The 52345-nt window shown below is 63.0% G+C and carries 55 protein-coding genes and 1 tRNA gene; 36 read left to right on the top strand and 20 right to left on the bottom strand.

All coding sequences use genetic code 11. The features are described from left to right. Positions 1–762: LysR family transcriptional regulator (locus ASG25_RS21950; RefSeq protein WP_062479577.1), on the bottom strand; the 762-nt coding region annotated here is incomplete at its 3' end. Positions 763–881: 119 nt separating this feature from the next. On the opposite strand from ASG25_RS21950, the gene ASG25_RS21945 reads away from it, so the two are divergent. After that, entirely contained in the window at positions 882–2498 is a 1617-nt protein-coding gene (locus ASG25_RS21945; protein WP_062479574.1) for a proton-conducting transporter membrane subunit, read from the top strand. Positions 2499–2545: 47 nt separating this feature from the next. Next, positions 2546–5014 carry a DUF2309 domain-containing protein gene (locus tag ASG25_RS21940; protein ID WP_062479596.1) on the top strand — a complete coding sequence of 823 codons (2469 nt, stop codon included), beginning with the start codon at positions 2546–2548 and terminating at the stop codon, positions 5012–5014. Between the two features lie 168 nt (positions 5015–5182). Here ASG25_RS21940 and ASG25_RS21935 read toward each other — a convergent pair whose 3' ends face one another. Both ASG25_RS21935 and ASG25_RS21930 read right to left on the bottom strand, forming a co-directional pair. Then, positions 5183–6301: a metallophosphoesterase gene (locus tag ASG25_RS21935; protein ID WP_062479571.1), complete on the bottom strand. Its 1119-nt coding sequence runs from the start codon at positions 6299–6301 to the stop codon at positions 5183–5185. 248 nt (positions 6302–6549) lie between these two features. Further along, positions 6550–7764 (bottom strand): carboxymuconolactone decarboxylase family protein, encoded by a 1215-nt coding sequence (locus ASG25_RS21930; RefSeq protein WP_062479568.1) that lies wholly within the window; start codon positions 7762–7764, stop codon positions 6550–6552. Positions 7765–8142: 378 nt separating this feature from the next. On the opposite strand from ASG25_RS21930, the gene ASG25_RS21925 reads away from it, so the two are divergent. Together ASG25_RS21925 and ASG25_RS21920 are read left to right on the top strand one after the other, a co-directional pair. Then, a complete protein-coding gene (locus tag ASG25_RS21925; protein WP_062695190.1) occupies positions 8143–8508 on the top strand; it encodes a response regulator in 366 nt (121 codons plus the stop codon). A gap of 36 nt (positions 8509–8544) precedes the next feature. Next, on the top strand, positions 8545–9924 hold the full coding sequence (locus tag ASG25_RS21920; RefSeq protein WP_062479566.1) for a PAS domain S-box protein: 1380 nt from the start codon (positions 8545–8547) through the stop codon (positions 9922–9924). Positions 9925–10027: 103 nt separating this feature from the next. Here ASG25_RS21920 and ASG25_RS21915 read toward each other — a convergent pair whose 3' ends face one another. Continuing rightward, positions 10028–10852 carry a manganese catalase family protein gene (locus ASG25_RS21915; protein WP_062479564.1) on the bottom strand — a complete coding sequence of 275 codons (825 nt, stop codon included), beginning with the start codon at positions 10850–10852 and terminating at the stop codon, positions 10028–10030. Between the two features lie 273 nt (positions 10853–11125). Here ASG25_RS21915 and ASG25_RS21910 point away from each other — a divergent pair, with 273 nt between their 5' ends. Both ASG25_RS21910 and ASG25_RS21905 read left to right on the top strand, forming a co-directional pair. Continuing rightward, entirely contained in the window at positions 11126–12301 is a 1176-nt protein-coding gene (locus ASG25_RS21910) for a zinc-dependent alcohol dehydrogenase (protein ID WP_062479563.1), read from the top strand. 12 nt (positions 12302–12313) lie between these two features. After that, complete coding sequence (locus ASG25_RS21905; RefSeq protein WP_062479562.1) at positions 12314–12865, top strand: hypothetical protein; 552 nt, start codon at positions 12314–12316, stop codon at positions 12863–12865. Positions 12866–12963: 98 nt separating this feature from the next. On the opposite strand, the gene ASG25_RS21900 is transcribed toward ASG25_RS21905, so the two are convergent. Continuing rightward, positions 12964–14760 carry a calcium-binding protein gene (locus ASG25_RS21900; protein ID WP_062479561.1) on the bottom strand — a complete coding sequence of 599 codons (1797 nt, stop codon included), beginning with the start codon at positions 14758–14760 and terminating at the stop codon, positions 12964–12966. A 567-nt stretch (positions 14761–15327) separates the two neighbouring features. Between ASG25_RS21900 and ASG25_RS21895 the strand changes: the two genes are divergently transcribed. The 5 genes from ASG25_RS21895 to ugpC all read left to right on the top strand — a co-directional run bounded on the left by ASG25_RS21895 (position 15328) and on the right by ugpC (position 20804). Beyond that, positions 15328–16518: a Gfo/Idh/MocA family oxidoreductase gene (locus ASG25_RS21895; RefSeq protein ID WP_062479560.1), complete on the top strand. Its 1191-nt coding sequence runs from the start codon at positions 15328–15330 to the stop codon at positions 16516–16518. Between the two features lie 11 nt (positions 16519–16529). Next, positions 16530–17414 carry a sugar ABC transporter permease gene (locus ASG25_RS21890; protein ID WP_062479559.1) on the top strand — a complete coding sequence of 295 codons (885 nt, stop codon included), beginning with the start codon at positions 16530–16532 and terminating at the stop codon, positions 17412–17414. Then, positions 17411–18271, top strand: coding sequence for a carbohydrate ABC transporter permease (locus tag ASG25_RS21885; RefSeq protein WP_062479558.1), 861 nt, complete (start codon positions 17411–17413; stop codon positions 18269–18271). The genes ASG25_RS21890 and ASG25_RS21885 overlap by 4 nt, the downstream gene beginning before the upstream one ends. Positions 18272–18305: 34 nt before the next feature. Then, positions 18306–19544, top strand: a complete 1239-nt coding sequence (locus ASG25_RS21880) for an extracellular solute-binding protein (protein WP_062479556.1) — start codon at positions 18306–18308, stop codon at positions 19542–19544. Between the two features lie 132 nt (positions 19545–19676). Further along, on the top strand, positions 19677–20804 hold the full coding sequence (ugpC, locus tag ASG25_RS21875; protein WP_062479553.1) for a sn-glycerol-3-phosphate ABC transporter ATP-binding protein UgpC: 1128 nt from the start codon (positions 19677–19679) through the stop codon (positions 20802–20804). A 69-nt stretch (positions 20805–20873) separates the two neighbouring features. On the opposite strand, the gene ASG25_RS21870 is transcribed toward ugpC, so the two are convergent. The 3 genes from ASG25_RS21870 to ASG25_RS21860 form a co-directional block, all read right to left on the bottom strand. Then, a complete protein-coding gene (locus ASG25_RS21870; RefSeq protein ID WP_062479550.1) occupies positions 20874–21965 on the bottom strand; it encodes an alanine racemase in 1092 nt (363 codons plus the stop codon). Between the two features lie 131 nt (positions 21966–22096). Further along, the gene (locus tag ASG25_RS21865) at positions 22097–23611 is read right to left on the bottom strand and encodes a M81 family metallopeptidase (protein ID WP_062479547.1); all 1515 of its coding nucleotides are present in this window, start codon (positions 23609–23611) and stop codon (positions 22097–22099) included. 66 nt (positions 23612–23677) lie between these two features. Then, positions 23678–24163 (bottom strand): hypothetical protein, encoded by a 486-nt coding sequence (locus ASG25_RS21860; protein WP_062479544.1) that lies wholly within the window; start codon positions 24161–24163, stop codon positions 23678–23680. 113 nt (positions 24164–24276) lie between these two features. On the opposite strand from ASG25_RS21860, the gene ASG25_RS21855 reads away from it, so the two are divergent. From ASG25_RS21855 to ASG25_RS21830, 6 genes are all read left to right on the top strand, one after another. Beyond that, a complete protein-coding gene (locus tag ASG25_RS21855; protein WP_062479542.1) occupies positions 24277–24663 on the top strand; it encodes a RidA family protein in 387 nt (128 codons plus the stop codon). A 44-nt stretch (positions 24664–24707) separates the two neighbouring features. Then, positions 24708–25571: a MurR/RpiR family transcriptional regulator gene (locus tag ASG25_RS21850; RefSeq protein WP_062479539.1), complete on the top strand. Its 864-nt coding sequence runs from the start codon at positions 24708–24710 to the stop codon at positions 25569–25571. Positions 25572–25611: 40 nt separating this feature from the next. Beyond that, complete coding sequence (locus ASG25_RS21845; RefSeq protein ID WP_062479591.1) at positions 25612–26388, top strand: SDR family oxidoreductase; 777 nt, start codon at positions 25612–25614, stop codon at positions 26386–26388. 30 nt (positions 26389–26418) lie between these two features. Continuing rightward, the gene (locus tag ASG25_RS21840) at positions 26419–28341 is read left to right on the top strand and encodes a family 20 glycosylhydrolase (protein WP_062479536.1); all 1923 of its coding nucleotides are present in this window, start codon (positions 26419–26421) and stop codon (positions 28339–28341) included. A 75-nt stretch (positions 28342–28416) separates the two neighbouring features. After that, complete coding sequence (locus ASG25_RS21835) at positions 28417–29850, top strand: M81 family metallopeptidase (RefSeq protein WP_062479534.1); 1434 nt, start codon at positions 28417–28419, stop codon at positions 29848–29850. A gap of 147 nt (positions 29851–29997) precedes the next feature. Next, positions 29998–31221 (top strand): MFS transporter, encoded by a 1224-nt coding sequence (locus ASG25_RS21830; protein WP_062479531.1) that lies wholly within the window; start codon positions 29998–30000, stop codon positions 31219–31221. Between the two features lie 70 nt (positions 31222–31291). On the opposite strand, the gene ASG25_RS21825 is transcribed toward ASG25_RS21830, so the two are convergent. Continuing rightward, positions 31292–31705, bottom strand: coding sequence for a hypothetical protein (locus ASG25_RS21825; RefSeq protein WP_062479528.1), 414 nt, complete (start codon positions 31703–31705; stop codon positions 31292–31294). Between the two features lie 289 nt (positions 31706–31994). Here ASG25_RS21825 and ASG25_RS21820 point away from each other — a divergent pair. Continuing rightward, positions 31995–32071, top strand: a tRNA-Pro gene (locus ASG25_RS21820). A 68-nt stretch (positions 32072–32139) separates the two neighbouring features. On the opposite strand, the gene ASG25_RS21815 is transcribed toward ASG25_RS21820, so the two are convergent. Further along, entirely contained in the window at positions 32140–33195 is a 1056-nt protein-coding gene (locus ASG25_RS21815; protein ID WP_062479526.1) for a site-specific integrase, read from the bottom strand. On the opposite strand from ASG25_RS21815, the gene ASG25_RS22955 reads away from it, so the two are divergent. Together ASG25_RS22955 and ASG25_RS21810 are read left to right on the top strand one after the other, a co-directional pair. Further along, on the top strand, positions 33171–33539 hold the full coding sequence (locus ASG25_RS22955) for a hypothetical protein (RefSeq protein ID WP_156466923.1): 369 nt from the start codon (positions 33171–33173) through the stop codon (positions 33537–33539). The two genes, ASG25_RS21815 and ASG25_RS22955, sit on opposite strands and share 25 nt — an antisense overlap. 217 nt (positions 33540–33756) lie before the next feature. After that, positions 33757–34329 (top strand): hypothetical protein, encoded by a 573-nt coding sequence (locus ASG25_RS21810; RefSeq protein WP_062479523.1) that lies wholly within the window; start codon positions 33757–33759, stop codon positions 34327–34329. A 269-nt stretch (positions 34330–34598) separates the two neighbouring features. Here ASG25_RS21810 and ASG25_RS21805 read toward each other — a convergent pair whose 3' ends face one another. The 10 genes from ASG25_RS21805 to ASG25_RS21755 form a co-directional block, all read right to left on the bottom strand. Then, positions 34599–34814 carry a hypothetical protein gene (locus ASG25_RS21805; RefSeq protein WP_062479520.1) on the bottom strand — a complete coding sequence of 72 codons (216 nt, stop codon included), beginning with the start codon at positions 34812–34814 and terminating at the stop codon, positions 34599–34601. Next, positions 34811–35665 carry a hypothetical protein gene (locus ASG25_RS23185; protein WP_062479516.1) on the bottom strand — a complete coding sequence of 285 codons (855 nt, stop codon included), beginning with the start codon at positions 35663–35665 and terminating at the stop codon, positions 34811–34813. The genes ASG25_RS21805 and ASG25_RS23185 overlap by 4 nt, the downstream gene beginning before the upstream one ends. Continuing rightward, complete coding sequence (locus tag ASG25_RS21795) at positions 35662–36471, bottom strand: DUF6551 family protein (RefSeq protein ID WP_062479513.1); 810 nt, start codon at positions 36469–36471, stop codon at positions 35662–35664. Before ASG25_RS21795 ends, ASG25_RS23185 begins: the two co-directional genes overlap by 4 nt. After that, a complete protein-coding gene (locus ASG25_RS23575; RefSeq protein ID WP_280136454.1) occupies positions 36468–36707 on the bottom strand; it encodes a winged helix-turn-helix domain-containing protein in 240 nt (79 codons plus the stop codon). Before ASG25_RS23575 ends, ASG25_RS21795 begins: the two co-directional genes overlap by 4 nt. Positions 36708–36805: 98 nt before the next feature. Continuing rightward, positions 36806–37153 (bottom strand): HNH endonuclease signature motif containing protein, encoded by a 348-nt coding sequence (locus ASG25_RS21785; RefSeq protein ID WP_062479588.1) that lies wholly within the window; start codon positions 37151–37153, stop codon positions 36806–36808. Further along, positions 37153–37662 carry a hypothetical protein gene (locus tag ASG25_RS21780; protein ID WP_062479507.1) on the bottom strand — a complete coding sequence of 170 codons (510 nt, stop codon included), beginning with the start codon at positions 37660–37662 and terminating at the stop codon, positions 37153–37155. The genes ASG25_RS21785 and ASG25_RS21780 overlap by 1 nt, the downstream gene beginning before the upstream one ends. 2 nt (positions 37663–37664) lie before the next feature. Continuing rightward, complete coding sequence (locus tag ASG25_RS23180) at positions 37665–37838, bottom strand: hypothetical protein (protein ID WP_200942870.1); 174 nt, start codon at positions 37836–37838, stop codon at positions 37665–37667. Between the two features lie 380 nt (positions 37839–38218). Further along, complete coding sequence (locus ASG25_RS21765; protein WP_062479497.1) at positions 38219–38398, bottom strand: hypothetical protein; 180 nt, start codon at positions 38396–38398, stop codon at positions 38219–38221. Between the two features lie 72 nt (positions 38399–38470). Continuing rightward, positions 38471–38659, bottom strand: coding sequence for a hypothetical protein (locus tag ASG25_RS21760; protein WP_156466922.1), 189 nt, complete (start codon positions 38657–38659; stop codon positions 38471–38473). Between the two features lie 481 nt (positions 38660–39140). Continuing rightward, positions 39141–39833 carry a helix-turn-helix domain-containing protein gene (locus ASG25_RS21755; RefSeq protein WP_082480518.1) on the bottom strand — a complete coding sequence of 231 codons (693 nt, stop codon included), beginning with the start codon at positions 39831–39833 and terminating at the stop codon, positions 39141–39143. 82 nt (positions 39834–39915) lie between these two features. On the opposite strand from ASG25_RS21755, the gene ASG25_RS22445 reads away from it, so the two are divergent. The 16 genes from ASG25_RS22445 to ASG25_RS21685 form a co-directional block, all read left to right on the top strand. Beyond that, positions 39916–40131 carry a YdaS family helix-turn-helix protein gene (locus ASG25_RS22445; protein ID WP_082480508.1) on the top strand — a complete coding sequence of 72 codons (216 nt, stop codon included), beginning with the start codon at positions 39916–39918 and terminating at the stop codon, positions 40129–40131. A 223-nt stretch (positions 40132–40354) separates the two neighbouring features. Beyond that, positions 40355–40807, top strand: coding sequence for a phage regulatory CII family protein (locus tag ASG25_RS21750; RefSeq protein ID WP_062479491.1), 453 nt, complete (start codon positions 40355–40357; stop codon positions 40805–40807). Between the two features lie 208 nt (positions 40808–41015). Then, the gene (locus ASG25_RS21745; protein WP_156466921.1) at positions 41016–41240 is read left to right on the top strand and encodes a hypothetical protein; all 225 of its coding nucleotides are present in this window, start codon (positions 41016–41018) and stop codon (positions 41238–41240) included. 56 nt (positions 41241–41296) lie between these two features. Further along, the gene (locus tag ASG25_RS21740) at positions 41297–41593 is read left to right on the top strand and encodes a DUF2312 domain-containing protein (RefSeq protein ID WP_062479583.1); all 297 of its coding nucleotides are present in this window, start codon (positions 41297–41299) and stop codon (positions 41591–41593) included. Then, entirely contained in the window at positions 41586–43706 is a 2121-nt protein-coding gene (locus ASG25_RS22440) for an MT-A70 family methyltransferase (protein ID WP_244479489.1), read from the top strand. Before ASG25_RS21740 ends, ASG25_RS22440 begins: the two co-directional genes overlap by 8 nt. Further along, the gene (locus tag ASG25_RS21730) at positions 43703–44008 is read left to right on the top strand and encodes a hypothetical protein (RefSeq protein WP_062479485.1); all 306 of its coding nucleotides are present in this window, start codon (positions 43703–43705) and stop codon (positions 44006–44008) included. The genes ASG25_RS22440 and ASG25_RS21730 overlap by 4 nt, the downstream gene beginning before the upstream one ends. Continuing rightward, a complete protein-coding gene (locus tag ASG25_RS21725) occupies positions 44005–45228 on the top strand; it encodes a helix-turn-helix domain-containing protein (RefSeq protein WP_062479482.1) in 1224 nt (407 codons plus the stop codon). The genes ASG25_RS21730 and ASG25_RS21725 overlap by 4 nt, the downstream gene beginning before the upstream one ends. Continuing rightward, the gene (locus ASG25_RS21720) at positions 45212–45907 is read left to right on the top strand and encodes a transcription termination/antitermination NusG family protein (RefSeq protein ID WP_062479479.1); all 696 of its coding nucleotides are present in this window, start codon (positions 45212–45214) and stop codon (positions 45905–45907) included. Before ASG25_RS21725 ends, ASG25_RS21720 begins: the two co-directional genes overlap by 17 nt. A gap of 221 nt (positions 45908–46128) precedes the next feature. Then, the gene (locus ASG25_RS21715; protein ID WP_062479472.1) at positions 46129–46446 is read left to right on the top strand and encodes an HNH endonuclease signature motif containing protein; all 318 of its coding nucleotides are present in this window, start codon (positions 46129–46131) and stop codon (positions 46444–46446) included. Further along, complete coding sequence (locus ASG25_RS21710; protein ID WP_062479469.1) at positions 46446–46757, top strand: hypothetical protein; 312 nt, start codon at positions 46446–46448, stop codon at positions 46755–46757. Before ASG25_RS21715 ends, ASG25_RS21710 begins: the two co-directional genes overlap by 1 nt. Positions 46758–46841: 84 nt before the next feature. Next, complete coding sequence (locus tag ASG25_RS21705; RefSeq protein WP_244479488.1) at positions 46842–47357, top strand: hypothetical protein; 516 nt, start codon at positions 46842–46844, stop codon at positions 47355–47357. A 1-nt stretch (position 47358) separates the two neighbouring features. Continuing rightward, on the top strand, positions 47359–48183 hold the full coding sequence (locus ASG25_RS23570; protein ID WP_244479487.1) for a terminase large subunit: 825 nt from the start codon (positions 47359–47361) through the stop codon (positions 48181–48183). Between the two features lie 53 nt (positions 48184–48236). Continuing rightward, positions 48237–49175 (top strand): terminase TerL endonuclease subunit, encoded by a 939-nt coding sequence (locus ASG25_RS23565; RefSeq protein ID WP_244479486.1) that lies wholly within the window; start codon positions 48237–48239, stop codon positions 49173–49175. 191 nt (positions 49176–49366) lie between these two features. Next, on the top strand, positions 49367–50788 hold a 1422-nt coding region (locus ASG25_RS21695), incomplete at its 5' end, for a phage portal protein (RefSeq protein ID WP_210168470.1). Beyond that, complete coding sequence (locus ASG25_RS21690; RefSeq protein WP_244479485.1) at positions 50775–51908, top strand: S49 family peptidase; 1134 nt, start codon at positions 50775–50777, stop codon at positions 51906–51908. The genes ASG25_RS21695 and ASG25_RS21690, both read left to right, overlap by 14 nt. A 128-nt stretch (positions 51909–52036) precedes the next feature. Further along, the coding region (locus ASG25_RS21685; protein ID WP_200942864.1) for a hypothetical protein at positions 52037–52345 on the top strand (309 nt) is incomplete at its 3' end.

The following is a 52345-nucleotide window of genomic DNA, read 5'->3' as shown; positions in this document are numbered from 1 at the left end:
TCCCATCTCCAGCTCGCCCTTCACCACGATCGGCGGCAAAACCGCCAGCCCAACCCCCTCCCGCGCCAGAAGACGCATCATCGCCATGTCGTCAACCTCTGCTGCAATCTGGGGCCGCACGCCGAGCCGGTCGACCAGCGCCTCGAACTGCGAACGGACGCTGCTTTCCGCCGTCGGCAGGATCACCGGATGCCGCCCGAGCAGCTCGACCAGCGAGGCGGTCTTCGTTCCGAAGGCGGGCCTTCCCACGAGGCTGACGCGCTGCTGATAGACATGCTGCGCCACGAAGGGCGTGATCGCATCGGCCATCGGGGCCTGGTTGAGAAGCACGATATCGAGATTGAGGGCCTCGAGCGCGCCGAGAAGCGCGCTGGTGCTGCCCGAGCGCAGGATCATGTCGACATCCGTGCGTCCGAGAATCGGACGAAGGAATTCGAGCTGGAAGTTGCGCGACAGCGTCGCCAGGGCACCGATGCGGATTGCGCGGCGCGCCGTGCCGGCATCCTTGAGCGCTTCCAGCAGTTCCTCGCCGGTCGCAAAGATCGTATCGGCATGGTCGAGCGCGATGCGCCCCGCCTCCGTGAGAAACAGTTGTCGGCCTCGACGCTCGAAGAGGACATGGCCGATGCGGTGTTCCAGCTGCTTGATCTGCACCGACAGCGCGGATTGGGACAGGTTGAGCCCTTCTGCCGCGCGCGTCAGGTTGCCGGCATGCGCGACCGCACGAAAATAGAGCAGGTGGTGATAGTTGAGATCCGCCATCGTTCCATTTTATCGAACGTATTTCCATAAACAATGAATTTTATTTCCGCTTCTGCGCCTGCTACCCCGGGCCGCAGCCCGCGCGCCTTCTTGCCGCGGATCGTTTCGGAGACATTCCCGTGATCCATGACTTGCCGCTTCTCGCGCCGCTTCTTCTTGCCGGAGCGTCGCTGTTTGCCTTCCTGTCACCCGGCGTCCGGCCCCGTCGTTCGGTCCTCGTCGCGGAACTCTGCGCCCTCGGCGCGATTGTCGTCGTTGTGCTCTGTGGGGTCCTGCTTGTTCTCCACGGCCCGGGAACGAGCCCCGCATTCGGTTTCGGACCCTTTGCTCTTGGTTCGCGTCTCGACATGGTCAGCCTTGTCATGCTGTTGGTGGTCGCGTTCATCGGCTGGATCGTCCTGCGCTATGCCGGCACCTTTCTCGACGGGGAAGCCCGGCAAGGGGTCTTTATCGGCTGGATGACGGCGACGCTGGCAGCGGTTCTCCTGTTCGTGCAGTCCGCCACGCTCCTGCAACTGACCGCCGGCTGGATCGCGACGAGCCTGCTGCTGCACCAGCTTCTCCTGTTCTACCCCGATCGTCCGGCGGCCCGTCGCGCGGCCCGCAAGGCCTTTCTTGTCGCCCGGTTGAGCGACATCATGCTCATCGGTGCCATGATCCTCCTTGCGGTCTCATCGGGCACCGGCGACATCGCGACGATCCTGGAACAGGCGCGGGCCGGGCATGCGGGTGGCGAGCCCGTGGCGTGGACGGTGGCCGCCGCAGGGCTTCTGGCGGCTGCGGCCCTTCTCAAGTCGGCCCAGTTTCCGACGCATGGCTGGCTGACCGAGGTCATGGAAACCCCCACGCCGGTTTCCGCCCTGCTGCATGCCGGCGTCGTCAACGCCGGCGGCTTCCTGCTCATCCGCTTCGCCGATGTTATGGTGCAGGCCCCGATGGTGCTCGCCGGGCTGGTGATGGTCGGCGGCTTCACCGCGCTGTTCGGAAGCCTGGTGATGCTCACCCAGTCGGCGGTCAAGACGTCCCTTGCCTGGTCGACGGTCGCGCAGATGGGGTTCATGATCCTGCAATGCGGCCTTGCCCTGTTTCCGATCGCTCTGCTGCACATCGTTGCGCACTCGCTCTACAAGGCCCATGCCTTCCTCGCCTCGGGGTCGACCGTCGAGACGGTCGCGACGATCCGTCGTCCCGGGCCCATCGCCATTCCCGACAGCAAGGCTGTCGGTCGCGCCTTCCTTCTGGCGCTGGCGATCTATGCGGCGATCGGGGCGCTGTTCGGTCTGGCCGACAAGCCGCCGCAAACCCTCGCGCTCGGCGCCATCCTGATTTTCGGCGTCGCCTATCTCATCGCCCAGGGGCTGGCGGATGCGGCCCCGTTCGCACTGACCTGGCGAACGTCGCTCTCGGCCATCGCGGCGGCGACAGCCTATTTCGCGCTGCAGCGGCTTGCGGACACGCTGATGCAGGGCGCGCTTCCGCCGCCGCTGCCACCCGGTCCGTTGGAATGGACGCTGATGGTGCTCGGAGTTGTCACCTTCGGCGTGGCGGCGGTCGCCCAGTCGCTGTTCCCGCTCTGGGCGTATCATCCGGCGGCTGCCGGCCTGCGGGTCCACCTTGCAAACGGGCTCTACGTCAATGCGTTGCTCGACCGATATCTGGGAAGCTGGACCGTGTCCCGCGTTCCCGCCGCGGCAAAGCCCGCCTTCGTTTCCTCCCGCATCGAGGCATCATCATGAACGAGATCACATCCCTTGGCAGGCGGCAGGATCGTCTGTCGGACAGCATGGGCGCATCGGTGCTCGCGGCAGCGGAAGCCGCCGTCCAGGCGATCCCCCCGGCCTGGCCCCTGGCCGCGACGGTTGCGGTCAACCCGTTTCTCGGGCAGGCCACGCAGACGATGGACCAGACGGCCGCCCGGCTTGGCAGGATCGCCGGCCTTCGCCTTGCCCTGCCGCGCCGGCACGTCGCCGACAAGATCGCCGAGGGCGTCGTCGTCGACGCGGACCTGATCGCGGCCCTGCGGACAAGCCCGCTTCTCGGCCGCATGAGCCTTTCCGACGTGAAAGCGGCGATCGCCGTGGAGCCGCAGGCGGTTGCCGCCCTGCCGACCGTGGCGGATCTTGCCGCCCGCGCGACGGGGCAGGACTGGCCCGGGCTGATTGCGGACCGGATCGGCGCTTTCGCCGCCGGCTACTTCGACGAGGGGCAGGCGCTCTGGGCGGCGTCCCGGCGCAACGGTCTCTATGCCGCCTGGCGCGCCTTCGCCACCCATGACCTGACCCCGGACATTCTCGGTCTGAACGGATTCGGCAGCCATGTCGCGGATACGCCGGAGACGGCGCAGGCGGCAATCGAGCGGGCCGCCGCCACCCTGCGCCTGCAGGGAGAGCATGGCACCTATTTCCACCAGCTCCTGCTGACCCTTGGCGGCTGGGCCCAGTGCGCGCGCCATCTCCAGTTCAAGGCGGACCTCGAGGGCGACACGGAGACGACGGCGCTGGAATTCCTGGCGATCCGGCTCGTGTTCGAAGAGGTGCTCTATCTGCGCACCGCATCGGCCATCGACGGCGACTGGCAGGCCGTCCGCACCGCCCATGCCGCGCCCGTTTCCGTCGATCGCGATCATCTGATCGACGATCTGCTGCTGACGGCGACCGAGCGCGCGGCCCAGCGCAGGCTCGCGGGCCTGCTCGCCACGCCGCGGCCGGCCGAGGCTGCAGGCGAGCGGCCGCGCCTTCAGGCCGCCTTCTGCATCGACGTGCGGTCGGAGGTGTTCCGGCGATCGCTGGAAAGCGTCGATCCCGGGATCCGCACGCTCGGCTTTGCCGGCTTCTTCGGCCTCGGCGTCAGCCACCGGGGATTTGCCTCCGACGTGCCGGAGCTGCGCCTGCCGGTCCTCCTCAAGCCTTCCGCCTTCAGCTGCACCGAGGCAGGAGACACGGCCGATGCGGACAGGAATGCCCGGTTCACGGCGCGTGCCGTCCGGGCATGGGGTCGGTTCAAGCTGGCGGCAGTGTCCTCGTTCGCGTTCGTCGAGGCCATGGGGCCGATCTATGCGGCAAAGCTGCTGCGCGACAGCCTCGGCTTTATCGGCGGGGGCCGTCCGCACAGGGTCACGCCGGACAGGGTCACGCCGGACAAGGTCACGCTGGAGAAGGCCAAGCTGGACATGGCCAAGCTGGTTGGGGCCAAGCTGGGTGGGGCCAAGCCCTGCTTCAGCCCGAGCCTCGACCTCGACAGGCGGGCCGTGATCGCGGAGACGGTGCTGAGGGCGATGTCGCTAACCGAGGGGTTTGCGCGTCACGTGCTGATCGCCGGCCATGGGGCGAATGTGGTCAACAATCCCTTTGCCAGCAGCCTGCAGTGCGGAGCCTGCGGTGGCCATGCGGGCGACGTCAACGCGCGTCTGCTGGCCGATCTCATGAACGACGATGCCGTGCGCGACAGGCTGGCGGCGAGCGGCATCCACATTCCCGACGACACGGTCTTTCTGGCAGGTCTGCACGACACCACCACGGACCGGGTCACCGTGTTTGCCGACGATCCCGTGCGGCAGGTAAGGCCGGCGGATCTGGCGGTCCTCGCCGAGTGGCTCCGGCAGGCCGGGCAGAGAACGCGCACCGAGCGCGCCGCGCGGCTGCCGTCCGGCGCGAGCGGGGGTGTGCTGCGCCGCAGCCGCGACTGGGCGGAGGTCCGCCCCGAGCTGGGACTGGCCGGATGCAACGCCTTCATCGCCGCACCGCGCGCGCGCACGGCCGGACTTTCGCTGGACGGCAAGGCCTTTCTCCACGATTACCGCTGGGAGCAGGATGACGGCTTCAGGATCCTCGAGCTCATCCTCACGGCGCCGGTCGTGGTCGCAAGCTGGATCAGCCTGCAATATTTCGGGTCCGTGGTGGCGCCTTCGCACTTCGGGTCCGGAAACAAGCTTCTGCACAATGTCGTCGGTGGCATGGGCGTCGTCGAAGGCAATGGGGGAAACCTGCGCGCGGGCCTGCCCTGGCAGTCGGTTCACGATGGCGCGACCTATGTCCACGAGCCTCTGCGCCTCACCGTCCTTATCGAAGCGCCGCGGCAGGCGGTCGGCGATATCCTGCAGCGCCATCCCGAGGTGCAGGCGCTGTTCGACAATGGCTGGCTGCATCTCCTGTTGCTCGACGAACACGGACACGTCGCATGGCGCTACGCGCGAAACCTCACCTGGACCGAGGAGAGCCTGGCGGCCGAGACTGTCGCGCCCGGGGCACGCTGACGAGCGGAAGCTCTTCTGGGACGAGAACAGACAGGCAGCGCGGCGGCTGTCGTCGCCGGGCTGCTTGGACTTGCGATCGGTGCGCTTGGTGGGCTTGTTCCGGCATTTGCGGCCACCCGGCTGCCGCTGACGGCGGCGCTTGGCGCGCGGGGGTGAGGCGTCGTTGCGTCAGGTCTTTCGGCGGAGGGTGATCACGGTCAGTTCCGAGGGGCGGCCGAGGCGGAGCGCGAAGCCGGGCCAGAGGCCTGTGCCGTTGTTGACGTAGAGCTGCAGGCCACCGACCGTATAGAGGCCGGAGACGAAGCCGTTGTTCGGGCGGGACACGAGGCGGTCGAGCCCGAGGACCATGCCGCCATGGGTGTGGCCCGACAGCTGCAGGGCGACGCCGGCATCGGCCGCCTTCCGCGCCTCGCGCGGCTGGTGGTCGAGGAGGATGACGGGTGCGCCGGGCCGCGTGCCGTTCAGGGCCTGCGCGAGGTCGGGACCCGGCAGGCCGTGCGCCTGCGCGGAAAGATCGGTGACGCCTGCAACCGTGATCGCGCCGTCGCTCCGGGCGATCGAGACATGCGCGTTTTCCAGCACGGTCATGCCGAGCGCGGCGAAATGGGCCATCCATCCGGTATAGCCGAAGAAATACTCGTGATTCCCGGGGATGGCGATCACGCCGTCGCGGGCGCGCAGGCCGGCAAAGGGCGCGACGTCGGCGCGGCGATCGTCGAGGCGACCGTCGATGAGATCGCCGGTGATGAGGATCACGTCGGGCGCGAGCGCGTTCGACCGCGCGACGACGGCTTCCGCCCAGGTGCGGGGAAACAGCCGGCTGATGTGCATGTCGGTCAATTGCAGCATCCGATAGCCGTCGAAGGACGGCGGCAGGCCGGGAATGGCGATCTCGATCGACGTCAACGGGGGGACGCGGATGGCGTTCGCGACCCCGATGCTCGCGGTGACCAGGGCCGCTGCACCCAGACCATACCGGACGAGCGGGGGAACGGCGATCCAACGGCCCTTTGCAAGGGCCAGCACCACCGAAACGAGATCGAGCGCGATCTGGAGAACCGCCAGGAGAACGATGGCGCCGAAGAGCACGTTGAAGCCGATCACCAGCCAGCGCGGAAACTCCGGCGAGAACACGGACCCCGAGGAGATGCGGCTGAACAGGTGATACTGGGAGGCCAGGAGAAGAAGGACGGCAAGCACCGCCTTTGCCGACCAGAGCCAGGGGAGAGGCTGGATGAAGCGGACAAGGACGACCAGCCAGGGAAGCCCGAAGATGAGATGAAACATGCGGCGCCGGCTGTGAGAATGATGATCGAGTTCACTGTAGCATACGGCGGCGGCGAGCAACCGGACTATGTCTTCCTGATATTTCGGCTGAGAAAAGAAGGCTTGCGAGGTCAATCTCCGCCAGAATGCCCGCCCGGAGCCCGACAGCATGGCCGGATCTGCGCGATCCGGCCATCCGCGTGCCCGGCTGACGGCGACGTTTCCCTTGGGGTCCCCGTTCAGCGGTCGGCGCCGAGGGCTGCTGCCCCTCAGTCGCGCGCGGGGTCGCCTGTATATTGCGCGTCGGTCACCTTGTCGAGCCAGGTCACGACGCTGCCGTCGAGCGCTTCGGCCACGGCGAAATGGACCATGGGCGTATCGGCGGCAGCACCGTGCCAGTGCTTGACCAGCGGCGGGATCCAGACGACGTCACCGGCGCCGAAGGCCTCGCGTCGTCCGCCTTCCTTCTGTACCCAGCCCTTGCCGGAGACGATATAGAGCGTCTGCCCGAGCGGGTGCGTGTGCCACGCGGTGCGCGCGCCGGCCGGAAACGAGACGGTTGCGCCACTGATGCGCGCCGGGGGCGTGCCCTTGTAGGGTGCGGAAATCTGGACGTCACCGGTGAAGTAGGCTTCGGGGCCGGCCTTCGGATCGGTACCGGCACGGGTGAGGGCGATTTCGGTGTTGGGGGTGTCGGACATGGCTTCGGCTTTCTTCTGGTGGCGGGAGGCAAGAACCTTTTCGAGCACGGGAACGGCCGACATGGCCCGGGGCCAGCCGGCATAGAAGCCGAGATGGGTCACCACCTCTGCAGCCTCCGTCTCCGTCAAGCCATTGTCCATGGCTCGCTCGGCGTGAAATGGCAACTGTTCGGGCTGGCCGATGGCGATGAGCGCCGCCATGGTGACGAGACTGCGGTCGCGCGGGGCGAGATCCGGGCGCGTCCAGAGATCGCCGAAGAGCACGTCGTTCGTCAGAGCGGCAAGCGCCGGCGCGGTGGGCGCGACCGTTGCATCGACCGCGCGACGCCGTCGGACTTCCGCCGCTTCATCCGGCACGACCCGTTTGGCGTCGCGTTCACCGATGGCGGCGATCCCGCGCGCTGCAAATACGTTCCTTGTCTCGGCCACGGCGGACATGGCATTCGGCCAGCCGGTGTAGAAGGCGAGATGGGTGATGAGTTCGCCGATCTCGTGCGGCTCCACGCCATTGTCGAGCGCGCGGCCGACGTGGCCAGCGAGTTGCGCGGTGCTGCCGGTGGCGACGAGAGCGGCCACGGTGACGAGGCTGCGGTCTCGGGCCGCAAGGTGCGGGCGCAGCCAGACATTGCCGAAAAGAACGTCGTCTGTGAAATGCGCGAGGCCCGGCGCGACGTCGGCAACGGGGACCATGCGCATGCGCTGTTGCTCCTCGGCTGTGCCGTTCGCGGGCGCGCCCGTGGCGGCGAGCGCCGAAAGGGCGATGGTGGTGGCGATGGTCTTCATGAGAACCTCCTGTCGATAGGCCGCACCGGTCGAGAGGCGGGGCGGCGATCGGCAGGTAGGTGTCCGACGCGCACGGCATTAGGCCCTGAAAACCGCATGGACCTATCGGTTTTCGCCATGAATGCGCATGCCGGCCCCTGCTGCTTTGCCCTGTCTGTCGTCGTCGCGCCGCAAACCTCCCGGAAACCCGTCCGTCTAAGCGGCGAAGACCTTGCACAAGCACGGCAATCGGTTCTATCGCGTTCGTCCGCGGAACCGAACCGCCCGATACGGGGTTCGCCACCGTGAAGAAAGCCGAATGCCCGCCTGCAACGACAGGACAGACCACACGGCATCATCGGTGCATAGAGGAAACGATGCGATGACGAGGTACGGGTTGTGAGCGAGGAAGCGGATATTTTCGACAAGGTCTTCCTCGTCGTCGAAGACGAATATCTGGTGGCAGCGGATATTCTGGACGTTCTCGGCCGGGCCGGAGCGGACGTGATCGGGCCCGTCTCGTCGCTGGAAGGCGCCTTGAAGCTGGTGGACGAAGCCGAGCAGATCGATGCGGCCGTTCTCGACATTCATCTGCGAGGCGCCGAAGTCTATCCGGTGGCGGATGCGCTGTCCCTGCGCAACGTGCCCTTCGCCTTCCTGACCGCCTATGATCGGCGCGATCTGCCCGAGCGATTTCGAGAGGCGCCGTTCCTGCAGAAGCCGGCCGATCCCGACGAACTGCTGCAGCTTCTGAGCCGCCTGTAGTGGCGTTGTTTGGCCGACGGACGGAGGATACCGGACATGACCTCGCCTGACACGCCTCGCGCGCCGCTGCTTGCCCCGGAAAGCGACGATCTCCTGCGCGTGGTGTTCGAGAGCGCCGTCGACTTCGCGATCTTCTCGCTCGACACACAGGGGCATGTGACGAGCTGGAACAGTGGCGGCGAGCGTGTTCTCGGCTTCACGGAGGCCGATATTCTCGGACAGACCGGCGACATCATCTTCACCCCCGACGACAGGGCGGCCGGCGTGCCGGCGTTGGAGCGGGCGGATGCCGTTGCCCTTGGCCGGGCCGAGGACGAGCGCTGGCACATGCGCAAGGACGGCACCCGTTTCTGGGCATCGGGGCTGATCATGCCGCTCCGCGACGGGTCCGGCTTCGTCAAGATCCTGCGCGACCGCACGGAAGCGCATCTCGCGAGCGAGAGACTGAGCGAGAACGAGGCGCGGTTTCGCCTGCTCGCCACGAACATCCCCCAGCTCGTGTTCCGCTGCGTGGCCGATGGATCCCGCACCTGGGGCAGCCCGCAATGGGTCGAGTATTCCGGCCTCGACCAGCCGCAGAGCCTCGGGCTCGGCTGGCTGAACGCGGTGCACCCGGAGGACAGGGCCTCGACGCTGTCGGCCTGGGAGGCCGCGACCAATACGGGCGAATGTTATGTCGAGCACCGCGTTCGTCGCGCGGCCGACGGCGCCTATCGCTGGCATCAGACGCGCGCGCTGCCCGTCATCGGGGCGTCCGGCCTGCCAACCGGCGACTGGATCGGCACCATGACCGATATTCACGAATTGCGGGAGCTGAAGAACCGGCAGGATATGCTGGTCGCAGAGCTCCAGCACCGAACGCGCAACCTTCTTGCGGTCGTCCAGTCGGTTGCCAGCCAGACGGTGCGCAGCACCTCGTCCCTGGACAGTTTCGGGGCCGAATTTTCAAGCCGCCTGCGGGCGCTGAGCCGGGTCCAGGGCCTCGTGGCGCGGGCGACCGAGTCCATTGCCCTGCGCGATCTGATCGAAGGCGAACTGGGTGCGCACGGCACTGCGTCCCGCATGGGGGCCGTTCAAGCGGATGGGCCGCCGGTGACCGTGCCGACGCTCGGGGCGCAGGCACTTGGCCTTGCCCTCCACGAGCTTGCAACAAATGCCATCAAATACGGTGCACTGAGCCAGGATGGCGGCGTTCTCCGCATTTCCTGGAGCGTCGAGGAAATCGATGGAGGGACCGTCGTCTTGCTCGTGTGGCGGGAGGAGGGTGTCCGCATGCCGGACGACGACACGCCTCGCCGCAAGGGCTACGGCCGCGAGCTGATCGAACGCGCGCTGCCCTACCAGCTGAATACGAAGACGGACCTGCAATTTCTCGACGACGGCATTCTCTGCCTGATCCGGATTCCGCTTCCCTGATCAAGCCATGATCCGTGCGGCCATGATCCGTACGACAAGAAGGTTGCCCGCGCTGCGAGGAGGCCGCGCGCAGGCGGCCTCCAGGATCGTGGGGAGGAAAGGCTTACATCTGTTCGCGCTGGGCGCCGCCACCGGGCTTTGCCGGGCCGAGAACGGGTTTCTGGCCGAGCGGCGTCATGGGCGCGGCAGAGAAGGTGCCCTTGCCGTCGATCGAGGGACCTTCGGACCAGCGTCCGGCGACCGGCGGGGAACCATCGGCCTGGAAGCCGAGGAAAGCGTAGCTGAAATCGCGGTTTTCCTGCTCCTGCGGGAAGCTGTTGGGAATGGGGAAGGCCCCCTTGGCGCCCCCCAGCTCTTCGAGAGCCGCCATCCACTGGTTCTGGTGCATGCTGTCGCGTGCGATGAGGAAGGACAGCATGTCCTTCATGCCCGGGTCGCTGGTCATGTTGTAGAGGCGCACCGCAAGCACGCGTCCCGTGGATTCGGCCGCGACGTTGGCCGTCATGTCGGCCGCGATATTGCCGCTCGCATAGATGTGCGACATGTCGAACGGAACGCCGTCGGAATCCACCGGCATGGCGGACAGGCCCGCGGACAGCAGGTTCTTCATGTTGAGACCGCCGAGCACGGCGCCGCCGATCGGATCGGCCGCCACGGCTTCCTTTTCGGACAGCGGTGCACCTTCGAGGTTCATCGCGACGGCTGTCGCCAGCATTTCGATATGCCCCAGTTCCTCGGCTGCCGTGTTCATCAGGAGATCGCGGAACTTCGGGTTGCCGCGGGCGCCGCAGGCCTGGAAGAAATACTGCATGGCGACGCGAATTTCGCCTTCGACACCGCCGATGGCCTGCTGGAGGGCACGTGCGAACTGCGGGTCGGCTTTCTCCACGCGTACCGGATATTGCAAGCGTCCATCTGTATAGAACATGGAAGTCTCCTTGTTGTCGGGAGGCCTGCTAACAGGGCAGACCGGCGAGAGTTCCTGACGCATCCATTTCTTTTCAACGTCCGGTCGTGCGTAAGAGAGGCCATCGCCTGGAGGTCGCTCCGTACTGCGCAGCATCGGACCACCGCGATCGAGCTTTTCTGGAACCTTTGGCGATAGGGCCGGTTCCCGAAGTCCGGCAACGCTGGCAGGCACGTGTCCTGTCGGCCCTGTTCTGCGTACAGCCGGATCCATCTTTGAACAACGGAGGCCTTAATGCGCGCGCTCGTATGGCATGGCAAAGAAGATATCCGGTGCGACACCGTCACCGATCCCGAGATCGAGGATCCCCGCGATGCGATCATCAAGGTGACCAGTTGCGCGATTTGCGGATCGGACCTGCATCTGTTTCATAATTTCATTCCGGCCATGATGCCGGGCGACATCATGGGCCACGAGATGATGGGCGAGGTCGTCGAGACCGGATCCGGCATGAACGGCAAGTTGAAGAAGGGCGACCGGATCGTCGTGCCCTTCACCATTCAGTGCGGCGAATGCGACCAATGCCGACGCGGCAACTTTTCGGTCTGTGAACGCTCGAACCGCAACAAGGCGCTTGCCGACAAGGCCTTCGGCCATGCGACGGCCGGCCTGTTCGGCTATACGCACCTGACGGGCGGCTATCCCGGCGGTCAGGCGGAATATCTGCGCGTTCCCTTTGCGGATTCCACCCATATCAAGGTGCCCGACAGCCTGAGCGACGAGCAGGCGCTTTTCCTCGGCGACATCTTTCCGACCGGCTGGCAGGCCGCCGTCCATTGCGACATCGAGCCCACGGATACCGTGGTGATCTGGGGCTGCGGGCCTGTCGGGCAGATGGCCATCCGAAGTGCGGTGCTGCTCGGCGCCAAGCTGGTCGTGGCGATCGACTGCGTGCCCGAGCGCCTGAGCATGGCGCAGGCCGGTGGCGCGCTGACGATCGACTTCAGTGCCGAAAGCGTCGTCGAGCGCCTGAACGATCTGACGGACGGCAAGGGGCCGGAAAAGTGCATCGATGCGGTGGGGCTCGAAAGCCATGTTTCGGTAAGCCAGCCGGACACGGTGCTCGATCGCGCAAAGCAGATGATGATGATGGAAAATGATCGGCCGCACGTGCTGCGCGAGATGATCTATGTCTGCCGTCCAGGCGGCATCATCTCCATTCCCGGCGTTTACTCGGGTCTCGTCGACAAGATCCCCATGGGTCAGGCGATGAACAAGGGTCTGACGTTCCGCATGGGGCAGACGCATGTCAATCGCTGGACGCCCGATCTCGTGCGCAGGATCGAGGAGGGGCAGATCGATCCGTCCTTCGTCATCACCCATACGGCGACGCTCGAAGAGGGGCCCGAAATGTACAACGTGTTCCGCAACAAGCAGGACAGCTGCATCAAGGTCGTTCTCAAACCCTGACAGGAGGCAATCATGTCCATTTTTTCCCGATTGACGCGCAATGAGGGCGACCCGAAAATCCTGTCGTCCGGCCCGCGTTCCCGCGATACGACCGACGAGCTGACACGCGGGCTCGGATGGTTCAGCCTTGGCCTCGGCCTGTTCCAGCTGGTTGCGCCACAGCGCATCACCCGGGCGCTTGGCGTGCGCGGCAGCGAGCACGTGGTCCGGGCCTATGGCGCGCGTGAGATAGCCAGCGGTATGCTCACGCTTTCGACCGACAAGCGGGCAGGGCTGGCCAGCCGCGTCGCCGGCGACGGTCTCGATATCGTGACGCTGCTTGCGCTGCTCTCGCACGGCAATCCGCGGCGCCAGACGGCCAAGGCGGCGCTCGCCATGGTCGTGGGGATCGCAGCGCTCGATCTGCTGGCGGCGAGTGCGGTAAGCGCGAAGCGCGCGCGACCGAAGACGGTCAAGGACTACAGCGATCGATCCGGCTTCCCGCGCGGCGTGGTTGGGGCGCGTGGCATTGCCCGGCAGAAGCCGCTGCAGGACCAGAGAGCCAGCCCGGAAACGACGCATTGATCACGCGCCGTTGACGCACGACAAACGAGGCGGCGGACACGGGACGGGCTGATGAAGCCCGCACGGTGTCCGCCGCCTCGTTCCAGGCCTGCAGCCCGTTAGACGATGAGGATGTCGCCGAGGTGAAGGTCGGAAACCCTCGTCTCTGTGAGAACCACGCTGCCGCCGGCCCAGGACAGGACGGCATCCGCGCCGATCTGGACGAAATGCGAGAGGACCGCGTCGGCTGTCTTGAACAGGGTGGCGCTGACGACGAGCGTATCGTGCCCCTCTACGCCGTCGTTGAAGTCGGTCACGACGTCGCGACCGGAGGCGCTGTTCGAAAAGTCGAAGACATCGCTGCCGATCCCTCCGGACAGGCGATCGTTGCCCGCGCCGCCCTCCAGCACATCATTGCCGATGCCGCCGTAGAGGTCGTCATCGCCGGCATCGCCGAAAAGCCTGTCATTGCCGACGCCGCCATGCAGGAGATCGTTGCCGGCCCCGCCATGAATGATGTCGTTGCCAGCGAGACCGAAGATGCGGTCGATGCCCGCCGTGCCGGCGAGGATGTTGTCGCCTGCGGTGCCTTCGACATGGGCGACATAGGTCTTGTCCGCAAACAGGAAGGTGTCGAGCTTGGTCGCCGTCACGGTGTAGCTCGTCGGGATGAGCCAGCCGAATTCGATCCGCTCAACCGACGTCATCTCCTTCAGTCCCATCTGCCCCGACAGATCCCGCATCACCAGCGTTCCGTCCTGAAGGCGGATGGCCTCGTACGTGTCGATCGACCCCGCCATCTGCACCGTATCCGTCCCGCTCCCCCCGATGACGGTGTCGTTTCCCGTCGAAAGGCTGAAGCGGTCGTTTCCGCCAAAGCCCTCCAGGAAGTCGCTTGCCTTGCCGTCGCGCAGCAGATCCGCCTTGTCCGAGCCGAGGATGAAGGCCGGTTGACCGTAATGACTGGACGTGCTTCGCGCCGCGTCTTCGACCCAGACGAAGGGGCGCAGCAGATCGCTCAACTGCGCGACGACGATGGTGCTGTCCTTCTCCATGATCGATGCGAAGCTCGACCGCGCCATGGTCGCGAAGGCGTCGGAGAAAAGATTGGTGATATGGGCATTCACGCCGCCGATGACGTTGAAGACGGTTTTCGGTCCGAACGGCGACAGCGGATTGGCGTAGAAATCGTTGAAGATGACGGTGTTGTCGTTGCTGCTGCCGAAGGGGCGATCCTTGTGCAGGAACGCCTCGTTGAATCCCTCGGCGACACTGTCGGTCGATGTGCCGAGCGAGCGGAAGACGAGATCGTTTTCGGCCCCGAGATTGAGGATCTTGTCACTGTTGTCATAGATATTCGGCGAGGCGAACCCGAAGTAGTTCGAGGCGCTGTAAAAGCCGTCGGCGATGTCGGGCGACCGTTCCGCCATGATGTTGGTGGCGCCGCCGCCGAGACTGTAGCCCGTGACGACGACATCGTTGCCGGTCAGTCCGTGCGCCTTGGCAAAGCGCGCCGTGGCCTCGAGGATATACAGGAACGCGTTCAGATACTCGCCCTTGGCCAGCTTCAGGTAATCGGGCAGATCGCCGAGATCGCTGGTTCCGGCAAAGCTGATGCCGAGCCGCTCGATCGCGCCGCCCGCATCCCTGTAGGCGAGAACCTTCACCTGCGGGCTTTGCGACGTCAGGCCGTGGAAAAAGCCCAGCTGATCGACACTTGTCCCCGGCAACGACAGATCGGCCGCCGTGAGATCCGTCCATCCGGACGGCGGTGCGAAGTTGCCGCTTGTTCCGGTCAGTTGCGTCGCGAGCGCTCCCACAGCCCCGAACGCCCGCAGTTGTCCATAGCGCGCGAGGGCGTATGCCTCCGTTACCTCCGCGCGCGCGTCATGTCCCTTGTAGTCGAAGATGGCCATCGGTTCCTCCCGTTGACGTATACGTTAACGTAATTAAACCTACACCTAATTGATGAACTCCGAAAGGACATTTGGCCGGACGGTTGTGGCCGAGATCGACGGTATACTGTGGAAAGGGGAGAGCCTCCTTGCTCGATCCCGTGTCCTTGGTCGACCAAACATCTTCGGCAGTTTCCTCCAGCAATACCAAAAAAAACCAATTCATTGTGAGGCGGCCGAAAACGCAGGCCGAGACACATATTTATAAGTCCATTGATTTCAACGATGTAAGGTGATCGTTAAAAAACACCTTCATCAGGACTGGACGATTGGCCTGTTTTTGGTATGGTCAGCGACAAGGGCACAGACAGGCCGATAGCGTTCCTCCTGTGTGTGGCTTTGGAAGATGTCAGACGTGGCGACGGGCGAGGTTGTGTGCGGCTGGCCGCGCCATGCAGGCCGCGCAAATTGTCTGCGTATGAAAATGAATTTCATAACCGTTCACAATAACGGTTTCCGAGTTGACGAAATCGCCAGTCTGACACAGGCTGCGAAAATGAATTACGAGAACATGGGGAGCAGGCCGATATGAAGGTCGCTGTGATCGGACTTGGGTTTCGGCTGGGATATCTCGGCCGCATTTTCCGGGATGTGGATCCTGCTTTCGAGATCGTCGGCCATGTCGATCCGGCGCCCGCCGGCCTGCCGGGGCTGGACGAAGCCGGTGTTTCTGCCGGGAAAGCCTATGCGACGCCGGAGGAGATGATTGCCGCGGGCGGTTTCGACCTCCTGATGGTCGGTTCCCCCAATCACCTGCATCTCGAGCATATCCGGATCGGACTCGAGGCCGGACTGACGGTCTTCACCGAGAAGCCGATCGTCGTGACGATCGAGGAAAGCCTGGAACTCGCGCGTCTCCTCCATCGTCATGGTCATGACCGGTTGCTGGTCGGCCTCGTGCTGCGCTACTCCCCGCTCTACCGCGACCTGCGGCAGGCGCAGGCCGAAGGCCGTCTCGGCGAGATCGTCTCGATCGAGGCTTCCGAGCATATCGAGCCCTATCATGGCGCCTTCTTCATGCGAGACTGGCGCCGCTATGGCCGCTATGCCGGCGGCTTCATGCTGGAGAAATGCTGCCACGATCTCGACCTCTACAATGGCGTCGTGGGTGCGCGTCCGCGCTACGTGTCGTCCTTTGGCGGGCGCAAGAGCTTCGTTCCGGCCAACGATCCGCGCAACGAAGGCACAAACGACATGGACGTCTACCATCGCAAGCCGAGCGGCTGGCAGGGCTCCGACAAGGTCTTCGACAGCGATGGGGATCTGATCGACTATCAGACGGCGATCGTCGAATACGAGAACGGCGCCGCGATGACGTTCCATACCAATCTGAACGTGCCCGACCAGTTCCGTCGATTCTGCGTCATCGGCTCCAAGGGCATGGCGGAGGGCGACTTCGTGCGCGGCTATCTCGATGTGCACAATGCGCGCAACAACGAGAAGGTCGTTGCCAAGACCTATCAGGCGCCGTCCGAGACCTCCCATCACTATGGCGCCGACGAGCAGATGGCCGAGGATGTCTTCAAGTTCATGACCGAAGGGCAGAGCCTGCCGGTGTCGGCGCTGAATGCCATCGAAGCCGGCATCCTGGCGCTGGCGATGGACGAGGCCCGGTTTGCCCGCAAGGTGGTCGATCTCGCGCCCGTCTGGGCGGAGTACGACGCCTGCCTGCATGGCACGTCTGCGGCATCGTCCGCACCGCAGACCAAGTCTGCTTGAGAGGGCCCGCCATGGAAGCCAAACGAAGCACCGTCCTCTTCGCCTGGCTCCTCATGGCGCCGGCCATTCTCTATGTCACCGTCATCGTCGCCTATCCCCTGGTCGACACGTTCATCCTGTCCTTCACGGATGCATCCCTGAAGAAGACGACGAACTGGGTCGGCTGGGCGAATTACAGCAAGATCTTCAACGCGACATTTGCCGAGGTCATCATCCGGACCTTCATCTGGACGTTCTTCTCGGTGTCGCTGAAGATGATCATCGGTACGTTCGGCGCCTCCATGCTGAACGCCGCCGTGCCGGGGCGGGCGTTGTTCCGCGTGCTGACCATGCCGCCCTGGATCGTGCCCATGGCCATCGGCATCTTCATGTGGGGCTGGATGTATAACGGCCAGTTCGGCATGATTTCGGGACTGCTGCAGCGCTTCGGTCTGACGGACAGCCCCATCGCATTTCTGGCGCAGGGCTCGACCGCGTTCTGGGCCACCGTGATCACCGACGTCTGGATCGGCGTTCCCATGGTCACGCTCTATATGCTCGCCGCCATGCAATCGATCCCGCAGGATCTCTACGAGGCGGCCTGGACGGATGGCGCCGGCCGGTTCTACCGCTTCCGCCGCATCACGCTGCCGCTGCTCGTGCCGTCGATGATCACGATGTCGATGATCTCGCTGATTTCGACCTTCAACTCCTTCGACATCATCTGGATCCTGACGCGCGGCGGGCCGACCGGTGAAACGACGACCATGATTATCGATACCTACCGGACGGCCATCGGCTCCAACAAGTACGGCGAGGGTGCGGCGCGCGCCGTTCTGATCTGCATCTTCCTGTCCATTTTCTGCGTCTTCTACTTCCGCATGACCAGCCGCCTTTCCGCCGGAGACAAGCGATGAGAGAGCCGTCCGTCCTGATCAACCGCTATGCCTGGTACGAAATCGTCGGCATCTATGCAGGCATCCTCGTCTTTCTGACCTTCCTGCTGGCACCTTTCGTCGAGGGGTTCCTGGTGTCGCTGAAGCCGCTCAGCCAGCTCTTCTCCTCGCCCTACCGCTTCATTCCCGAGAACGGCTCGTTCGAGGCCTACCGGACCATGTGGGTCAGCGTGCCGGGCTTTGCGCGCTACATCTTCAACTCGCTGTTCATCTCCAGCGTCGTGACCATCGTGGTGCTGATCCTCGTCGTGCCGGCGGCCTACGCCTTTGCCCGGTTTGAGTTCAAGGGCTCGGGCCAACTGCTCGGTGCCTTCCTCGCGGTCAACATGTTCTCGGGCGCGGTTCTCCTCATCCCGCTCTTCCGGCTGATGCGCTCGCTCGGCGTGCTCAACACCTATTTCGCGATGATCGTGCCGGGCGTGGCGTTCCTGATCCCCACCGCCATCTGGCTCCTGCGCACCTACATGATGCGGATCCCCAAGGAGCTGGACGAAGCGGCCTACATGGACGGCGCCAGTCATTTCTACACGCTGCGCCGCGTCATCCTTCCGATCGCCATGCCCGGCATCGTGGTGGTCGCCATCACGACCTTCATTGGGTCCTATGCGCAGCAGTTCATCTATGCGCTCACCTTCAATTCGAAGTCCGAATATGCGCCGCTCCCGGTCGGGTTGTTCGCCTATTTCGGACGTCAGGAAGTCGTCTGGAACGAGCTCATGGCGGCGAGCTTCGTCGGCATTGCCCCGGCCATGATCGTCATCTTCTTCCTGCAACGCTATCTCGTCAGCGGCCTGACCGCGGGCGCGGTGAAACAATAAGACCAACCACCAGAGAACAAACGGGAGCTTAAACGTGACACTCCAATTCAAGACCGGCCTCATGGCCCTTGCATTGCTCGGCTCGACCGCACTCGGCACGATGACTGCCACAGTCGCGCAGGCCGCCGATCAGGAAATCAGCTGGATCTATTGCGGCGACAAGATCGACCCGATCCATGAAAAGTACATCAAGGAATGGGAAGGCAAGAACGCGGGCTGGACCGTGAAACCGGAACTCGTCGGCTGGGAACAGTGCCAGGACAAGGCGACGACCTTGGCCGCCGCCGGCAATCCGGTCGGCATGGCCTATGTCGGCTCGCGCACGCTGAAGGAATTCGCCGAGAACGACCTGATCGTTCCCGTGCCGATGACCGACGAGGAAAAGAAGAGCTACTACCCCAACATCGTCGACACCGTGACGTTCGACGACAACCAGTGGGGCGTGCCGATCGCCTTCTCGACCAAGGCGCTGTACTGGAACAAGGCTCTCTTCGAAAAGGCCGGTCTGGATCCCGAGAAGCCGCCGAAGACCTGGGCCGAAGAGATCGCTTTCGCCAAGCAGATCAAGGAAAAGACCGGCATTGCCGGCTATGGCCTTCCGGCTAAGACCTTCGACAACACCATGCACCAGTTCATGCACTGGGTTTACACCAACAACGGCAAGGTCATCGATGGCGACAAGATCGTCATGGACAGCCCGGAAGTGCTGGCAGCCCTGCAGGCCGTGAAGGACATCACGCCTTACTCGGTCGAGGGTGCGACCGCCTATGAACAGAACGAAATCCGCGCCATCTTCCTCGACGGCAAGGCCGGCATGATCCAGTCCGCGTCCGGCGCCGCAGCGCTCCTGAAGAAGACCGACATGAAGTGGGGCGTTGCGCCGCTTCCGCTCGGTCCCTCGGCCAAGGGTGAGGGCACGCTGCTGATCACCGACAGCCTTGCGATCTTCAAGGGCACGGGCGTCGAGGACAAGGCGATCGAGTTCGCCAAGTTCATCACCTCGCCGGGCCCGCAGGGCGAATACGAACTGCAGGGCGGCGCCGGCCTGACCCCGCTGCGTCCTTCCGCCAAGGTCGATGAATTCGTCAAGGCCGATCCGTCGTGGAAGCCGTTCATCGACGGTATCGCCTTCGGTGGTCCGGAACCCCTGTTCAAGGACTACAAGGGCTTCCAGAACGCCATCATCGAAATGGTCCAGTCGGTCGTAACCGGCAAGGCCGAACCGGCAGATGCTCTGAAGAAGGCTTCGGCCGCGATCGAAGAGTACAAGTAAGCCTGTTTAGCCTGCTGTCGCGGCGGTCTCTGCCGCTGCGACAGTCCTTCCCGGGAGCCGGGCCGGCAGGTGCGCCGATCCGTCCCTTTTCGTCAAGACCAACGCCGCCCGCTTCGGCGACCGGAGATCGATGTGATACAGCTTTTCCTCAACAAGGTGCAGAAGTTCTACGGCGACTTCGAAGTGCTGAAGGGCGTCCAGCTCGAGGTGATGAACGGCGAATTCGTCGTCTTCGTCGGGCCGTCCGGCTGCGGCAAGTCCACGCTCTTGCGCATGATCGCCGGTCTGGACTCGACCACGAGCGGCGACATCGTCATCGACGGCGTGCGCGTCAACGACCTGCCGCCGGTCAAGCGCGGCATTGCCATGGTGTTCCAGTCCTACGCGCTCTATCCGCACATGACGGTGTTCGAGAACATCGCCTTTCCCCTGCGGGTGGAAAAGATGGAGGAGAGCAAGCTCAAGGCCAAGGTCGAGAACGCGGCACGGATCCTGCATCTCGATCAGCGCCTGCAGCAGAAGCCTGGGATGCTTTCGGGCGGCCAGCGCCAGCGCGTCGCCATCGGTCGCGCCATCGTCCGCGAGCCCAAGATCTTCCTGTTCGACGAGCCGCTGTCGAACCTTGACGCAGCCCTGCGCGCCGACATGCGCATCGAGCTTGCCAAGCTCCATCGCGAACTGAAGGCCACGATGATCTACGTCACGCATGACCAGGTGGAAGCCATGACCATGGCCGACCGTATCGTCGTGCTGAATGCCGGCGGCATATCCCAGGTTGGCGCTCCCCTGGAGCTGTACCACAAGCCGCAAAACCTGTTCGTTGCCGGCTTCATCGGCAATCCGAAAATGAACTTCGTGCCGGTGACCTGCACGGCCGTTGGTCCTGCAGGCGTGACCGTCGACTACGCGGGCCAGACGGTCACGATCCCGGTCGTCGGACGCGGCGATCTCGTCGGGCAGACGCTGACGCTCGGCATCCGCCCCGAACACACGATGCTGACCCCTGGCGATCTCAACATCGCCATCATCCCCTCGGTGATCGAGCGCCTCGGGATCAATACGGTCGCCTATTCCAGCCTGCCGGACGGCAAGCCCTATTGCGTGCTGCTCCCCGGTTCCGCGCCGCTTGCCGTGGAGCAGCCGGTTTCCACCGGCATCATGGCAGCCGATTGCCATCTGTTCGAAGCCAATGGCGAAGCGCTGGAGCGCACCGTGGACTGGCGGTCGCTCGAGATGCCGGCGGCCATGACCGCCGCCTGAAGATGTGCGGACGCACCTGGGGATGCAAGGACGCCCCCTGGGGATGCGAGGAGTCCTTGCGTCAGGCGTTCACCAGACCAGGCCGCGCGCGGCCACGTCCTCGACACGCGTCACGACGCCGTCCCGATGAAACGTCATGATATCGAACAGGTTCGACACGACGCAGGTGTGGTTCGGGATGATCAGCACCTTGTCGCCGATTGCGGGCCGCGGGCCGGTCACCCGCGACAGGTCCACCACGCCGTGCTCTTCGGACAGGCCGGAGACAACGGCATCGGGATAGGCCGGGATCATCCCGTAATCCGCGAAACCGAGGAGGTCCGACGTCAACGCCTTGGAGCCCGCGTCGAGCACGGCACGATCGGGCGTGGGGCGGGCGACGACGGCCGCCAGGACCTGCATCGCGCAATCGTCGAGCGAGCAGTGGCCGGAGCGGGCCATCGCCCTGTCGTTGTAGACATAGGTGCCAGCCCGATGCTCGGTGGCCGAGGACACCTGATGGGCGGAGAACAGGCTCGGCGTCCCCCCGTTGCTGACGATCGGGCAGGAAATGCCGAGGGCGGCGAGGCGCGCAATCGTGTCGGAAAAGAAGATGTCCACGGACCCTTCGTCATGCGCTTTCGGATAGGTCATCAAGCCGCCGAAGACGAGGCCGTCGGATGCGGCGATCGTCTGGGCCAAGGCCGCCGCTGCCTGCGGGTCCTGGACGCCGCAGCGCCCGGCACCGGTGTCGCATTCGACCAGGACCGTCAGCGGCTTGCCCCCGGCAAACCGGCCGGAGAGTCCGGCCACCGTGGACGCACTGTCGGCGACGACCTTCAGGCTTGCGATACGGTCGTTGAGGGCTTTCAGCCGGTCGAGCTTCTCAGGGCCGAGAATGTTGAAGGTGATGAGGATATCCTCGAAACCGGCCTCGGCGAAGACTTCCGCCTCCGTGATCTTCTGGCAATTGATCCCGCGCGCGCCGGCCGCTTCCTGCGCCTTGGCGATGGCAGGGATCTTGTGGGTCTTGATATGCGGCCGGAAAGCCAGTCCGTGGCCATCGAGATAGGTCTGGACACGACCGATATTGGCAGCCAGCCTGTCCTCGTCGATGAGGGGCAGGGGCGTCGATAGCGACAGGATGGACTGGCCGACCTGCGGCCGCGGCGGGGTTGTCATCGGCGTCTCTCTCCCGAGCGTGTCTGATAGCGTTCATGTTCTGCCAGCGGCCGAAAGGTTCGGCAATGCCGACATGGCTGAAAGGTTCGGCCATGCCGGCATGGCCGGGAAAACCGCCTTGTTTTCCCTTTTCAGCGGCGAAAAGGCTCCGCGTGGTCAGGCTCCGGCGGTGTCACCGCAAGGGTGCCGAAACCGTGGGGATCGGCCGTCATGGGCCAGATCGCGCGCGATGCCCGACGGTAGGCCGTCTCGGCCGGCTTGTTCGGATACGGCGAACCGGCGGCGCAATAGACGATCTCGGACGCGATCTTCGAAAAGGCGGCATAGAAGTGGTTGGTGGATTTGATCACCAGCAGATGCTTCGACGTCGGGTCGATGCCGAGCGCGGTGAAGAGCGACGGATCGTAGCTCTGGACGCGGACCGAACTCAAGATGATGTCGATGCCGTCGAGGTGGATATGCGCGGCGTCGCCAAAAGGCGCGACGCTCTCGCCGAAGCGCATTTCGGCATTGCGAACGACGCGCCTGACCGTCACCCGTCCGTCGATGGGGTTGCCGGTGCCGGGCGCGGATTTCGCGCCGAAACGGAGCGGGATTTCTGCCCCTTCGCCAGCCGCCATGCAGATCTGCACGGCGATCGGATCCCAGATCATGCCCACCGCCACGTTTTCCACGCCGCGGGCAAGGAGCGCCGCGAGGACGACCGTCGCATCGCCCGCCGTGCCCCCGCCGGGATTGTCCCACATGTCAGCGATGACAACGGGCCCGCGCGGATTTGACAGCGCCCGCTCGATGGCCTCGGCCTCGTCCACCTGCGGCATCATAAAGGTTCCGCGCTTGGAGAAGAGCTCCAGACCCAGCGCGCGCGCCAGCCGCTCGCCCTTGTCCGGCTGAGCGTCCGTGACCACGATCGTCTTCGTGCCCATCTCCGGCACGTCGCCCGCCATGAAGCCGTGAATGACGGACAAAGACAGGATCTCGTGATCCTCGGCTTCCATCCGCATCAATCGATCGACGAAGGATCGCATGGGATCGCGCGAGGTCGGAAAGACGTCGATCATGCGGCAATCGAACACGGACATGACCGGCCTCACCCGACCTTCCAGCGTATCCACCGCGATCCGCCACAGATCTTCGGCGCGATCGACGAAGTCGGTATGGGGGAATTCCTTGAACGCGACGAAGAAATCGACGGCCGCGACGCGTTTGGCGGTGAGGTGGCTGTGCGGATCGATTTCGGCGCAGACCAGGATATCGGGCCCGACGATCGCGCGGATGGCTGCCAGGAGGTCTCCCTCGGGATCGAGATAGCCATCCGCAACCATGGCACCGTGAAGACCGAGGACGACGCCGTCCACCGGCAGGGCCGCCGTCAACTGGTCGAGGATTTCGTCGCGCAGGCTCTCATAGGCCTGACGGTTGATCAGGCCCGCCGGATCCGCCCAGGCGGCCGTGCCTTCGATCAGCGTCCAGCCTTTTCGCGCGCAGACTTTTCGCCCCACGGTTAGGGGGGCGGTGCAGAGCGTCGGCGTGGCGGGATGCTGCCCCGGTGCCGCGTAAAGGGATTCCTCGAAGGCCCGCCGGTCAATGCAGATCGGTGCGAACGTGTTGGTTTCCGTGGCAAGGGCGGCGGTAAAGAGGCGCACAGGTTCAGCCTTCCGCAAATTGGCAGGGCAGGGTGCCGGACACGCGCCGGCCGGAAACGTTGCCGCTCACCGGACGGGGTTCGGCAGGTAGCCGATGAAGCCGCAGATCTTCCAGCCGCCTTCATGCAGGCGGCAGGTGTAGAGCGTTTGCCACTGCATTACGTCGAGGTTTCCATCGGTCTTGCGGATGCCGCCCTGAAACTTCTTGCGCGCCAGCGCCGTGTCACCCTTCACGTCGATCTCCTCGAGCGTCGTCGTCGTGAAGATCGCCTTGCGCGGATCCTCGCCATAGGTCTGGCCCTGAAAGTCGCGAGCCTGCTTCAGCCATTCGTCGCGGTAGGCGTCCAGCGAGGGAAAGGCGAGGCTCCAGTCGTCCGGGTCCGGCTTGTGGTTGCCGCTGACGGCGAGAAAGCCTTCTTCCACGAAGTCGCCCGAGACCATCGACCAGTCCGCGGCCAGAAAGGCGTCGATGTCGCGCGGAACCAGCATCTCCCAGATGGCATGACGGGCCGTATCGCTTGCCGGAAACGGATTGGCATGGGGATCGCGCATGAGACGCCCTTTGGTCTAAATTATTTTCATGGAGCTTCGAAAACTCTGGTCAAGTTCGGTTTTCTATGGTCCATTGTCAACAATCGACGAAAATAATTTGCAAGAGGGCCGTGATGACCATCAAGCGATATGGTGCCGAGAAAGCCGGTGCCGGTGGCCAGAGGCTGCCTTTCGCCCGCGCCGTGGAGGCTGCCGGCTGGCTGCACGTGTCCGGCCAGGTGGCGATGGAAGACGGCGAAATCATTCCGGGCGGCATCGTCGAGCAGACGCACAAGACCATCGCCAATCTGCTGGCCATCCTGGACGAGGCCGGCTACGGCGTCGAGCATGTCGTCCGTTGCGGCGTCTGGCTGGACGATCCGCGCGACTTCTGGACCTTCAACAAGATCTACCAGACGTATTTCGGCGAACATCCGCCGGCGCGCGCCTGCGTCCAGGCCTCCATGATGGTGGATTGCAAGGTCGAGATCGACTGCGTCGCCTACAAGGCGCCGGCGTAAGGGCTCGCGGCTGAGGCCGGGCAGAAACGCTTCGGGGAGGCGGGATGGATATCTTCACGACGCTCCAGGAGGGCCGGGCACAGTTTTCTCCGTCCGAGCAGCGAATCGCGGATATTCTGCTCGGCGACTTCGAGTTCGCGGTCAACGCCTCCATCATCGAGCTTGCCGAGCGGGCCGAGGTTTCCCCGCCCACGGTCACCCGCTTCTGCCGCAATGTCGGCTGCCAGAGCTTCTCCGACTTCAAGGTGAAGCTCGCCAAGACGGCCTTCGTCGGCGTGCGCTACCTCAACCCGGAAGCCAAGAGCACCGAGCCGGCAGATGTGGCGGAAGATGTCATCACCAAGGCGCAGAATGCGCTCTTCATGATGCATCGGGCGCTCGATCCGGTGGTTCTCGATAAGGTCGCAGACCGTCTCTCGCGTGCCGAAATGGTCTACACGTTCGGCTCGGGCGGCAATTCCTCGATGATCGCGACGGAGATGCAGAACCGGCTGTTTCGTCTCGGCTCCCGCGTCACGGCCAGCAACGATCACAACATGCAGCTGATGCTGACGGCCGCTGCCCGCACCAATGACGTGATCGTCGGCTCGTCCTTTTCGGGACGCAACCAGGATCTCGCCCGCTGCTTCGGACTGGCCCGCGAAAGCGGCATCACTACCATCGCGCTGACACAGACCGACAGTCCGGTGGCGCAGGCGGCCGAGCTCGTCATCGGCATCGATCTGCCGGAGGGGGCCAACATCTTCCGCCCGACGTCCACCCGCTTCGCGTTCCTGGCGGTGGTGGACGTGATCGCAAGCCTCGTCGCCTACCGCAATCGCAAGCTCTCCACCGTGACGCTGCGCCATATCAAGCAACAACTGGTCGAACACCGCGACGGCGACGACCGCCAGATTCTGGGAGACTGATCATGCCTCGTACGCTTGTGTCATGGAGCCCAGCATGCCGATGACCCGCTCGGTTGCCGTCGTAACGGGAGCAGCCGGCGATATCGGCCGCGCAATTGCCGCCCGGCTGTCCGCGAGCCATGACGTGGTCGCGCTCGTCGATATCGATGCGGCGGCGCTGGAGACCGCTGCGCAGGATCTGGGCGACGCTTCCCGTTTCGCGACGATCGTGTGCGACGTCACCGACGAGACGAGCATCCGTTCGATGGCAGAGGCGACGGCCGGTCTCGGGCAGGTGCAAACGCTGGTCAACAATGCCGGTGCCGCCCGGGCGGTGAGCCTGCACGAAACGGACGGCGCCATCTGGCGGGCCGATGCGGCGCTCAATCTGGAAGCGCCCTTCCTGGTGTTTCGCGCGCTGGAGACCGCCCTGAAGGCGTCCGAGGGCTCGGTCGTCAATATTGCCTCCGTCAACGGCCTCGCCGTCTTCGGCCATCCGGCCTACAGCGCGGCAAAGGCCGGGCTGATCCATCTCACGCAGTCCATCGCGGTCGAATACGGCAAGTTCGGCATCCGCGCCAATGCGGTTGCGCCGGGCACGGTGCGCACCCAGGCCTGGGAGGCCCGCGCAAGCGCCAATCCGCAGGTGTTCGAGGACGTCAAACGCTGGTACGCGCTGCGCCGCATCGCAACGGCCGACGATGTCGCCAATGCGGTCTTCTTCCTGGCAAGCGAGCAGGCGCGCGCCATCACCGGCGTCTGCCTTGCGGTCGATTGCGGTCTGACGGCGGGCCAAGCCGAGCTGGCGCGGACATTTTCACAATCCGAACATTACTGACATCGCGATCGTCCAGAAGGGGTAACCACCATGGCAAAGGCACAGGATTTCCGGCTTGAGAACAGCTGGCACCCGATTGCGGGAGAGGCATGCGGCGGCTTCGTCTTTACGCTGTTCAACCTGTCGGATGCGCCGATCTCGGGCTTCAGGCTTGCCTATACTTCGCTGACGCGCGTGATGGACGACCCGGCCTGCGACAACGCCACCTTTCTCCTGCGCAACGCGAATTTTCACCAGTTCGCCCCGCCGGAAGGGTTCGTGTTGGCGCCGGGCGGCAGCTGGCGCTTCACCGTGTCCGGTCTGTGGCGCCCGGCCAAGCATCGGACGGATGGCGCAAAATCCGCTTATGTGACACTGGCCGACGGCAGCCATGTGCCGGTCGACGTGGACGATCTCCTTCTCGGCGGACGCCCGGCCGAGCCGGCTCCGGACCTGATGCCGGAGGGCCGGGTAACGGAACCCTTCTACCTTCTTCCCTGGCCGAAGGCCGCCAGCCTGACGCCCGGAGAGACGGTGCCGGTGGCTCTCTATCCGGCCGAGGGAACCGGCGTCGCAGACCTGAAAGCGGTCAGCACCGTCGTCGCCCTTTACCGTCGGCTCTTCAGCGTCGGACATGTGCCTTTGTCGCTCGCACCGGTGCATGAGGGCAAGGCACTCGTCTTTCGACAGGCAGACGATCTCGGCTCCGAAGCCTTTCGACTGGACATCGGCGATCGCGTGACGCTGGCTTATGGCGGCGCGGCCGGGCGGCAATACGGGCTGACCGCACTTGCGCAGATGCTGCACGGCGCACGGACCGAAAAAGCCCTGCTCCGGTTTCCTGCAACCGGCGAGATCGCCGACGCGCCGCGCTATGTCTGGCGCGGCTGCCATCTCGACGTCTCGCGGCAGTTTTACCCGGTTGCCGACATTACCCGGCTGATCGACATCCTCGCCTGGTACCGCATGAACGTGTTCCACTGGCATCTCTCCGATGACGAGGCCTGGCGGTTGGAGATCAAGGCCTATCCGACGCTGACGACACTCGGCGTCCTGCGCGGACCCGACGCGCCGATGTTGCCCCAGCTCGGTAACGGCGCCGAGCCGGTGGGCGGCTTCTATACGCAGGACGACGTCAGGGCGATCGTCGCGCATGCGCTGGCCTTGCATGTCGAGGTCGTGCCGGAGATCGATATCCCCGGCCACAGCACGGCGACCCTCGTTGCCCTGCCGGACCTTGCCGACGGGCAGGAAGCGCCCGACAGCTACCGCTCCGTCCAAGGCTTTCCCAACAATGCGCTGAATCCCGCCGTCGAGGAGACCTATGTGTTTCTCGGCAAGGTCTTCGACGAGATGGTCACGCTCTTCCCGTCAAAACTTCTGCATATCGGCGGGGACGAGGTCGCGTCCAACACCTGGATGGCGTCGCCGCTCGCCCGCAAGCTGATGGCGGACGAGGGGATCGAGGGAACGTTCGGGCTGCAGAGCTACTTCATGAAGCGCATCCAGCAGATGCTCTCGGAGCGCGGGCGCAGGCTCGCGGGCTGGGACGAGGTTTCCCACGGCGGCGGCGTCGATCCCGAGGGGACACTGTTGATGGCGTGGCAGAAGCCGGAGGTCGGTGTCGAGCTCGCAACGCAGGGCTATGATGTCGTGATGACGCCCGGACAGGCCTATTATCTCGACATGGTGCAGGACGAGGCGTTCCAGGAGCCGGGCGCGAGCTGGGCCGGTACCGTGCCGCCGCAGCATACCTACACCTATGAGGCGGTCGGCGACTTTCCCGAAGCGCTGCAGGCACGCATGCGCGGCGTCCAGGCGTGCATCTGGTCGGAGCATTTTCTCAACCGCGACTACTTCAACCATCTTGTCTTTCCCCGGCTTGCCGCAATTGCCGAGGCAGCCTGGACACCGCGCGCGCGCAAGGACTGGCAGCGTTTCGCCGCCCTCGCGCCCTTGAGCCCCAAGCTCTAGGGCCAGGGGCGCCGTCTGCCGTCTCTCCGCAAGCGTCTTCCTCTTCGTCTTCCGAACCTCCAAAGGCCCGACATCATGACCTTCCGCATCGCCGTCGGCGGCATCCACACCGAATGCAGCACCTCGTCCCCGGTCCTGATGAAACCGGAGGACTTCCGCGTGCTTCGGGGCGCCGAGCTGCTGTCGGCCGACTATTTCTCGTTCCTGGGAAATGCCGACATCAGGCCGCTGCTCCATGCGCGCGCCGTGCCCGGCGGACCGCTCGCGCGGGAGACCTATGAAGGGTTCAAGGCGGAGTTTCTCGCGCTTCTGGAAGCGGCGTTGCCGATCGACGGCCTTTACCTCGCCATGCACGGCGCCATGAACGTCGAGGGCATGGACGATGCGGAGGGCGACTGGATCTCGGCGGCGCGCACGGTGGTGGGGCCGGATATCCTCGTCGCCGCAAGTTACGATCTGCATGGCAACGTGACGCAGCGCATCATCGACCAGCTCGATATCTTCGCCGCCTATCGCACAGCCCCGCATATCGATGTGCGGGAAACCATGGTCCGGGCCTGGTCCATGCTGGGCAAGGCGCTGCAGACGGGGACCAGACCCGGGGTCGCCTGGGCGCCGGTGCCGGTCCTCCTGCCGGGCGAGCGGACCTCCACCGAAGACGAGCCCGCAAAGAGCCTCTACGATGCCCTCTCCCGCCACGACGCATCGCCCGGGATCTGGGACGCCAATCTCATGGTCGGCTATGTCTGGGCCGACGAGCCGCGCGGAACGGCCTGCGCCGTCGTGACCGGAACGGACAAGGCGGCGGCCGAGGCTGCCGCAGCGGAGATCGCGATGTCCTACTGGAACGCCCGCGAGGCCTTCCGCTTCGGCCCCGTCACCGGGCCGCTGGCCGACATGCTGGAGATCGCCGAACAGGCGACGACGCGTCCGGTCGTTCTGGCGGATTCCGGCGACAACCCGACGGGCGGCGGCGTCGGCGACCGCGCCGATGTGCTGAACGCGCTGGTCGAACGTGATGTCCAGGGGGCCGTCATCGGCGGCATCACCGACCGGCCGGCCGTGGAGGCCTGCTTTGCCGCCGGCGAGGGGGCGACCCTGTCGCTGACGATCGGCGGCGCGCTCGATCCCGCCAGTCCGTCGGCCACGGTTTCTGCGACCGTTGTCCGGCTCGACGATCCCGCGGGTCCGGAGGAACGGCAGGCGGTCGTTGCCGTCGGCGGCATCACGGTCATCCTTGCGGCGCGCCGACGGCCCTACCACCGGATCGCGGATTTCACGCGTCACGGCATCGATCCGAAGGACGTCCGTCTGCTCGTCGTCAAGTCCGGCTATCTTTCCCCCGAACTTGCGCCGATCGCACGGCCGAACCTCATGGCGCTGACCGACGGCGTCATCAACCAGGATATCGAGCGCCTGCCAAATATGCGGCGCCAGCGTCCGTCCTTTCCCTTCGATCGGGATTTCGACTTCGTCGCGACGCCGCGATCGTCGGCGCGCTGGGCCTGATCGTCGGCGTGCGAGCCGTCTTTCAGGGAACGGACCGGCGCTCTTCAACGTTGCGCTCGGCCTGTGCCCGCACTCGACACGCTGCACTGTCACACCCTGGCGATCTGCCGTCTCTCAAGCTGGGCTGTTCTGCGCCCTGGTGTTTCCATGAGCCTCTCGATCGCGACCGCCCTGCGGGACCCGTCACTCCGCGTCAGCGCGCTGGCCATCTTCTTCTTCGGGTTTTCCGGCGCGGCGACCCAGCCGTATCAGTCGATCATCGGCATTCGCGAGCTCGGACTGACCGATAGCGGCTATGCCAGCCTGATGTTTGCCGCGGCCGCCGTCAGCGTCACGGCGAGCGTGCTGATGGGCATCTTCGCCGACCGGCTCGGCGATTACCGGACGTCCATTCTCTATGTCGCACTGTTCGGCATCACCGGTTTCGGGCTCGTCTATCTCTCGGCGACGATCACCGCCTTCGTCATTGCCAAGCTCGTCCTCCTGCCGGTTTTCGGAGCGCTGAACTCGCTGATCTTCGCCAATGTGCGGGCGGCCTCCGGCGGGCTCGCACAGTCGCAGCTGGTCGCGGTGAACGCGACGATGCGCGCCACGATCTCGCTCTCCTGGGTGCTGGTGCCGGGCCTCGTCGGCATTGCGCTGGCCGGATCGACGTCGATGCTGCCGGCCTATCTGATCGCGGCGCTGGCTGCGGGCGTCTGCTTCATCCTCGCCGCCTTCTATCTTCCACGGCCGCGTCCGCTTGAAAACCGGGACGATGCCGCGCGCTACCGGATCCTCGCCTCGCTCGGCGAGGTTGCAACGCCGCGCGTCGCTCTCCGGCTTCTTGCGATCGCGCTCATCTGCTCCATGCTGTTCGTCAACGATGCGGTCCGCTCGCTGATCATCACCGGCAAGGCCGGAGGCACGGTGCGCGACATTGGCATCGTCGTCGGCGTGGTCGCGCTGCTCGAAATCGTCTTCATCCTGTTCTGGAGCGCGGCCGAACGGCGGATCACGTCGCTGCGCTCGCTGGTCATCGGCGCCACGCTCTATGCCGTCTATCTGGGGCTGCAGGGCATGGCGACGCAGACATGGCACATCTATGCCCAGACGCTGATCAGCGGCATGGCGGCCGCGGCCATCATCAGCCTGCCCATCACCTACCTTCAGGATCTGATCGCCGACCGGCCCGGTCTCGGCAGCTCGCTGATCGCGGTGAACATGTTCCTGAGCGCCGGCATCAGTGCCGTCGTGTTTGCCGTCGGCACGCGGATCGGGGATTACGGCTTCACGTCAATCCTCGGCGGCTTCATCGGCCTTCTGGGCGTGATCCTCTTGGTCGTGCTGGACGGGCGCAAAAGGCGGGCAGGGACCGTTCCGGGAGCCTGAGGCATCCACAACGAAAAACACCGGAGCGCGCCGCGCCCCGGTGTTGTCTGGTCAACGTGTAACGGCTGGTTCAGGACGCCTTGGCGCCGGCCAGCACTTCCTCGCACCAGCTCGGGCCGCCGGGCTGGCGGCGGTCGCCGACGAGGCGCACCGAGCGGATGACATAATCGGAGGACACGGTGAGCTGCACCGAGCAGCTGAGATATTCGGTGCGGGCCGCGGATGTCTGCTTGCCGCGCGAGCCGTCTGCCTTCTTGGCATAGGTCGCGGGAACCTTGCGGTTGCGGTAGCCGCCCTTCCACGAATAGATCGTGTTGCCGCCGCGCTGCACATCGGCGGTGGGCGGGCCGAACTGGGCGAAGAACACGCCGGCCGGCTGTCCGGCCCAGCGGGCCTCGACCGCATTCTGCTGCTGTGGCGCGATGGTGGTGCATCCGGCAAGCGCCAGCGCGAGGCCGGCAGCGGCGAAAACCCGCAAGGTCATGTATCGTCCCCTTCGAAAGATCCTGAAACAGGACGAGCCGGCGCCTTCCGCCAGCCCATTCCGGCACCGAGGCGCACCGCCCGTTCGTCCACGCCTCTAGCGCCAATCGCGCCGAATGAACATCGGTTGCAACCGGTCGATACGCAATAATTTCCGAGCGTTGCCGAAAATCTCTATTCCCGGCCACCGCAAACCGGCCGCCGCCATCATCCTGTCAAAAACTCTGTCGAACCGTCGATTTGCCGCTTGTGGAATGAAAGCCCCTGTTCTATAGAAGCGCCGCTGGTCACGGAGTGTAGCGCAGTCTGGTAGCGCACCACGTTCGGGACGTGGGGGTCGCAAGTTCGAATCTTGCCACTCCGACCAGTTATTTCAATGGCTTGCCCGAAGCCGACGCCTTAGCCCTTCACTATCCGCACTGTTTGCGCACAGTTTCAGTAGGCGTTCGCAGCTTTCTGCTGAAAGTGCGGGTCATTATGCAGGTATGTCCGTTCGAATTCATCGGTGGTAATTCCGAGAGATGCCGCGGCTTCTTGGACGTCGATGCCGGCATTTGCCAGCCATGTTGCGCGGGTATGGCGCAAGATGTGAGGGGTGACATCATCCCCCAAACCTGCTTCTGTCCGGACCGCCCTGAAAGCCTTGTGAGGCTTATTTACCTTGGCGCCATAGTAGTTGATGACATGCAGGCAGGGTTTGTCCTTGTCGATCGCTCTGTCGGCCTCTCGCCAGTATCGAAGCAGTGTAATCAGCCTCGGCGGGATCTTGACGGGGGTTTTGCGCTTATTATGCGCGACGCGCTCACCTTGTGCCTTACGATACAGGACGCCCTTCTCAAGGTCGATCCACCCACCTGAGGTGTTTGGCATCCACTGCAAGCTGAGCATGGCGCCGAGGCGCGTTCCTGTGTAGACGCCGATCAAGACAAGCCGAGCGATGTGATCGCAAAGCCTGAGCCGCCTAGATGCCCGGACCATACTTGCGACTTCGCTGCGCGACAGCCAGCGCTCGCGAGGCAGAGACTTGTCGGGAAGGGTGACCTTCGGGACGACATCAAGCGTATATTCGCCGTGATAGTAGTTTATGGCGGCCCGCAGGATCTCAAGATCGCGACGAGCGCCTGAGTCTGTTTCTCGCTCATCCGCGAACTCACGGCATTTCTTGCCTCTGATTTCGCCGACTGCAATTTCGCCGAAAAACTCATTGAGCCTGCCGATCCTTGCTCTTGTTTCGACTGGTCGCGACGAGCTGTCGGCCTTCTCATCAAGATAGACGAGCAGGACGTCTCCTACTGTGATCTCAGCGGCACGACCGCCGCGCTCGGGCTGGTACTTCTCCGCGAGGTATTCTTGGAGTTTCCGGCCGGCTTCTGTAGCTTCAGCCTCAGTGCATCCTGTGCGGATATTGGTCGTTCCGTCTCTGATAACCCAGACTTTCCGGCCTCCATCGTTGCGGAGGTAGAGCCTTGGCGGCTTTCGCTTCTGTGGCATTTTTCAATCATCCTGTTGACTCCGTTTCGCGTGACGAAGTCCTTATTCGCAATCCGAATAAGCTCCAGATTGCCTTTTGCGGCCTCTGTCCGCAGTGCGGACTTCGTCAGGCGGCCACGGAAGAACAATTTTGCGGCTTCGGCAAGTGGCACTGGCTCATCATCGCGGATGTCGGAGTCATTCATCGCGAGCCTCCCATAATTGTCTCTCCTCATGCCGAACAGTTGACGAGCAATCGAATGAAGGAGCAAACTCAACCTGAAATAGTCGGTGCTGGAACGCGCGGTAACGCGAACCAGCACCTGTCATCCCCACGCGATGTGACCACATGGAGACGATTATGAATGAGAAAAAAGTAGAGACGAGCGCCCATACTGCTGGGCCACGCCAGCCACAGCTTGAGACGCGCAATCTCGGAGTTCGCCAGCCGCAGAACCAGACCACGATAAGCCCGTTCAGCCCTAAGCCAGATGCTGGCCCTGGACCTAGGCAGCCAGCGCCGTCGCCAAGCCCACGGCCGAGCCTTTCCGCACCAGCGGGTCCAAAGAAATAGGAGATACGATGACAACTGACCGCGAAAACATCTACTTCAACGTTCTTCGCAACGCACTCTATCATACAGGTCGGAGAATGACTTTTGATCGGTGGAGTAGATGGGGCAACTTTGCGGTCATAGTGCTTGGTGCGTCTGCATTCGCGGATGTCACCCGGCCGTTGTTCGGCCAAGGTTACGCCGTTTGGCTGGGCGGGATTACGGCCGTCATCGGTGCGATCCAGCTTGTTTTTGATTTTGGTGGCCGCGCACGCGAGCATCAGTCGCTTCAGAGAGACTATTATAATCTCCTCGATGACATCGAAGAAAGCGCGATGCCAAGCATTGAACAAATCGGCCGCTGGAGGGGTGCGATGGTGAGGATCGCAGGGGGAGAACCTCCTGTGCTGCGCGCATTGGACTGCAAGGCTTACAATGATGCAATCGGCGCAACCGACGTCTATCCAAAGACCGAAAGGATATTCATCCCGGCGTGGCATCGTATTTGGGGTCAGGTGTGGGCATTTGAAGGATACGATTACAAAAAGCTTTGGGAACTCCCGGTTGGGCATAAAGCAAGAATTTCGCTCCCGGAAAGCTAGCTGGGAGTTACTCATCCATAGCTCCTTCGGTTGGGCTGCTGATGCGACCTCGAGTGCCAGCGCAGCTAGACGCAAAGTCTCGCGTAGTTCGTCTTCTGACTGGCACCATGCAGCCGTGTCGCGGATCATCTGGGGCGTGATGGCTGACAACACATGATCCCGCGGCGATGGGGATACGGCAGGACGGGCTCGCACCTCGTCCACCAGCCTCCCTAAACCATCTACGTCCATAAACCCGATTGGTTTCGGTTGGGGTGCGGGGGTGTCTTTCACAAGCTCTCGCTGCATGGGTAAACCCTTTCTGTCTGGAACCAGTCCAAGGTCTCGACGTTGTCGACGTCACCGCGCTTGCTGAACGCCTCTTGGATGGCACCCAACTGGCAGATATCGACATGAGACTGGTGAATTTGAATTTCGATGGACGCGGGCATGTCGCGCAAGACGCGACGTAGCCGGTTCGACCAACGTTTTTCCTCGGGGGTCATTCGGCAGAGCCCTCCGCGGCGGCGAGGGCATCAGCGTTCGTCGGAATTTCAGGGTGCGGCGTCCAATGCGTGTGATAGCCTGGCCAGTCGCTACATAGCGGAGAGCCGATGTAGGACGGCTCGTTAACCGGGAACTTCCACCAAGTCACAAAGCCATCGTCCTCGTGCCATTCAGACAACGGCTGCGCCACCAAACCTGTCTGGGGTGATGGGGTCTCGATCCTGCCGCCGCGATTGTGGAGCATCATGGCGAAGTTCGCGACGTCGACGGGATCGCCCTTGGCGACATGATCGATCAGCATGGCCGATAGGTCCGCCATGCTGCACTGCGCCGGATCGTCCCAACCGGCCCGGCCCTTGCATCGAGCGGCTGCGAGCTTGGCTTTCATCACCAAACCGAAGCGATCGACACACAGCTCGTCGTTCCGAGCATCGGACGCGAGCTCCGCAGCGCCCTGGTTTCCGTTCCAGATCATCGGCCGCGGGATCGGCTCTCCATCTGCAAGCGGTGCTTCGTTAGCGTTGTGAAAGCCATCCCTTTCCGGCCCGCAGCAGAGGGCATGCAACAGGCCGTCCCCCCAATATACCGGGTCACCGAGCTGCAGCGCCTCGCCGCACGCTTCGCAAGCTTCCGGCTCATCCTCGTCGAGGAACGCTGCCTGAGGTGCTTGGGTGACGGCGCGAACCGCAGCGCGGGCATAGCGGAGAGCCTCGTCTCTCTGCGTCGATGCCTCTTCCTGGTCCCAGGTCAAGCGCATGCGATCAACCGGGCCAGTGTAAGGCATCACGTCGAAGATCGCGCGAGCAGCCTGCTCGATCTCGTCCAGCTTGGCGGTTGGCTGCTCCATCATCGGTTCGCTCCGATCTGGATCTGGCCCATCTGGAGGCTCTTGTTGTAGATCTCAACGAGAACCTTCGCGACGCTCGCAGTCGCGTCGCCGCCGCCGATCTTGCGCAGCGTCTCCGCGTCGGCCGTCAGGATCTTCCGATCCTTAGCTGTCAGCTTCGAGACCATGCGCGCCTCGTCAATATGCTTGCGGTTGTTCCGGTAAAGCCGGGCTAGCGCCTGGATCATGATGGCGTGCAGCGCGCCGGCATCCTTCGGCCAAGCCGCAACCAGCGTCTTGCAGGCGGACACGACCGCTGCATCGCCATACGTTCGAATTGCTCGTTGAACTGCAGATACTGCCGCCGTCCGGTTGGCTGCTGGTCGAACACCTGTGGCCTGAATGACCTCGCAGCCAGCTTTCTCAAGTGCCGTTTTGATCCGGATCATGTCCGCGTTCCCGGCCTCGATGCCCGCCCAGAACTTCTCGACTGTAGTAACGGCCGTGCGATTGATGTTCACGCCAAGGAATGCGTCTGCCTCGTTCTTAGACCCTTCGACACGAACGACGGAGGCGGGGACACGATCGATCCTTGGGTGAGCCCTGGCAGCCGCAACGCGATGCTGCCCATCAAACACCGTGTATGTGCCGTCCGCCTGCTCGGCGAGCATGACGGGCTGGAAATGTGCCCACGTGAAGTCGCGCAGGATCTGCGAGACACGGTTTGGTTTGATCTCGCGCTGATAGTTATGATCGACGCGGATCTTATCGACCTGAACCCACATCAGCACCGGCTCTTCGCCAAGGTTTGTTGAAACGGCCTCGCTCATGCTGCCTTCCTTTCGCGCGGCATCAGGCGATAGCCGGTGCCCCATACGGTTTCGATTCCGAGATTGAGATCGCTGAGCTTCTTGCGGATCTTGCAGACGAAGACGTCGACGATCTTGATTTCAGGCACCTCGTCGACGAGAGAGGTGACAGCTTTCAGAAGCTGCTCTTTCGTCCGAACCCCGCCCTTGGCGTTGTGAAGCGTCGTGAAAATTGCGAACTCCTGGCGCGTCAGCATGGCGAACCTGCCGTTCGAGACGATGATGCCGGCATCCCAATCGATGGCCAGTATCGAGGCAGGCAGAGCCTGTCCGCATGTTGGGCAAGGGCATTCCGTCATTTGCGTTCCTCGGAGCATTGAAACTGGCGCTTGGCAGCTTCGCGCCGCAGCGCATTGCGCTTGCGGGTGACGAGCTCGACATGGTCTAGGTTGTCGGGGCGGACGCACAGCCGGTTGCGGCACTTGTGATCCAGCTCTTTTTTCCCGGGGATGTAGCCGTGCTCGTTGGTCCACATGACCTTGTGCACAGCAACGGTCTGGCCAGCGAGGCTCATGCGGGGGTAGCCTGCACCGCGGCCTTCTTCGCCAGACGTCGGCCCGGTCCAGATCCAGCAGCCCGTGATCTCATCGATGCGAACACGGGCCATAATTTTGGCACGGATGATCTCGCGGCGTGATGTCATCAGTTGCACCGGCTCCATGCGTCGAAATCTCCGACAACCTTGCGCCATTCCTTCGCTGCACGCGGATCTCTGTTCAGCTCGGCACGCGACTTGATCGAGAGTACGCGGCGAATGCCGGTGGCAACGCGCTCGGCATCCGCGATGTCGACGCCGTGGCAGGTTCGCAGGTACTCCCGGAACTTGTTGTCATCGCACTTCATCGCGCACTCAGCCGCATAGTCCGGCGACTTGTCCGAGGTCGGCCTGGCTCCCATGAAGTGTCTGACAAGTGCGTCGTACATTCGGACCACAAAACGAAGATCATCAGGGGCGCTGAGTGCCAAATCCCGGTTATCGAGGTTAGCTTGGTCCTCGATCCGATATACGCACTCGCAATCGGGGCCATCGGCTGCGGTGACGAAGGTTCCGGTCTCGTCCGCCATCATCGTCCAGTCGGGCATGGCCGCGTCCAGCCGGCGGCGTATCGCATCCATACGCTTCTGGTTTTGTGATGGCTGGGCCGCGGTCATGATCAGATTTTTTCCCTGATCACTTTGACCTTATTGATCGCTTTTCCGGGGTGCGTCACCGCGACACGCTTGCGAGCTTCTGCCGGATCGCATGCGTTGATGGTGACCGGCTCAACGGACTCGTCGTTGAAGTGCACTCGGAAAGGCAGGATAGGCCGGGGCTCGATGTCACGCATGGAAGCGCAACCCCGCAAGGTTGAAAGACGACGTGGGCTCTGGCCGAGCATCAGGACGGATTGCGTCCCAGTGATTGCAAAGGTCGATTGGATCGACGCCATGGCGAGCGGCGATCGTCTGGAAGTCGTCAGAGCGAACACCGTGCGGATCGTCGTTACGGCACTCAAGCAGCGCAGCAAACATGGGGGCAAAGGTGTCCCTCATATCCGCGCCTCCGCATGCTGATACGCTGCCTGGCGAGCCATGCCGGCCGTTGCTAGTGGAACGGCTGCCATGAGGCCAAGAAAGAAAACGCCAAGGACCGCGATGATCATCCCGCGGCAGGGACTCTCTGAGTTGTGAGGGTGGTTCACGCCTGTGATCGGAGGAAGTGTGACCATTACACGAGCCCTCCGGTGAAGATGGCGACGAGGAATGCTGCCAGACTGGCAAGCAGACCAAAGCCGATGATCGCCGCTACGAGGACCAGCAAGGCGCAAACGGGCGACCTGTGGCTTGAAGACGCGGAGATGTCTTTGCGAGACCGCTGTGCGGCCGCATTGTCAGGCGCTCTAGGCATGATGGAGATCCTTCATCCGTTTCGGATGCCGCCCGCAGATGTGCCGGGCGGTCACCGAAAGCGGATCGCGGATCAGGCGGCGCGTCGTTCGCTGTTGGCGAACAAGCGGGCTGCTTCGTTGGCGTGGGTTGTGACCTGTTCCTCAGTCAGTCCAAGCTCAGACATAAGTTCGTTCTTCGTCAGGCTGCGGCCGGCCTCACGCTGGGCGGTGGCCATCTCAGCAGCAACGTGGCGGGTGGTCACGGGATTGTAGGTGTTCATGCTGCGCTCCATTGGTTGTCGTTGGGTTTGCCTCGACGATGGAGCGGCGCGGGACGCAAAATCTGTTACCGCGCCGCTCCTGTCCGGGGAGGCGGGGCAAACATAAGCGCTAATTATAAGCGATTGCAAGTGAATTTTATAAGCGAGACTCATGACGCTGCCTCTCGACTCTTGTCAAAATTGATTCGACAATGAGAACCAACAGAGAACGGAGGAGGATCAATGCCAGTCGACGGAGAGCCGGTTACGCTTGGTATGATTGACCGACTGCGGATCGAATGCGCCGATTGCGGACGGAGTAGATGGCGTGAGCCAAGCGAACTGGTGCAGAGAGGGATCTCACTTCATGCTGAGATCAAATCGCTGATTCCGAAATTTTCATGTTCCGAATGCGCTGATGAAGGCCTGCCGGCGAGGAATATCACCGTGCAGTCCTTGTTTTTGCATGATCATGAGGCACTGCGTGCAGAGCGTGATGTGCTTAGAAGCCAAGAAGCTCTTTCCAAGGGATCACTCGCCAAAGGTTTTTGACGCGGTAGCGATCGTATATGACTTCCTTCTTAGGATTATACTGTTCGGTAATAATCTCTTTAGCGGTTCGACGCTTCAGTAATTTCACGTATGCTTTAGTGCTTTCACCCTCGTTGTCAGGGTATAGTTCAATGACGATACAGTCACCTGGTACCGGCTCGCGTCCGCCGCAGTAGATCACATCGCCCGGATCGAACTTAGGAACCATGCTGTCGCCCAGCACATGGGTTGCCCAAACGTTCTTCAGGTTGGCGATACCCTGAGGGCGCCTGACGTAGCCGGCAACCGTTCCATTGAAGGTGAAATCGCCGTCGTCGCCACCGTAGATGACGCCAAGCATTTCGATGTCCATGGGCCCAAGATTTGGGACGAATCCATCCGAAACCACCTCAGCATCAGCGAGTGCTTCGTCATCTTGATAAACCAGATCGCCACGCATGAGCGCTGAGGGGTCAACTCGAAGAAACTCAGCTGTACGAAGCAGATTTTCGGGAGAAGGCAGATTGCGGCCTGTTTCCCACATGCCGACGGCGGCAACATCTATGCCAAGTTGTTGCGCAATGTTGCGCTGAACTAACCCGCGGCGCTTACGCGCGGTTCGTATTGCGATACCGATCTTCGTCGCGTGCTCACCTTTAGCCATGCTTATAATTCGCGCGGCCGGCTGGCTCGGGTCTAGATAATTCTCGCTTGACTCATTTTCTAAGCGAGACTTATATCCAGCCATGACGCAAGCCCCTACCGATCTTAAAACCGTATTCCTTGCTGCCGGCAGTGCGAGCGAGTTGGCGCGCAAGTTGTCTATTTCGCCGCCGGCTGTTCTGCAGTGGCGTCATGTGCCAGCTGGTCGAGTGCTTGCGGTCGAAGATATCACCGGAATTTCTCGCCATTGTCTTCGACCGGATATCTTCGGTCCGACGCCCAGGGAGGCCGCCGAATGACGAGTCATCTTGCCGGTTCCCCGCAGAGCTGGGCAGAGGCCTACTCTGCCGACTGCCACCGGAGTGCTCGTCACCTCCGGCGCTCCGGTGGCTTTTTGTTCTGTATGTCATCGGCTCAAGGCCCTCCATGATGTGATGACCTGACCGTAAGGCGACGCCTCGGTTCCTTCACGGAATCCTTTCTCATCAGCTTTTTCCTTGACCTCATTTCGGGGGTGCTTTCGTGCGCGCTATTTCCGACGTTCATGCAAAAATTATCAAAGCCGCGACCGCTGCTGCCTACGAAGCTTTAGGCGGCGTTAGCCGTGCTGCCGAAGCGCTGGGCGTGCGCTCGTCGACGCTGACGAAATATGCGTCTGAAGGCGAGGAGTGGCGCGAGACGTTCATTCGGATGGATCTGGCGGTAGAACTCGATCGGCGCACAGGTCACCCATTTTTGATGACGGCGATGTCCGAGGCAATCCGAGAAGATGCAGCCCCGTCTTTTGGTTCGATTACTGCGCTCGCTATTCTTCGGCTCGACGGCATACTCGGCGACGTCGTCCGCGAAGTGGCAAAGGCAATCGAGGACGGCCACCTGGATGCTGCCGAACGCCGTGCAGTACGCGAGCGCATCGCGGCAGCTCATCGGGATCTAGCGCGGCTTGACACTGTGATGATCGGCGGTGCGCTGTGACCGCAAGAGATGAAACGACCTCACTCGCTTTAGATCTTACAGCCCGTTTGTCGCCAGATCCCGTCGAGGCGACTGCTCAGATCATGACGACCGCCGCGATCGTGGCAGTCTCCGCAGGCCTCGACGATGCGAGTGCCGTGCGCGCCTTGAGCAGTGCTCTCGACGTTCTTCGCGAAAGTGGGATCGGGGAGGCGCGAAATTGACCTGCGTGCCATCAACCCTCGACGTCGTGCTCGTCCCTCCCGCCCGCGCCTTCCTGCGAAAGCTCGAAGGCGCGGGCGGTCGGCTTTTCATCCAGGCGCCGGCTGACCGTGAACATGTTCGCACGCTCCTGCCGCTTGGCCTGGTCGGGCCTGCAGGTGTGGATCGCCGCGCGATCGAAATCACCAACAAGGGCAGGGCCTATCTGACGCGCCTGCGGGGAGCGCACTGATGAGCAAATACGACCCCTACACGCCGCGGAACCCGGCTGTTCCGGCCGACGAGGCGATGAGTGAACGCCGGGAGACACGGGCAAAGGTAATCAGCGGCGGCCCGAACGTCGCGGCCGACCAGCTGCGCAGCTTCCTCGAACGGATTGAGCGCTTGGAGGAGGAGAAAGCCGGCGTAGCGGACGACATCAAGGAAGTGTTCGCCGAGGCCAAAGGCACTGGCTTTGATCCGAAAGTCATGCGCGCCGTGCTGAAGATCCGCAAGCAAGACCCGAATGAGCGAATGGAATTCGAGACAGTGCTCGACACCTATCTGGCCGCACTTGGCATGATCGATGGAGGCGTCAGTGGCTAAGCTGGCATGGGAAAGCGAGTTCTCGATCAAAACCGGAAACGGCGATATGGCCTCGGCCGTGCGGGTCGACGAGATCGTCATCGGGCATCGGCTGCGCAGCGTCGACCAGGTCAAGGTGGATGCGCTCAAAGTGTCGATCGCGGATCTCGGACTTCGGACGCCGATCTCGTTGTTTCTAGGCGGCGAAGACGGGAGGCAGATGTTTCTCGCGGCCGGCGCGCATCGGCTTGAAGCCGTGCGCCAGCTCGGGCGCGAATGGATCGCGGCCGTGGTGCGGGAGGAGGACGCGTTCGACGCCGAGCTGTGGGAGATCGACGAGAACCTTTGCCGGGCGGAGCTGACGCCTGCCGACCGGGCGCTGTTCGTGTTTCGCCGGAAAGAGCTTTACCTGATGAAGCACCCGGAGACGGATCTCGGGTCTAATCAGCACTCGCCGAGGGTTCGCCAAGTTGGCGAAGGCTCCGACGCGCCAAAGCGCTTCACGGCCGCAACGGCTGAAGCGACAGGCCAGTCCGAGCGCGCCATCCAGCGCGATTCAGAACGCGGCGAAAAGATCTCGGAGCAGGCGTTGCGCATGCTGCGCGGCACGCGCCACGACAAGGGCGTCGTACTAGATCGGCTCAAGAGCCTGCGCGCGGAAGAGCAGACGGTTTACGTCCGGGCCCTGTTCGAGGTCGATAAGGCCAAAGAAGCGGAAGCCAAAGAAATCCGCACCGAGAAGATGTCGACGAAACGGGCTGTCCGGACCGGTATCATCAACGCGATCGCGGCCCACGGGAAAGTGACGGCCGGCGAGATGCCGCGCGCTGCCTTTCCGATTGGTTACTGCGATTTTCCGTGGGAGCAGGAGGCATGGAGTGAGACGACGGGGCAGGACAGGGGTCTGATGTACCCTGCCATGTCCATTGAAGACGGGCGGGCGCTGTGTGCCGGCGATCGCTCTCCCTTTACGCCCGACGCACTGCTGTTCTTCTGGGTCACCACAAACCGGTTTTCTGACGGGCTTTCCATTATCGAGGCATGGGGCTTCCGTTATGTAACGGCGATCACCTGGGACAAAATGAACATCGGTATGGGCCGATGGGTCCGCGATCGGACCGAGCATCTGCTTATCTGCAAGCGCGGCGATTTTCCGGGTTTGGAAATGGGGACGCAGCCTGAAAGCCTTTATAGCGAGGCGAAGACGGAACACAGCCGCAAGCCGATGTGGTTTGCAAAAGAGATCGACAGGCTGTTTCCGGACATGCGAAAGCTGGAGCTTTTCCAGCGTAAAGAAAGCCTGCACTTCGCTGATGTGCGCAACGGTCCAACCTGGGCGTTCTGGGGCTTTGAGGCTGGCGAGCCGGAGGCCGTTCAAGAGGACGGGCCAGCACAGGTCGAGACGCCGGTTGCCGTGCCAGATGAGCCGCCGGATCAAGTTCGCGAGGCGATTCTGGCCGCCGGACTGGCGGGCAACGGCTTTCTCCTCGATCTAAACAGGGGCCTAAGCGGCCCTGCGAACGTACAGCTGCCATCGCGTCTTTTCCGTTTTCCTGTCGAATACATGGACAGGAAGCGGTTTGGCGGGGACGTCAGCCGCATCCTGCTGCGTCATCCGCTGCTTTGGGAACGGGAGGATGTCGCGCCTCTTCTGCATGAGATCGAGGCGAAAACGGGTGTTCGACCCGAATGGCAGGATCTTGACGAGTTCGGGCGGGACTTTGGAGCCCAGTGGCGCTGGTTCCATGCTGTCGATCTCTGCACCGATAGCCACTGGAAGGATCTGCTGGAGACGTTGCAGTTTACGGAGCGAGAAGAGGTTTTTGGCGCGGTGAAGTTCGCGTTGGAGTGCAAGAGCCTGTCCGTCAAGAATGCCCGCAGTATCATGGCTCATCTCTCTAACTCCGAGCCTGACGACCGCAGCGTCTCGTTGCTTCATGGCAAGGATCTCATGCCGTATGACGACGGCAAGAAGCTAATATCGCCGAACATCAGCACGCGCGGCGAGGCGGGCGCATGGCTCGTGATCCACGGGCTGGAGGACAAGTTCTTCAAGTATGCGGGGAAGTTCCTGAGCGTCTCGGCGGCGGGTATGGCTGCACGTGAGATGGCGAAGGGCAAGGTGGCGGCATGAGCCATCTCCCTATCGTCGAGCTCCTCGCGGACGCGCAGGACAACGCGGAGCGAGCGGCGTGGCTGCTCGCCGCACCGGTCTGCATCCTTGTGCGCGAAATGATCCCCGTACGCGCCATTCTGCGCTCCTCTGGCTGCCAGTGGGGCGTGCACGCGCTCGACATAGAAGTTGCCTGCGACAGCGCCCGGCGCGACCCAAAGACCGGCGAGGTGCCCGCTGCGCTGCTCGCCGCACGCACAGAGGCCCGCCAGGGCTTGATCAAGATCGCGCATGGAGATGCGCAGAGGGCAGCTGTATCATGAGTTTCGACGCCACCAACTGGGCGATCAAGCAGCGTGGTTTGCGGCCGGCTGCCAAGCTGGTGCTCTGGCACCTGTGCGACCGATACCATCCGGACTATGGCTGCTTTCCGAGTCAGGACACGCTTGCGGACGACTGCGAACTGCCGCGCTCGACGCTGAACGTTCATCTCAACGACCTCGAAGCGGCCGGGCTGATTGCGCGCGAGCAGCGGCGCACGAAGGGCACCCGACGTCAGGAATCCACGCGGTACCGCTTCCCGTTTGAGCCGGGTTTCGAGCGGCAAAATGCGCAAAAGCCGCGTCCAGAAACTGGACACGGGTCTGACGAAGCCGTGTCCAGAAATCGGCCCGAGCCGTGTCCAGAAAATGGCGAAAGCCGTGTCCAGAATCTGGACAGTAACCCTGTAAGGGAACCAGTAAGTGAACCAGTAAATTTGAGAGAGGGCGGGCGCGGGGCTTCGGAAAAGAACGACCAGCCATCGAGCGATGCGAAAAAGGCCGAGGCTGCTTTCTGGAAGCTGGTGAAGAACTGGCCCGGCTTCGATGGCATGCCGAAAGAGCCGGCGCTGATCGTTTGGATGAAGCTGTCCGACGACGAGCGCGAGCAAGCGACTGTCCGCTTTCCTGCCTGGCTGGCGATGCTGAAGGCGCAGAAGAAATCGCACGTACCTGCACCTTCGACCTATTTCCGGGAAAAGCTCTGGACGGCTGCTCCTGACCCGGTTGAAGCCGCAAAGCCGAAGACGGCCATTGCTGGCCCCTTTGGCAAGCTCTGGATGGCTACTCGCTTCGCAGAGCTGCTTTTGCCGCATGCCACGAACATACCTGGCCCTACGGGCTTCGAGCAGGCGCAGATCCGCGCTGGCAAGCTGACGCTCGCCGATGTGAAGGCGCAGAAGGTCACTCGCTTCGGCTGGCCACTGGTCAACGCAATGCATGAGAGCGCGGCCGACAGGCGCCCCACGCACTGCCCTCTGGCGCTGGAAGATGCTGCTTCTGACTTTCGTCAGGTACACCGAGAGAGCCCGCTTTTTGAGGCTTGGATGGCGGAGCATGAGCGGCGTGGTTGGCCGACACTTGATCGCAGGCGCGTGGCGGAATGGGTCTATTTTCCTGCTGTGGACGATGGCGAGGCACCTGCTGTTGCCCTGGAGCGCTTCGTGGATGCGATCTCGGATTATCTCACCACTCGGAGACAGGGCGATGAACATGCAGCATAGGAACGCCATCTATGACTTCACCAAGCCGGTACCGCTGCATCCGTTTGATGACGCGAAACTTCTTCGCTGCGGCATCAGCGAGCAGATGGCGATTCGCGATTTGTCGATGGCGAGCCGTAAGCTGGTTGCCGAGATCCCAGAGCAGGCTTCATGGTACTGCCTCCATGTCGAGCCTCGGAAAGAGTTCGCTGTGGAAAGTGCTCTTCTTGGTGCAGATGTAGAGGCACTAGTTCAGTGCGAACCAGGTGGCGTTGTGCTGCGCCGTGGTCGACTTTGGGAGAAGCCGCGCACGCCTTGGATGGCAGGCTATGTGCTTGTTCGGTGCGTATATTCTCCCGGTGCCATGATGTCGCTTCTCAGGCTTAAATTTGTCAGCGGCATCGTTGGCGGTCCTGCGCGGCCGCACAGGGTATCACAGCAGTCGGTCAATGATTTCAATGAGAAAGTAAGGGAGCTTACAGGGATTGCGCTGTCCAAAGCTTCAGCAACTGCGGAGGCTGCTGAGACACGGTTTGTCGTCGGCGAAAGGGCACGCGTCATGCTCGGTCCATTCGCAAAATTTGAGTGCGTGGTTGTCTCGATCGGGAAAGGAAAGAGCCCTCGTTGTAAGGCGATGACAAAGCTATTTGGGCAGGAAACATCTTTCGAGCTCCCACTTGCATCACTGGCGAAGCTGTGACTAGAAATGCGCAACGGATGATCTGCGATCTCAGTGCAACCCTTGGGCTTCGGCCCTGAATGTCTCGGCAGGACGCGAGGCAAAGAGAGGAAACTCTCAGGTAGGTAGCCGGGCAGACCCTCACCCTGACAGCCTCGATAGAGGCACCGATTCAGGGCCAGTGCGAAAGCTATGACCAGACGACGAGGCGGCCGAGAGGTCGCCTTTTGCATTCTAGAAGTATGCGTCTTCGTTCCATCAAGCCTACCATTCGCCAGATCGATGCGCGGGTCGTCAAGCCGAAGCCAAAGACGGCCGATGCCTTCTACCTGTCCCCGGAATGGCGGTCGCTGATGCACCGTCTTATCGCTGAGCGCGGTCGTCGGTGCGAGGAGGTGGGATGCGGTCGGGTCAACACACGCATCTTCGGCGACCACATCGTAGAGCTGAAGGATGGCGGGCCGTTGCTCGATCCCTCAAACATCAAGCTTCTCTGTGGCTCGTGCCACACGACCAAGACCTTGGCGCAACGTGCCAGGCGGATGGCGGAGCGGTTCTGATGGGTGAGCAAATGGACCAGGCCAAGGCCTTCATAGATGCTCTGCCGGACGGCGATGTCGTCGTTGTCACGGCGACCAACGAGGTGTCTCGTTGGTTGGCCAAAGGCATCCGTGAGCGCCGCGATCCAGTCATTTCGAGCAGGTGCCAGGTCATTGGTATCCTCAAGCGGTCATCTACCGCCAAGCTGATGGGCCGTCACGGCAGGGTCATCCTTCACGAGAGCTTTGTCAGTCACGCCCGACCAGAGGTTAGGGCTGAAGTCGAGAGACTGGCGCACGGCATCAACGCCATGACTGGACCCAGCGACTGAGCCTGACCACTCATTGCGGGCAGGAGTGCCGCAGGGGGGTAGGGGGTCGAAAGTCCACAGGGTCCAAGGGCCCCAACCGCTTGGGTGCGAGCGAGAGGTTTTTTTTGTATGCCTGCAGTTTTTGACCTCTTTGGTGATGAGGTTCCCGAGGGCTGGGGAAAGCGGGGACGCCCCCCTCATCTGGTCGATGATAAAAAGCGATGCAAAGTCAGACTGTTGCTGGCGATGGGCCGGAAGGAAGCGGAAATTGCCGCAGCTCTTGGCATCACGGAGCCGACTTTGCGCAAACATTATTTTCGAGAACTCGCCTGCCGGCAAACGGCGCGCTTCCAGCTTGAAGGCACCGTGCTCTTGCGCCTCTACGAGGAAGTCGAAGCGGGCAACGTCGCGGCGATCAAGGAGCTGGGCAAGAAGCTCGACAAGGCGGCGATCGCCGACAGCGACTTTGCCCGCCGGGTTGCCGAGCAGAGCCAGCCGAAAAAGCCGGCGAAGTTGGGCAAGAAGGAGCAGGCCCTTCAGGACGCGCGTACGCCGGATACCGCAACGCCGCTCGGTCGCCTGATGGCGATGCGGACCACCGACAATGACAAGTTGAACTGACATGACCGCGCATGTTCGTCAGGCAGTTGGATGGGATCTGAGTTGTGTCGACTGGGAGAACCGTATCCGCAACGGCCAGTCGCTGATCCCGGATCTTCCGTTGTTTGAGGAAGAGGCGGATCTCGCTGTCGAGATCTTCGACGAGCTCCGGCTCCCGGATGTCATTGGCCAGCCGAAGATGCGCGATGCTTGCGGTCCCTGGTTCCGCGGCATCGTCCGCGCCGCCTTTGGCTGCTATGATCCGAGCGAGCACGTTCGCATGATCCGCGAGATCTTCGCGTTGGTGCCGAAGGGGCAGTCGAAAACGACATACAGCGGCGGGTTGATTATCGTCGCCATGCTGATGAACCGCCGGCACAATGCCGAGATGCTGTTTATCGGCCCGACGCAGTCCGTTTCCGACCGGGCCTTCCTGCAGGCGGCAGGTATGATTCAGGCTGCTCCCGAGCTCTATGGCGGGCCCGGCCGGTCCGGCCGGTTTCACATCGTCTGGCACGAGAAGAGGATCGAGGATCTTCTGAACGGCTCGATGATGAAGGTGAAGACCTTCGCGCTCGACATTCTGACGGGCTCGATGCCTGTCGTGGTCCTGCTCGACGAACTTCATTTGCTCGGACGAAACCCGCACGCAGCGCAGGTGATGCGCCAGATCCGCGGCGGTCTCGAGAAGAATGCCGAAGGCCTGCTCATCATCATCACGACGCAGAGCGATGCGCCGCCGGCGGGCGTCTTCCGCGACGAGCTGATCACGGCGCCGAAGGCCTGCTCATCATCATCACGACGCAGAGCGATGCGCCGCCGGCGGGCGTCTTCCGCGACGAGCTGATCACGGCGCGCAAGATCCGCAATGGCAACTACCGGGGCAAGTTGATCCGGGCAATGCTGCCGATCCTCTACGAGTTCCCGGACGATATCGCCAGCGACCCGTTCAAGTGGCAGGACCCGGAGAACTGGGGAATGGTCATGCCGAACCTCGGCCGGTCGATGCGGCTTCATAGCCTGGTGCTCGACTGGGAAGGTGAGCGGGTCAAGGGCGAGCGCGATATCCGCATTTGGGCAAGCCAGCATCTCAACATCGAGATCGGTATTGGCATCAAGACCGATGCGTGGCCGGGGGCGGAGTTCTGGGACCGGCGGATCGATACGACGCTCACGATGAAGACGCTGATGGAGCGCTCGGAAGTCATCGTGGTCGGGATCGATGGCGGCGGGCTGGATGACCTGTTCGGTTTTGCAGCACTCGGACGTGAGAAAGAAACGAGGCGCTGGCTCAGCGTGTCGCGCGCATGGTGTCACGAGGGTGTTCTCGATCGGCGCCAGTCGATTGCCTCGACGCTCATGGACTTCAAGGCGGACGGTGATCTCACCATAGTCGACGACGAGCTGAAGGACGTTAGCGAGATCATTGAGATCATCGCGGAGATCAACGAGGCCGGGCTGCTCGCCTGCGTTGCGATCGATAACGAAGGTCCGTACGGCGAGTTCGTTGAGGAGCTCGCAAAGATCGGGATCACGCCGGAGGGTGGTCAGATAGAGGGCGTGGGTCAGGGCTACAAGCTGATGAACGCCATCAAGACCACCGAGCGAAAGCTGGCAAACGGCACCTTCGTCCACTCGGCGAGCCGAATGATGGATTGGTGCATCGGCAACATCAAGATCGAGCCGACCGCAACCGCGATTCGCGCCACCAAGCAGAACGCCGGCGACGCCAAGATAGACCCGGCCATGGCGCTGTTCGACGCGGTCACGGTGATGATTACCAACCCCGAGGCGGCCGGTCGGTCCGTCTATGAAGAACGTGGATTGAGGGTAGCCTGATGACAGAAGACACCAAGGCCGTATCGTCGTCGATCAGGATCGATCGGCAGACCGGCCGCGAGATCATCGGCATCTGTGGCGCAGCACTTTCGGGCTACGGCGCCTGGCTGCACTACCCGCCTGCGGGCTTCATGGTTGCCGGCGGCATTCTGGTCGGCCTGGCCGTTCTCGGCACTGTGCGCGGCGGACGNAGGCTACGGCGCCTGGCTGCACTACCCGCCTGCGGGCTTCATGGTTGCCGGCGGCATTCTGGTCGGCCTGGCCGTTCTCGGCACTGTGCGCGGCGGACGCTGAGCATGGGTCTGTTCTCCGCAATGCTTGGCGGCGTGCGTGCCTCGTCGGACAGCAAGGCACCGCCGCCGGCCGACGATGATCGCTGGTACGATGGCGGCGGTGTGTCCAGCATGAGCCTGTCCGGCCGCCGCGTCACTGAAGACGGTGCGATGCGCGTGTCGGCGGCCTACGCATGTATCGGCCTTCTCTCAAAAACAGTCGCGACGCTCCCGCTACGAATGTATCAGCGCGATCCTGTGACAAAGAAGCGTTCGGAGGCGCCATCGCATCCATTGAACGACCTTCTGGAGTACCAGCCGAACCACTGGCAGTCGGCTTGGGACTTCAAGGCGATGATGATGGGCCACCTCGCGCTGCGCGGAAATGCCTACTCTGAAATTGTCTCTGGACCGCGCGGGTTTGCCGACAGCCTCGAGCCGATCCATCCGGACCGCGTGCATGTCGAGCGTCTGGCCGATCAGAGCATCCGGTATCTGGTCGCCGACCCGATCAAGGGAAACAGGATCCTGCTGCAGGATGAGGTTCTCCATCTACGGTCGCACATGGCACCTGGCGGTCTCGTCGGCGTGAGCCCCGTGGCCTACGCACGCGAGACCATCGGACTGGCCCTGGCCGCCGAAGAGCATGGCGCTCGGCTGTTCTCGAATGGTGCACGGCCATCCGGTGTCGTGACTGTCGAGAAGCAGATGAGCGACGCGGCGTTTGAGCGTTTCAAGTCGCAGTGGAATGCGAACTTCTCAGGCCTCGGCAATGCCAGCAAGACGCCGATCCTGGAGCAAGGTGCCAAGTTCGAAAGCATCAGCCTTGATTCCGAAGAGGCGCAGTTCCTGCAAACACGCGAATTCCAGATCGAGGAGATCGCGCGCTGGTTCGACGTGCCGCTCGTCCTGTTGCACCACATGACCAAGACGAGTTCATGGGGTACCGGTGTCGAGGCCATTATGCTGGCCTTCGTTCGCAATAACCTGATGCCGTGGCTGAGCTGCTGGACCGGCGCGATCCGCCGCGATCTTATTCTCGCGCCAAACATCTATGAGGCCGCGTTCGATGTGGAGCCGCTGATTGCGGGCGATTCCAAGGCGCAGGCCGACTTCTTCTCACGGCTCGTTCTCAACGGGATCCTCACGCGCAATGAGGCCCGTGAGGCGCTGGGCTACAATCCGCTCGACGGTCTCGATGAGCCCCTCGTGCCAACGAACACTACGACGCCCGACAACATGCCGAACCACCGGTCCGACGACACGGCCAGCGCCTTGATCGGTCATAACGGCGGCCCCTCGATCTCTGACACTGTTCCGGAGCCTGATGATGACAATTAGATTTCCTCACCTGCATGCAGCCATCGTCCAGCACCCATGGGCGATCACGCCTGACCGGCTCCAAGCCATCGCGGAAGTCGTCGAGCGGCGTGCCGAGGGCATTCGCCTGTCGGCGAGTGAGATTGCAGCGCTCAAGGGCGAGCGTGAGCCGAACGGCGTTGCGACGCTCTTCAGTGCGGCCACCCTTGATCAGGTCGGTGTTTTCGGTCGCGGTGAGGGTGGTTCGCCGGCGCCGGTCGCTTCTGTTATCGCAGTCATCTCGGTGTTCGGCATCATCGCGCAGCATGCGTCTGAGGTCGACGACATCAGCGGACCAGGCGGGACCTCTACCGAGCGCGTGATGCGGAGCTTCCGCAATGCGTTGGGCGATGCATCCGTGAAGGCCATCGTGCTACGCTTCAACAGCCCAGGCGGAAACGTCCACGGCGTGCAGGTTCTGGCAAACGAGATCTTCAAGGCGCGCGGGCAGAAACCGATCATTGCGCAGGTCGACAGCCTGGCCGCGTCGGCAGCGTATTGGATTGCATCGGCCTGCGACGAGATCGTAGTGACACCCGGCGGTCAAGTCGGTTCGATTGGTGTTTATGGTTTGCATCGTGATGTCTCGAAGGCTGCGGAAGCGCAGGGCGTCAAGTTCACGTTCGTCTCGGCTGGCAAGTACAAGGTCGAAGGCAACCAGTACGAACCCCTGACGGATGAGGCGACACAAGCGCTGCAGGCCCAGATCGACGACTACTACCGCGACTTCACGACAGACGTTGCCCGCGGCCGCGGCGTCAAGGTCAGCGATGTTGTCGGCGGCTTCGGGGAAGGGCGCGTCGAGAAAGACAAGGTCGCGGTCAAGCTTGGCATGGCCGATCGGGTTGCCACGCTGGACGAGACGCTGCGCCGGGTCGCTTCCATGAAGACCGCATCCGGACCTCGCGCGGATCATGACACGATCCTGCATGCGACCGCCGATGCCACCGAACCGGAAGCGCCAGTTTTGCCTCCTGTTGACGTTCCATCAGACCCGCAGGTGAGCGGCAACGCGCTGGATGCTTCTGCGCCGTCCGCCACAGAAAGCGATCGCGATGCCTTCCGGCGCCGTCGCCACGCTCATCGGTCGCGCAACGGCTGATCACGCGCGGCCACGGATCCGATAGGCCGCATCCCACCGACATCTCTTCAGCGCCCCACGACCGCCGGGACAGTGGGCTGACTTCCTGCGCCCCATTCACCCGGTTCTCTCATCAACGGAGCATGTACATGACAATCAAGGTTCTTCGCCAGAAGCGCGCCGATCTGGTCAAGGAAGCGCAGAGCGCTTTCGATCTGGCCGCCTCCGAACACCGCGGCCTGACCGATCAGGAAGCCGCTCGCGACGACGCGATCTCTGCCGAGCTGACGGCGCTCGACGATCAGATCGTTCGCGCCGAACGCCAGATGGAGCGCCAGCGCTCGGTCGGTAGCGTGATTGACCCGAACGAAAACGCCGACCGCAACAATGCGCAGGGCCGCGAAGGCGCGCGCTTCTCCTCGCTCGGCGAGCAGATGCTGGCGATCGCCGGCGCCGCT

This window comes from Rhizobium sp. Leaf384 (assembly GCF_001424065.1).
Classification (GTDB): domain Bacteria; phylum Pseudomonadota; class Alphaproteobacteria; order Rhizobiales; family Rhizobiaceae; genus Ferranicluibacter.
This window is presented reverse-complemented; position numbering and strand designations above follow the sequence as displayed.

Coding starts and splice junctions, on each gene's coding strand:
- ASG25_RS21840 (WP_062479536.1), top strand. CDS start 26,419: ATGGCAAAGGCACAGGATTTCCGGCTTGAGAACAGCTGGCACCCGATT.
- ASG25_RS21890 (WP_062479559.1), top strand. CDS start 16,530: ATGGAAGCCAAACGAAGCACCGTCCTCTTCGCCTGGCTCCTCATGGCG.
- ASG25_RS21815 (WP_062479526.1), bottom strand. CDS start 33,195: ATGCCACAGAAGCGAAAGCCGCCAAGGCTCTACCTCCGCAACGATGGA.
- ASG25_RS21785 (WP_062479588.1), bottom strand. CDS start 37,153: ATGACATCACGCCGCGAGATCATCCGTGCCAAAATTATGGCCCGTGTT.
- ASG25_RS21930 (WP_062479568.1), bottom strand. CDS start 7,764: ATGAAGACCATCGCCACCACCATCGCCCTTTCGGCGCTCGCCGCCACG.
- ASG25_RS21805 (WP_062479520.1), bottom strand. CDS start 34,814: ATGACCCCCGAGGAAAAACGTTGGTCGAACCGGCTACGTCGCGTCTTG.
- ASG25_RS21740 (WP_062479583.1), top strand. CDS start 41,297: ATGAGTGAACGCCGGGAGACACGGGCAAAGGTAATCAGCGGCGGCCCG.
- ASG25_RS21830 (WP_062479531.1), top strand. CDS start 29,998: ATGAGCCTCTCGATCGCGACCGCCCTGCGGGACCCGTCACTCCGCGTC.
- ASG25_RS21915 (WP_062479564.1), bottom strand. CDS start 10,852: ATGTTCTATACAGATGGACGCTTGCAATATCCGGTACGCGTGGAGAAA.
- ASG25_RS21885 (WP_062479558.1), top strand. CDS start 17,411: ATGAGAGAGCCGTCCGTCCTGATCAACCGCTATGCCTGGTACGAAATC.
- ASG25_RS23185 (WP_062479516.1), bottom strand. CDS start 35,665: ATGATGGAGCAGCCAACCGCCAAGCTGGACGAGATCGAGCAGGCTGCT.
- ASG25_RS21850 (WP_062479539.1), top strand. CDS start 24,708: ATGGATATCTTCACGACGCTCCAGGAGGGCCGGGCACAGTTTTCTCCG.
- ASG25_RS21920 (WP_062479566.1), top strand. CDS start 8,545: ATGACCTCGCCTGACACGCCTCGCGCGCCGCTGCTTGCCCCGGAAAGC.
- ASG25_RS21720 (WP_062479479.1), top strand. CDS start 45,212: ATGAACATGCAGCATAGGAACGCCATCTATGACTTCACCAAGCCGGTA.
- ASG25_RS21860 (WP_062479544.1), bottom strand. CDS start 24,163: ATGCGCGATCCCCATGCCAATCCGTTTCCGGCAAGCGATACGGCCCGT.
- ASG25_RS21870 (WP_062479550.1), bottom strand. CDS start 21,965: ATGACAACCCCGCCGCGGCCGCAGGTCGGCCAGTCCATCCTGTCGCTA.
- ASG25_RS21845 (WP_062479591.1), top strand. CDS start 25,612: ATGACCCGCTCGGTTGCCGTCGTAACGGGAGCAGCCGGCGATATCGGC.
- ASG25_RS21905 (WP_062479562.1), top strand. CDS start 12,314: ATGTCCATTTTTTCCCGATTGACGCGCAATGAGGGCGACCCGAAAATC.
- ASG25_RS21730 (WP_062479485.1), top strand. CDS start 43,703: ATGAGCCATCTCCCTATCGTCGAGCTCCTCGCGGACGCGCAGGACAAC.
- ASG25_RS21810 (WP_062479523.1), top strand. CDS start 33,757: ATGACAACTGACCGCGAAAACATCTACTTCAACGTTCTTCGCAACGCA.
- ASG25_RS21725 (WP_062479482.1), top strand. CDS start 44,005: ATGAGTTTCGACGCCACCAACTGGGCGATCAAGCAGCGTGGTTTGCGG.
- ASG25_RS23570 (WP_244479487.1), top strand. CDS start 47,359: ATGACCGCGCATGTTCGTCAGGCAGTTGGATGGGATCTGAGTTGTGTC.
- ASG25_RS21855 (WP_062479542.1), top strand. CDS start 24,277: ATGACCATCAAGCGATATGGTGCCGAGAAAGCCGGTGCCGGTGGCCAG.
- ASG25_RS23575 (WP_280136454.1), bottom strand. CDS start 36,707: ATGCTGACGCGCCAGGAGTTCGCAATTTTCACGACGCTTCACAACGCC.
- ASG25_RS21760 (WP_156466922.1), bottom strand. CDS start 38,659: ATGAACACCTACAATCCCGTGACCACCCGCCACGTTGCTGCTGAGATG.
- ASG25_RS21900 (WP_062479561.1), bottom strand. CDS start 14,760: ATGGCCATCTTCGACTACAAGGGACATGACGCGCGCGCGGAGGTAACG.
- ASG25_RS21780 (WP_062479507.1), bottom strand. CDS start 37,662: ATGACCGCGGCCCAGCCATCACAAAACCAGAAGCGTATGGATGCGATA.
- ASG25_RS21895 (WP_062479560.1), top strand. CDS start 15,328: ATGAAGGTCGCTGTGATCGGACTTGGGTTTCGGCTGGGATATCTCGGC.
- ASG25_RS22445 (WP_082480508.1), top strand. CDS start 39,916: ATGACGCAAGCCCCTACCGATCTTAAAACCGTATTCCTTGCTGCCGGC.
- ASG25_RS21755 (WP_082480518.1), bottom strand. CDS start 39,833: ATGGCTAAAGGTGAGCACGCGACGAAGATCGGTATCGCAATACGAACC.
- ASG25_RS21825 (WP_062479528.1), bottom strand. CDS start 31,705: ATGACCTTGCGGGTTTTCGCCGCTGCCGGCCTCGCGCTGGCGCTTGCC.
- ASG25_RS23565 (WP_244479486.1), top strand. CDS start 48,237: ATGCTGCCGATCCTCTACGAGTTCCCGGACGATATCGCCAGCGACCCG.
- ASG25_RS21715 (WP_062479472.1), top strand. CDS start 46,129: ATGCGTCTTCGTTCCATCAAGCCTACCATTCGCCAGATCGATGCGCGG.
- ASG25_RS21940 (WP_062479596.1), top strand. CDS start 2,546: ATGGGCGCATCGGTGCTCGCGGCAGCGGAAGCCGCCGTCCAGGCGATC.
- ASG25_RS21835 (WP_062479534.1), top strand. CDS start 28,417: ATGACCTTCCGCATCGCCGTCGGCGGCATCCACACCGAATGCAGCACC.
- ASG25_RS21765 (WP_062479497.1), bottom strand. CDS start 38,398: ATGCCTAGAGCGCCTGACAATGCGGCCGCACAGCGGTCTCGCAAAGAC.
- ASG25_RS21710 (WP_062479469.1), top strand. CDS start 46,446: ATGGGTGAGCAAATGGACCAGGCCAAGGCCTTCATAGATGCTCTGCCG.
- ASG25_RS21935 (WP_062479571.1), bottom strand. CDS start 6,301: ATGTTTCATCTCATCTTCGGGCTTCCCTGGCTGGTCGTCCTTGTCCGC.
- ASG25_RS21690 (WP_244479485.1), top strand. CDS start 50,775: ATGATGACAATTAGATTTCCTCACCTGCATGCAGCCATCGTCCAGCAC.
- ASG25_RS21795 (WP_062479513.1), bottom strand. CDS start 36,471: ATGAGCGAGGCCGTTTCAACAAACCTTGGCGAAGAGCCGGTGCTGATG.
- ASG25_RS23180 (WP_200942870.1), bottom strand. CDS start 37,838: ATGCGTGACATCGAGCCCCGGCCTATCCTGCCTTTCCGAGTGCACTTC.
- ASG25_RS21910 (WP_062479563.1), top strand. CDS start 11,126: ATGCGCGCGCTCGTATGGCATGGCAAAGAAGATATCCGGTGCGACACC.